Source organism: Gemmatimonadota bacterium (genome assembly GCA_040882465.1).
GTDB lineage: Bacteria > Gemmatimonadota > Gemmatimonadetes > Longimicrobiales > Gaopeijiaceae > JBBEBG01.
Genome location: JBBEBG010000005.1, coordinates 1 through 42,242, shown reverse-complemented (window position 1 = coordinate 42,242; position 42,242 = coordinate 1). Strand labels below are relative to the sequence as shown.

The 42,242-nt window shown below is 65.7% G+C and carries 34 protein-coding genes; 10 read left to right on the top strand and 24 right to left on the bottom strand.

What is annotated here, in order from left to right; translation table 11 throughout:
* From WEG36_01630 to WEG36_01610, 5 genes are all read right to left on the bottom strand, one after another.
* On the bottom strand, window positions 1–770 hold a 770-nt coding region (locus tag WEG36_01630; GenBank protein MEX1256294.1), incomplete at its 3' end, for a hypothetical protein.
* A 20-nt stretch (window positions 771–790) separates the two neighbouring features.
* Entirely contained in the window at window positions 791–1,777 is a 987-nt protein-coding gene (locus WEG36_01625) for a 6-bladed beta-propeller (protein MEX1256293.1), read from the bottom strand.
* A 217-nt stretch (window positions 1,778–1,994) separates the two neighbouring features.
* A complete protein-coding gene (locus WEG36_01620) occupies window positions 1,995–2,717 on the bottom strand; it encodes a thioredoxin domain-containing protein (GenBank protein MEX1256292.1) in 723 nt (240 codons plus the stop codon).
* A 514-nt stretch (window positions 2,718–3,231) separates the two neighbouring features.
* Window positions 3,232–3,759: a thioredoxin domain-containing protein gene (locus tag WEG36_01615; protein MEX1256291.1), complete on the bottom strand. Its 528-nt coding sequence runs from the start codon at window positions 3,757–3,759 to the stop codon at window positions 3,232–3,234.
* A gap of 247 nt (window positions 3,760–4,006) precedes the next feature.
* Entirely contained in the window at window positions 4,007–4,756 is a 750-nt protein-coding gene (locus WEG36_01610) for a hypothetical protein (GenBank protein ID MEX1256290.1), read from the bottom strand.
* Between the two features lie 531 nt (window positions 4,757–5,287).
* Here WEG36_01610 and WEG36_01605 point away from each other — a divergent pair.
* Together WEG36_01605 and WEG36_01600 are read left to right on the top strand one after the other, a co-directional pair.
* Window positions 5,288–5,521, top strand: a complete 234-nt coding sequence (locus WEG36_01605; protein ID MEX1256289.1) for a hypothetical protein — start codon at window positions 5,288–5,290, stop codon at window positions 5,519–5,521.
* Window positions 5,518–5,814 (top strand): hypothetical protein, encoded by a 297-nt coding sequence (locus WEG36_01600; protein ID MEX1256288.1) that lies wholly within the window; start codon window positions 5,518–5,520, stop codon window positions 5,812–5,814. The genes WEG36_01605 and WEG36_01600 overlap by 4 nt, the downstream gene beginning before the upstream one ends.
* 43 nt (window positions 5,815–5,857) lie before the next feature.
* Here WEG36_01600 and WEG36_01595 read toward each other — a convergent pair whose 3' ends face one another.
* The gene (locus WEG36_01595) at window positions 5,858–7,789 is read right to left on the bottom strand and encodes an alpha/beta hydrolase domain-containing protein (GenBank protein MEX1256287.1); all 1,932 of its coding nucleotides are present in this window, start codon (window positions 7,787–7,789) and stop codon (window positions 5,858–5,860) included.
* A 23-nt stretch (window positions 7,790–7,812) separates the two neighbouring features.
* Entirely contained in the window at window positions 7,813–8,694 is an 882-nt protein-coding gene (locus WEG36_01590; protein MEX1256286.1) for an SDR family oxidoreductase, read from the bottom strand.
* A 288-nt stretch (window positions 8,695–8,982) separates the two neighbouring features.
* Here WEG36_01590 and WEG36_01585 point away from each other — a divergent pair, with 288 nt between their 5' ends.
* Window positions 8,983–10,059 carry a 3-deoxy-7-phosphoheptulonate synthase gene (locus WEG36_01585; protein MEX1256285.1) on the top strand — a complete coding sequence of 359 codons (1,077 nt, stop codon included), beginning with the start codon at window positions 8,983–8,985 and terminating at the stop codon, window positions 10,057–10,059.
* Here WEG36_01585 and WEG36_01580 read toward each other — a convergent pair.
* Window positions 10,052–11,020 (bottom strand): SDR family NAD(P)-dependent oxidoreductase, encoded by a 969-nt coding sequence (locus WEG36_01580; GenBank protein MEX1256284.1) that lies wholly within the window; start codon window positions 11,018–11,020, stop codon window positions 10,052–10,054. The genes WEG36_01585 and WEG36_01580 overlap by 8 nt on opposite strands.
* A gap of 204 nt (window positions 11,021–11,224) precedes the next feature.
* Here WEG36_01580 and WEG36_01575 point away from each other — a divergent pair, with 204 nt between their 5' ends.
* On the top strand, window positions 11,225–12,196 hold the full coding sequence (locus WEG36_01575) for a quinone oxidoreductase (GenBank protein MEX1256283.1): 972 nt from the start codon (window positions 11,225–11,227) through the stop codon (window positions 12,194–12,196).
* A 69-nt stretch (window positions 12,197–12,265) separates the two neighbouring features.
* Here WEG36_01575 and WEG36_01570 read toward each other — a convergent pair whose 3' ends face one another.
* From WEG36_01570 to WEG36_01560, 3 genes are all read right to left on the bottom strand, one after another.
* Window positions 12,266–13,999: a PQQ-dependent dehydrogenase, methanol/ethanol family gene (locus tag WEG36_01570; GenBank protein MEX1256282.1), complete on the bottom strand. Its 1,734-nt coding sequence runs from the start codon at window positions 13,997–13,999 to the stop codon at window positions 12,266–12,268.
* A gap of 146 nt (window positions 14,000–14,145) precedes the next feature.
* The gene (gene fusA / locus WEG36_01565) at window positions 14,146–16,239 is read right to left on the bottom strand and encodes an elongation factor G (GenBank protein MEX1256281.1); all 2,094 of its coding nucleotides are present in this window, start codon (window positions 16,237–16,239) and stop codon (window positions 14,146–14,148) included.
* A 132-nt stretch (window positions 16,240–16,371) separates the two neighbouring features.
* Window positions 16,372–16,665, bottom strand: coding sequence for a hypothetical protein (locus WEG36_01560; GenBank protein MEX1256280.1), 294 nt, complete (start codon window positions 16,663–16,665; stop codon window positions 16,372–16,374).
* A gap of 338 nt (window positions 16,666–17,003) precedes the next feature.
* Between WEG36_01560 and WEG36_01555 the strand changes: the two genes are divergently transcribed.
* Together WEG36_01555 and WEG36_01550 are read left to right on the top strand one after the other, a co-directional pair.
* A complete protein-coding gene (locus WEG36_01555) occupies window positions 17,004–18,314 on the top strand; it encodes a citrate synthase (protein ID MEX1256279.1) in 1,311 nt (436 codons plus the stop codon).
* Window positions 18,311–19,903 carry a beta-ketoacyl synthase N-terminal-like domain-containing protein gene (locus tag WEG36_01550; GenBank protein MEX1256278.1) on the top strand — a complete coding sequence of 531 codons (1,593 nt, stop codon included), beginning with the start codon at window positions 18,311–18,313 and terminating at the stop codon, window positions 19,901–19,903. Before WEG36_01555 ends, WEG36_01550 begins: the two co-directional genes overlap by 4 nt.
* Window positions 19,904–19,963: 60 nt before the next feature.
* Here the strand turns inward: WEG36_01550 and WEG36_01545 are convergent, their stop codons facing one another.
* From WEG36_01545 to WEG36_01530, 4 genes are all read right to left on the bottom strand, one after another.
* Entirely contained in the window at window positions 19,964–22,162 is a 2,199-nt protein-coding gene (locus WEG36_01545) for a glutamine synthetase III (GenBank protein MEX1256277.1), read from the bottom strand.
* 140 nt (window positions 22,163–22,302) lie between these two features.
* Complete coding sequence (glnA, locus tag WEG36_01540; protein MEX1256276.1) at window positions 22,303–23,715, bottom strand: type I glutamate--ammonia ligase; 1,413 nt, start codon at window positions 23,713–23,715, stop codon at window positions 22,303–22,305.
* 94 nt (window positions 23,716–23,809) lie between these two features.
* Window positions 23,810–24,172, bottom strand: a complete 363-nt coding sequence (locus tag WEG36_01535) for a P-II family nitrogen regulator (protein ID MEX1256275.1) — start codon at window positions 24,170–24,172, stop codon at window positions 23,810–23,812.
* Window positions 24,173–24,197: 25 nt separating this feature from the next.
* Entirely contained in the window at window positions 24,198–25,622 is a 1,425-nt protein-coding gene (locus WEG36_01530; protein MEX1256274.1) for an ammonium transporter, read from the bottom strand.
* A 170-nt stretch (window positions 25,623–25,792) separates the two neighbouring features.
* Between WEG36_01530 and WEG36_01525 the strand changes: the two genes are divergently transcribed.
* Window positions 25,793–27,292 carry a hypothetical protein gene (locus WEG36_01525; protein MEX1256273.1) on the top strand — a complete coding sequence of 500 codons (1,500 nt, stop codon included), beginning with the start codon at window positions 25,793–25,795 and terminating at the stop codon, window positions 27,290–27,292.
* Window positions 27,293–27,302: 10 nt separating this feature from the next.
* On the top strand, window positions 27,303–28,757 hold the full coding sequence (locus WEG36_01520; protein ID MEX1256272.1) for a M20/M25/M40 family metallo-hydrolase: 1,455 nt from the start codon (window positions 27,303–27,305) through the stop codon (window positions 28,755–28,757).
* Here WEG36_01520 and WEG36_01515 read toward each other — a convergent pair.
* Both WEG36_01515 and WEG36_01510 read right to left on the bottom strand, forming a co-directional pair.
* Complete coding sequence (locus WEG36_01515; GenBank protein MEX1256271.1) at window positions 28,735–29,964, bottom strand: DUF4105 domain-containing protein; 1,230 nt, start codon at window positions 29,962–29,964, stop codon at window positions 28,735–28,737. The genes WEG36_01520 and WEG36_01515 overlap by 23 nt on opposite strands.
* On the bottom strand, window positions 29,961–32,681 hold the full coding sequence (locus WEG36_01510; protein ID MEX1256270.1) for a response regulator: 2,721 nt from the start codon (window positions 32,679–32,681) through the stop codon (window positions 29,961–29,963). The genes WEG36_01515 and WEG36_01510 overlap by 4 nt, the downstream gene beginning before the upstream one ends.
* Window positions 32,682–32,787: 106 nt before the next feature.
* Between WEG36_01510 and WEG36_01505 the strand changes: the two genes are divergently transcribed.
* Window positions 32,788–33,354, top strand: a complete 567-nt coding sequence (locus WEG36_01505) for a DUF420 domain-containing protein (GenBank protein MEX1256269.1) — start codon at window positions 32,788–32,790, stop codon at window positions 33,352–33,354.
* Here the strand turns inward: WEG36_01505 and WEG36_01500 are convergent.
* Complete coding sequence (locus tag WEG36_01500) at window positions 33,342–34,340, bottom strand: fatty acid desaturase (protein ID MEX1256268.1); 999 nt, start codon at window positions 34,338–34,340, stop codon at window positions 33,342–33,344. The two genes, WEG36_01505 and WEG36_01500, sit on opposite strands and share 13 nt — an antisense overlap.
* Before the next feature lie 180 nt (window positions 34,341–34,520).
* On the opposite strand from WEG36_01500, the gene WEG36_01495 reads away from it, so the two are divergent.
* Window positions 34,521–35,801, top strand: coding sequence for an aminotransferase class I/II-fold pyridoxal phosphate-dependent enzyme (locus WEG36_01495; GenBank protein MEX1256267.1), 1,281 nt, complete (start codon window positions 34,521–34,523; stop codon window positions 35,799–35,801).
* On the opposite strand, the gene WEG36_01490 is transcribed toward WEG36_01495, so the two are convergent.
* From WEG36_01490 to WEG36_01465, 6 genes are all read right to left on the bottom strand, one after another.
* Entirely contained in the window at window positions 35,767–37,062 is a 1,296-nt protein-coding gene (locus tag WEG36_01490; GenBank protein ID MEX1256266.1) for an NAD(P)/FAD-dependent oxidoreductase, read from the bottom strand. The genes WEG36_01495 and WEG36_01490 overlap by 35 nt on opposite strands.
* 3 nt (window positions 37,063–37,065) lie before the next feature.
* Window positions 37,066–38,226 carry a hypothetical protein gene (locus WEG36_01485; GenBank protein MEX1256265.1) on the bottom strand — a complete coding sequence of 387 codons (1,161 nt, stop codon included), beginning with the start codon at window positions 38,224–38,226 and terminating at the stop codon, window positions 37,066–37,068.
* Window positions 38,227–38,294: 68 nt separating this feature from the next.
* Window positions 38,295–39,017, bottom strand: coding sequence for an ATP-binding cassette domain-containing protein (locus WEG36_01480; GenBank protein ID MEX1256264.1), 723 nt, complete (start codon window positions 39,015–39,017; stop codon window positions 38,295–38,297).
* Window positions 39,011–39,673 (bottom strand): molybdate ABC transporter permease subunit, encoded by a 663-nt coding sequence (gene modB / locus WEG36_01475; protein MEX1256263.1) that lies wholly within the window; start codon window positions 39,671–39,673, stop codon window positions 39,011–39,013. The genes WEG36_01480 and modB overlap by 7 nt, the downstream gene beginning before the upstream one ends.
* A 5-nt stretch (window positions 39,674–39,678) precedes the next feature.
* Entirely contained in the window at window positions 39,679–40,479 is an 801-nt protein-coding gene (modA, locus tag WEG36_01470; GenBank protein MEX1256262.1) for a molybdate ABC transporter substrate-binding protein, read from the bottom strand.
* Window positions 40,476–41,573 carry a substrate-binding domain-containing protein gene (locus WEG36_01465; GenBank protein MEX1256261.1) on the bottom strand — a complete coding sequence of 366 codons (1,098 nt, stop codon included), beginning with the start codon at window positions 41,571–41,573 and terminating at the stop codon, window positions 40,476–40,478. Before WEG36_01465 ends, modA begins: the two co-directional genes overlap by 4 nt.
* Between the last annotated feature and the right edge of the window lie 669 nt (window positions 41,574–42,242).

The following is a 42,242-nucleotide window of genomic DNA, read 5'->3' as shown; positions in this document are numbered from 1 at the left end:
CTAGAACCTTCCAAGTCGCTAAGTGTTCGCACGGTGCGCGCCTCGAGGTCGACGATTTTGATCTCGTATCCGAATCCATCCAATCGTGGTGAATGAAAAGCGATGTATCTACCGTCGAAAGAAAAGTCGGCCTTGGCGCCCAGCTCGCCTGTAAAAAACACTTCGTCGCATCCCATCAAATTGCGAACGACCACGGAGCCGTTAACAAAAACAGACACCCGCGTACCGTCTTTAGAAAGCAATGGCCGATCGCCCACTCCAATATCGGGACAAGCCTCCATCGGCAACGCATCGGCCTCAGCGATATCGCCCCGGCGAAAATAGTACTCTCCGTCAATCGTCAAGATGACGTCGCGTCCGTCAAGTAAGCCCCAACTCGGGTAGTCACCAAGTGACTCTGGTCCAATGCGGCGACTAACGAAGCCGGTGTTCATATGAAGAATGCTGACACCTGCTCCGGGCATTCCGCTTCGGTAAATCACCCTATCGCCTTCCGGAGACCAATAGCCATCGATACCCGGCTCCACAAACAGACGCCTTTCACTTGACAAATCCACCACATGGAGGGCCATCGACGCTTGCTCGCGGTCTTGCAATGTAAACACCGCCTTCGTGCCGTCTGGAGAAACACGGGCGTAAGCAAAGACCGTTTCGGAGGAAGCCAACTCCAAAACCGGAGTGATCACCAGTTGTGGTTCCTGTGCGGTGGTGGCCGATCTGGTGGCGAACAAGGAAGCCGCAAGACTAACCAAAACACTGAAGAAGGACACCACGCGACTCGTGCGCATGATCAAGGCTTTCGAATCGACGCGTGAACCACTGACGCGACTTCGAGGGCGTCGCGCGTAACAAACACAATGGTATCACCACGAGATGCAATTTGAGATTGCGCATCAAGGGGTACGGGCAGCAGAAGGGAACCCTCATAGTCTCCGTGCGACGTCAGAATGTCGATCGTCGAGACGCCTCTTCCTGGATCGTCCTCCAATCCAATCATCACATGACCGTCGGCTAGGACGTGTATGAAGCGAAGGAGCTGCCTCCCATAGGCGAATTCAGCCCGTTCGACGTCAACGAGGAGCAAACCCTCACGCAATATGCGCTCATCCGCTGGCGATAAGGGGGGTACGGGTCGATGTGAAGCATCAATCACTTGAATGGTGTCGCCCACGAGTGTGCGTTGGATGAGCTGATAGCGATTCGAGTACGCCAGCCAAAGTGTGCCATCCGGAGCCACAGTAAAGATCAATTGAGGTACATAGCGCGCGAGCGCCAGGACAGATTCGGGTGCGTTACGTCCAAAGCCCCTAATCGGAGCGCCCGGAAAGGCCATTAGCGGTCGGTCGCGCAGATCGAACCGAGGACCGACCATGGGGGGGAGCGTATCTATCACGTTACCGTCTGGTGCTACCCTGATGAGAGCGACGGTTATCCGTGAGGACCCCTGAGGACGGAGTTCAGTTTCATCCAAGAAGTTGCCCTCGGCGTCAAATGCGCCCTGGCCTGTGATTCGGGCTGGAGTGACAAAGCCGTGGGAGTGGCTTTCGACCGGTACACCTGTGGAATCAAAAACATGGTAATAGCCTCGCGCATCGGACACCCACAGGTGGCTATTGGCGTCCCAGCCCATGGCGAGCGGAACGTCAAACTCACCCGGTCCCTCGCCTCGGGAGCCAATAGCGCGCACAAAGCGCCCGGAGGAATCAAACATATGAATATGGCCCAGCTGAGGATCAGCCACTAGGACTTCGCCGTGCGGTCCGATGGTCAGATTCAACGGGAATCCACCAAACACCTCATAAGCGGCGTCAGAGCGTCCCCCGATACGCCAATCAATATCGAGTGCCCACGTTGAGCTGGAGCGATCTTGAGCATGGACGGAAGCGAAGAAATAGCCGAGTGACCCCGAGCAAGTGAGCCCAACGAAAGCAAGACGCGTCAGCAAGTGCGTAGAATTGCTTAGGAAAGTGGTGCTCGGAAGCCCAAAGTCATCCCTACATGGCGGAAGTGGGACCGCGAAACGAGTGGCCAACAATGGCCGACACGTCTTCGGGCGACAGATCTGAGCGCAATTCTTCCGAGCGTACCGCTGAAACCAGAGTATCGAGCTGCTCATAGGTAAGCCCTCCGAAAAACATCCACCCGTTTATGACCAGCGTAGGAGTACCTAAAACTGCAAACGTCTCTCCCCAACGAAGACCTGCCTCAATACGAGCAATGTGGCCTGCCTCCGCCATGCAAACATTAAATTGTGCTATGTCTGCGATTCCGGCGTCATCGGCATACTCATCCCAACGCTTTACGCCGAACCATTCCTGGCCGCTGTAAAGAATGTGAGCCATCTCATCAAAGCGCTGGAATTCCATGGCGCACTCGACGGCAAGGGCGGCCACTCGCGCTTGCGGGTGAGCCGGCAAGGGATAATGTAAGTAATGAACTGCGACCTCTGTGGGATATGCCCGTCTGAGTTGGCGGATCACAGAATCGGCGACAGCGCAAGCGGGGCATTGATAGTCGACAAAGGCCATAATTTGTACAGGCGCGTCCGGACTGGCAGAATTCACAGAGGCGCCAAGCGCGGATGACCATTCCTCAATGTATTTGGGCTGATACAGGTCAGTGCGGGTCGCTGCAGAAAAGAATTCGCCGTGTATCAGCGTGACTGAAAAAACTAGGGCTGCGACAATAAGCGCAATGGAAGCGAGGCGGTCGATCATCGTCTGTTACCTCAATGAAGGTGAGTGTCACTGCCGCGTATGCACAGCGTCACGACCGCTCAAACAAAGTGTGGGTGGACAGGGCGCCTCGGCCATCTAAGGGCGGTGAGTCGTCATCCTACGTAGATACAGGTAATGCCGATCGGCCGCCATCCTTCGGGTCCCGAGCATGAATGCCAGCAAGGAGAACCGTTCCAAGCTCCGGATTGTTCTTCGCACGCAGCCTGTTTCGTCACATTATCGGGGCACGCAACCCAGCATAGATCGAATTCGCCCTCTAACCGGGGGGGTGAGCCCAAGAGGTTCGAGTACGCCCCGGATGCCAGCGCCAGGGCGGCAAACGCGATGATCTTAAGGCGAGTGTGCTTTGTCATTGTGAGATTGCCTCCGCGAGAGTACGGTGCATGAGAATGAGCAGGCCTTTGATATACCTGTCAACAAGAGCGGGATGCCCGTTGCGGGCGACGCGGCACCCCTGTCCACCCTTTCAAGTCCTACCGAGCTCGCTCCTACACTACGTTAGCGCATCCGGCACAAGATGCATGCATTCTGTGTGAATTGTGACGTCGGGAATTCCTGCATCATTCGCAAGTGCGATCCAGTCCTGAACGCCTATCGAATCCTGCATCGCGAACGAGGCGTCCGCGAACTGTCTGAACTGCCCCTGTTCGGCGGTGCACCCTGCTGCAATCGCCGCAGCGTCCGCGAAGGGATGAATGTCCAACGGCAGGTGGAGAAAGGTGACCTTCAATGCATCACCAAACTCTTCCTCGAGGGCCCACAAGGTATTCTCGTGGAAGTCGGGGCAATACGGGCACTGGAAACCCAAAAACGCGAAGACTTGCGCCGTGCCCGCTGATGAGGCGACCGTGAGCTTTTCGCCAAGCATATCCTCCCAACCCTCGACGTACTCGGGGGCGCCTGGCGCGATGCCCACCTCCGCGTCCCCGAAGAACTCCCGCCTCAGAAGAACTCCCACGAGAAGGACGGCGCAGATGGTGATTACTGTCATTGCACATACCGTCGACGACGCTTTCTCCATGGCCAACTCCCTCCGCAGCAGGAGCTGATACTGGGCCCTAACAGGTCTCGGAATGCGGGCCTGCTTTCATCGCCGGTGAAGCTTGGCGAAGGCAGGCGGCTGAGCTGGTGCGCGCCGAAGACTCTCGGGCGGACCTCATGGAGGTCCGCTACCAATCTTGAACTTCCGCCCAGATTCTCCAAACCAGGTCGTGTAGCCGTTCCGACCGAATCGTGTAGTGAATTCGACCCGCAACCGAACGAGCCGTTTACGGCGCGCTGCTGAGCGACTGCCCGAGGCCCTTCGCCACCTGTTGGATGGAGGGCAACGGTGCCGCGGGAGATTGCCCTGCGTTCTGCGTGAGCATGGTCCCGGCCCGATGAAGCCGCCGAGAATCGACATTCACGACAGCGGAAAGTTCGCTCCAAGAGCGGGCGGCCGGCGCCGACTCGAGAGCGGCGAGAACCAGGTTGGCGTTTAGGAGGAATGAAGCCGGTGGACCGCCCCGGTCCTTCACATGTCTGAAGTGATACTTGACCGTATCCGGCGCAACGTGCGCGAGTTTACCCCACTCGGAGCAGCTCCTGGGCGGCTCATTGGCCTCGAAAAGGGCTCGAAGAAGTCTCTTCTTGTATCGCGTGAATCCCTCGTGCTCGCTCACGAACTTCGCAAGAGTCGAGCGTACTTTCCGGACACGGACGCCGCGGATCGCACCCTCCAGACGTTCGAGTTCGGTCGTAAAGACAACTTCCTCGACCTCGAACCGCCGAAGTTCGAGAAGATTCCTCTCGCTCCGGCCTGTAAGGAGTATCCAGGGGACCCCGGGCAGTCTCGCCCTGAGCCGCCGCATGGAGTCCAAATGGGACCAATCGCGAAGTGATTCGGTCACCACGATGAGGGTGGCGGCCCGGTGCGCAGTGTGCTCGAAAGTATCCCAATCGTCCGTCACGGCGAGAGGAGGCGTGAGTACCTCAACGTGGGCGCGAAACCGTGGATCCGCGCAGAAGGCGAGCGTCATGGAGGAACCCGCCGTTGTCGAGATGACGGAAACCCATCCCCAATGGGATGCAATTGACAAATGCCCCCCCCCTCGTGCTTCGCGCAAGTGGCTTGTAACTGTATGGTACCGAGAGCGAGACGCGGTGTTTCGAGTGCCAGCATACCCTACGCCGCGTCGCCCACCGCTAACTCACGATGGCTTTCGTACCGGCTCCGCGCGATCTCGCCCGCTTCCACCCTCTCTCCACGCGGCCCACGAGGAGGCTGTCTGGTAGCTTCCGGGGACGGCCGCGCTCAGGAGAACGACAACTCGGCAGTCGGCACCGCGAGCGGATCGAAGGGCTTCCCCTTCGGCAACGCGCTCCGGACCACCGGCGTGGAGGCGAACGCGAAAGCCAAGGTAGGACGCGGGGTTGGGGAGAGCAACGATTCCGAGAGCGGGATGGGTGGCGAGAGGCTGGTCAGAGGAGGAGGCTGGCCGGGAGGTCAGAACGGGGTCGTCGGTGGCCCCATGTCCGGATGAGCCAGGAGGATGGGCGGATGGGCGAGGGTGACCGAAAGCGGAGCGGAGAACCGTGGGTCGAGGTCAGGCGTCCCCTTCGTCGGACGGGGACTGATCGAAGTCGAGCTCTGGAGCGGGCTCGGGATCGGACGGGTCGAAGGCGGGCGTCTGATCGAAGGAGAGCGCGGCCTGCGGCAGAGCGCGGGCGGGGGCAAGAGGCGGGGGCTGGAGAGGAATCTCGAGATGCAGGAGGATGGTCCGGACGGTGGGGGGGGGCGGTGATAAACGCGATCACCTGCATCTCTCCCTGGCAGGCCGGGAAGAGAAGTGGGAGCACCTCGCAGATCCGGGCGAAAAGGCGTGCCCAGGCGATGCGGCTCGATGGACTCGGCCGAGGCTCCGGAAGGGGCTCGGCCCCGATCGGCGGGTTTGCGGGCAGGGCGACCTCGGCTGCGCCCGGTCTCCCGAAGGCCACGACGATCCACCTGAAGCATTACGGCCCCGCGCACACGGGCTGGGACAGCGCGATCTACTTCGAGCAGGCGAATATCGTCCATCTCGGAGACCTGCGGTAAGTGCGACTCCGTGCGCCCGCGGGGAGATGCTTCGCCAACGTGACTAGTTCGGGAGGCGGGCCTCCCGTGCGAGGCGGACGATCTCCTCCGCGTGGCGACGGAGGAGGAAACGCTCTTCGACGAGTTGGGCGGCGGCCGCTTCGAGTCGCTCGACGTACACCTCGGGGGAGGAGTACCGTTCCTGAAAGGAGCGGCGGGAATCCCATGACCCCGAGCGGTCCACCTGCGCTTCCAGGAAGGGGAAATACGAACCGGTTCCGCCGCATTGCTCGCCGGGAGCGAAGCCGTCGCGACGGAGATTCCAGCCCGTATAGGTCCCGATCGGCACCTCGAAGTTGGGGTGCCGCACGCCCCCCAACATGTTCCCGTCGCCGTTGATCCCCGCGACCATGACGGTATAGGCGTCACCGCCCGTGGCCGGAATAGTCGAGTAATTCATGAGCTGAAGTGGGTTATAACTTGCCGTGTAAAGGACATCCGGTATTCGAGGGAATGCCGTGATCTCGGGCCGCAGGAGCCCGCCGCCCTCCGCCTTGGGATGTCGGCTGGGCGGAGGGAGGCGGTCCTCCGCCACCCACTCGTACAGGGCGACCGTGAGCGCCGTGCGGATCGGGGAGAGGGCCATCGGATTGCCGGGATTCTGGCACATCCCTGAGGTCGGCGTCTCGAGGTAGACTCCCCGCCCTCCGCCATGTTGGGTTCCCGCGATGAGATAGACGCGGACATTCTCGGGGAGCTCGATGTCGCGCCCGAGCGGATCCGTGACCACGAGGGACGCGCGCCCCTGCCAGAGCTCCGCCTCTCCATCGGTATGCACGACCTTCGGACAGGTATCCGATGCCGTGCAGCGCTCGAGAATGCCGTCGGTCCTCCCGCTGATGGGGTCGGTCAGCGTGCCGTAGGTGAAGGGGAACTGATCCCCGGGGAAGAGGTGGTCCTCGTGCTGGCGCTGCCACCGCCCCGGTTGGGAAAACGCGAAATTGGTGAAGGTCTTCCGTGAGCCCGCGATATCCGGGTGCATCCCGTCGAAGACGATGCGCCCCTCGACATCCTCGTTGAATCCCTGGTAGAGCATGTCGCGGAGATATCGTCCGCTCTGGGAGATCCCGATGGAGAGGGCGATCTTAGGAAGCTCACCGCCCGGCGCAAGCGGATTCACATTCCCCGCTTCGTCGGCCGTCCGGTACCGGAGGAAGGAAATCACGTCCCGCGTCGCGGCGAATCCCAACCCCATCACGATCGGGTCCTTCGCTTCGTAAATGAATTCGTAGATCGCGCCTCCGTCGAAGCCGGCGGGCCGCTCGATCGTGACTCGCCTCTCGTCTTCGAATCGCCATCTCAGGTCGTCAGGCGTGGAGCGCCGGTCGAACTGGTTCTGGCGGACGGTGAGCGTGGCCTGAGCGGGGTCGAGAGAGGCCGTCGGATAACTGAGCGTTGCGGTCGAAATCGAGTCGTCGTTGTTGAAGATGAACTCCGTGTAGGCGGGCCCCTCGAGGGGGGAGCCGTCCACATTTCGCGCGATGGGAAGCCGAGCGGTGACGTTGTTTTGCGTTGCCGGGAGATCCCCCTGCCATCCTACGCGAACCAGCGCGAAGCCCATCTCGAGGAGCACCGCTTCCCCCGCTCCGGCCCCGCCGCGGTTCGGGACGGTGTGGTAGAGTGCCCCGTTCCAGCGGGACATGTCGCGGGGGCGATAAATCTCGACGGTCGTGGCGTATTCGACCCGCCCCCGCTCGTTCCTCGGGGCCCGATCGAGGTTCACGATCCCCAGGTGAAGGAGGTGGGCCGGATCGACTTCCCCGAAAAAGACGCCGCGCAGCCGTTCGTATTGGCCCACGGCGCCGAAGCTCTCGCCGTCGAGCGCCGGGGACTCCACGACCTCCAACTCGATCCGGGCGATCTGCGCGGAAGCGGGGGCGGCGACCAGGGTTGCCGCTGAGACGGCGTGGACCGCGACGAGTCGTCTGAGTTTCATCGAGCCTTTGCCCCTCGGTTCGGTTACACGCTTCGGCGCGCCCGGTCCTTCTCGTCGGCGGCGCGGATGGCGGAACGCATCGTCTCCCAGTCGCCTTCGGAGAGCGACGAGAGATGGTAGAACTGCCCCGCGCCGATCAGATGGGCCGCGCCGTCGATCACGATGCATTCCCCCGTCAGATATTCGCAACCGTCCGCCATGAGGAAGGTGGCGAGGTTGCGCAGCTCGTCCATCCGGCCGGCTCTCCCCATCGGGATGGACTCCATCGCGGGGTAGACGTCCTCGAGCCCTTCGGGACGGAGACGCTCAGTCGCGCCCTTCGTCGGAAAGGAGCCCGGTGCGATCGCGTTGAGTCGAATCCCGTAGGGCGCCCACTCGGCGGCGAGCGAGCGGGTCATGATGTGGACGCCCGCCTTCGCCATCGCGGAGGGAACGACGAACGCGCTTCCGTTCCAGACCCAGGTGACGAGAATCGAGATGACGTTTCCGGGAACACCGTCCGCAATCCATCGGCGCCCCACCGCGTGGGTCACGTAAAAGGTCCCGTGGAGGACGATGTTCGCGATGGCGTCGAAGCCGCGGGTGGACAGGTCCTTCGTGGGGGAAATGAAGTTCCCCGCGGCGTTGTTGACGAGCCCTGTCAGAGGTCCGCCGTCTGCCCAGATCGCCCCGGCCATCTCGTCCACGGCCTCCGCGCTCCGGATGTCCACGCCGAAGGTCTTCACGCTTCCGCCGCGGCGGTCCATGAGCTCGGCCGCCGTTTCGTCGAGCACGCCCTTCCTCCGCCCGCAAATGAAGAGCTCCGCTCCCAGGGAGAGGTAAGCCTCGGTCATCTCCTTTCCGAGGCCCGTTCCTCCTCCGGTCACGAGGATTCGTTTCCCCTGGAGAAGCCCTTCCCTGAACATCGAATTCACCCGTTTCTCCCGTTCGCGGGGGACGCGGACGCCCGCAATGGGGCGCCGCCAGGCCGGCTCCGGGCCAGTATACCGCGGGAGGGGAAGCGGCGCACTCGGGAGGGCCCGAGCCCGGGACCGGGCAACGAGTCCGCCGCGGGACGTTGGGCAGGGAGTCCGGAGGGCCCGGTGACGCCTACCCGCCGTCCCGCAAATCCCTTATGGTTCGGCAGTTGCAGGGGAAGGGGGCGGCGTCCGTCGCCACTCCTCCCGCCGTTCGACCCCCCGATGGGCAGGGAGATGAAGTACCATACCGACGACACGCGAATCACCGGGATGGAGGAGGTGGTCGCGCCCGAGGTCTTGCTCCGAGATCTTCCGGTTTCCGACGCGGCCTCGCAGCTCGTGTTTTCGTCCCGGGCGCGCATCAGCGACATCATCCACGGCCGGGACGACCGGCTCCTCGTGGTGGTCGGCCCCTGCTCGATCCACGATCCGGCGGCGGCGCTCGAATACGGGACGCGTCTCAAAGCCGAGGCGGACCGTTGGAAGGAGGTCCTCGAAATCGTCATGCGGGTGTACTTCGAAAAGCCGCGGACGACGGTCGGATGGAAGGGGCTGATCAACGATCCCTACCTGAACAACTCGTTCGGAGTGAACGAGGGGCTCCGGATCGCACGGGGGCTCCTTCGCGACCTCGTGGATATGGGGCTCGCCACCGGAACCGAATACCTCGATCCGATTTCCCCCCAGTACTCCGGCGACCTCGTTTGTTGGGGCGCGATCGGAGCGCGCACGACCGAAAGCCAGGTCCACCGCCAGCTCGCGTCGGGACTCTCCTGTCCGATCGGCTTCAAGAACAGCACGCTCGGCTCGGTTCAGGTGGCGGTGGACGCCGTCCGGGCCGCGCGCAGCTCGCACATCTTCCTCTCGGTCACGAAGCAGGGAAGGTCGGCGATTTTTTCGACCTCGGGAAATGAAGACTGCCACATCATCCTGCGGGGCGGCAGCGACGGCCCGAATTACGACAGCGCCTCGGTGCGGGCTGCGACCGCCCTCCTCCGCGCGGCAGGCCTTCCCCCACGGCTGATGATCGACCTGAGCCATGCGAACAGCCGCAAGGAATACAAGCGCCAATTGGAGGCCTGCGCGGACGTTTGTGACCAGCTCCGCACCGGCGAGGAGGGGATCATGGGCGTCATGATCGAAAGCAATCTGGTGGAAGGCGCCCAGGCGCTCGATCCGGGGCAAAAGCTCGTGTACGGTCAGAGCGTCACCGACGCCTGTCTCGGCTGGGAAGACACGCTGGGTTGCCTCGAAAGCCTCGCGGAGGTGAACCAGGCCCGGATGGCCTTCCTCGCCGCCGGCGCTACCTGAGCTCCAACGCCGCCAGAGCGGCGCTCAGCTCGCGAAGCGCGGCACGCGCTTCGGCATCGTAGGCCTGCGCGTTCGCCCGCGCCGGATTCGTCCCGTTGAAGTAAGTCCCGCTCTCCAATCCTTCTCCGGTGATGAGGTGCATCACCGCCCTCTTCCCGTCTTCCACCGAGCTCCGCGGCGCCGTCCCCCGCGCGAGCACCATGTTCGTGTCCATGAGGGTCGCAGGATGGAGGGAGAGTGCGATCACTCCGGTTCCTTCGAGCTCCTGGGCGAGATCCACCGTGAAGAGGATCTGCGCGAGCTTGCTCTGTCCGTAGGCACGCCCGTCCGTGTAGCCCACGTCGAGGTTCACGTTGCCGAAGTCGAGAGGGGATTGTGCCCCGGATGCCACGTTCACGATACGGCCGGGCGCACTTTCCACGAGTAAGGGAAGGAGCATCCTTGTGAGGAGGAACCCGGCAAGGTAGTTCACCTGAAAGTGGAGCTCGTGCCCGTCCGCGCTCAGGACTCGCCCCTGGTCGGCTTCGAGCCAGATCCCTGCGTTATTGACCAGGACGTCGAGCCGGTCGTAGTCCTCCAAGATGGCCCGCGCGAGCTCCCGAACCTGCTCCAGCTCCCCGAAGTCGGCGGCGTAAAACCGCGCGCTTCCGACGCCTTCGGCCTCGATCTCCGCGACGAGCTCCATCCCACGCTCGCGGTTCCTTCCATGCACGATCACATGTGCGCCGGTCCCCGCGACGGCGCGGGCGACCTCGCGCCCGAGGCCGTCGGTGGAGCCGGTCACGAGGACGACCTGTTGATCCTCACCGACGGCAGGTGCCTGCGCGGCCACGTGGGCTCCGAGCGTGAAGGGAAGGGTAGGTGAAAGCAGGACCCCGAGGAGGAGCATCGCGCCGGTACCCATCAGGGGTCCGAAGTCCGCGCCGCGAGCGGCCGGCCGATTCGTCCGCTCTCTCTTCATCGCTCGAGCCTCCTCCCCAAGGTGTGCGTCGTCTCCCGGCGACGACTTTCTCTATCCCGAACCGGAGCCACCGTTCCACGGCCGGCGCGCGCTTGCCATCGGCCGACGCGGATCCTACCGTCCCGGCAGCGACGGGCGGGCCGTCGGCCCGGCGGCATCCACCGATGACGTCGCGAGATTCGGAGATCGAGGGAGAGGTTAAGCATGCGAGCGATACGAGTCCATGAGATCGGGGGCGCTGAGGTCCTGGGGGTCGAAGAAATCGCCGCGCCGACCCCGGGCGAAGGCGAAGCGAGGGTGAAGATCGCCGCGGCCGGCGTCAACTTCATTGATGTCTATCAGCGCACCGGCGCCTATAAGATGCCCCTCCCCTTTACGCCCGGGATGGAAGGAGCGGGGGTGGTGGACGCGGTCGGAGCGGGAGTGACCGGGGTCAAAGTCGGTGACCGCGTCGCGTATGCGATGCAGGCGGGGAGTTACGCCGAGCAGGCGATCGTCCCCGCGTGGAAGCTCGTGCCCGTCCCGGACGCGGTGGAGCTCGACGCGGCGGCTGCGGTGATGCTCCAGGGGATGACCGCCCACTACCTGGCCTTCAGCACTTTCCCGCTCGCGAAGGGGCAGCGAGCGCTCGTGCATGCGGCGGCCGGCGGGGTCGGGCTCCTCCTGACCCAGATCGCCAAGCGCCTCGGGGCCACCGTCTACGGGACCGTTTCGACCGAACAGAAAGCCGAGCTCGCGCGTGCAACCGGCGCCGACGAGGTGATCCGTTACGACCAGACCGATTTTGCCGAGGAAGTGAGGCGCTTCACCGGCGGGGAGGGACTCGACGTCGTGTACGACTCGGTGGGCAAGGACACCTTCGATCGGAGCATGTCGGTGCTCCGCCCCAGGGGCATGATGGTTCTCTACGGGCAGTCGAGCGGCGCCGTCCCTCCCGTGGATCCGCAGCGCCTGAATTCGGGAGGCTCGCTCTTCCTGACCCGCCCCACGCTCGGTCACTACATCGCGAGCCCCGTCGAGCTCCGGCGCCGAGCCGGCGACCTCTTCGATTGGATCGCATCCGGCGAGCTGAAGGTGAGAATCGGGGAGCGGCACCCCCTCGAAGAGGCGGGAGTCGCGCACGAGCGATTGACGGGAAGGAAAACGACCGGAAAAGTCCTGCTCGAAATCGGGTGACGCCCACGGGGCGGCGGGGCGAAAACTCGCCCCGCCGCCTTCCGCGTCTCACCTACGTTCTCCGTCCTGTCAGTCGTTCGGCATGGACGCATTGCCGTCCAACGCGAAAGTCAGGACCCGCCCCGACGGCCCATTCGCGCCGCCCGGGCCCGTAAGCATCGTCACATACTGCCGCCCGTCGAGCTCGTAGGTCATCATCGCTCCGGGCCCGCGGGCGATCTCCGCCTCCCAGAGGATGCGCCCGGTCGCTGGGTCGTGGGCGTAAAAGCGCCCATCGTTCCTCGCGCTGAAGAGGAGGCCGCCTGCCGTCGAGAGCGTCCCGCCGTTGCGTGACGACTCGTAGGGAATCCTCCAGCGCTCCTCCTGGGCCACCGGATCCCAGCCGAGCAGGAATCCGGCCGGCTGGGGGGCCGGGGGCGCCGTGACGCCTCCCCGACCGCCGCCTCCGCCCGTTCCGGTGTTGAACTGTCCGGGCCGGATGACGAAGTCCGTGTTTCGACGATAAAACGACTGCGTGTTCTGGCCCGAGATAAAGACGAGGCCGACTTCCGGATTGAAGGACATCGGCTCCCAGTTATGGGCTCCGCGCGGACCCGGTGCGAGGTAGGCGCCGACTTCGTCGTACCGGGCCTCCGGTGTTTCGACCGGCCGCCCCGTCGTCGGATCCACATGCGAGGCCCAGGTCACATGGGCGATCGCTTGGGCCGAGATGAACTCTCCGGTGATCCGGTCGAGGACGTAGAAGAAGCCATTCTTGGGGGCCTGCATCAGGACCCGCCGCTCCTCCCCGTTGATCACCAGGTCCGCGAGCATGATGTGTTGAGTCGCCGTATAGTCCCAGTCGTCCCCCGGGGCCGTCTGGTAATACCACGCCATTTCGCCCGTGTCCCCGTTCAGGGCGACGATCGAGGCGAGGAAGAGATTGTCGCCCTGTCCGGCGCTCCGGTGCTCGCGGCTCCAGGGGGAGCCGTTCCCTACACCGATGTAGACGAGATTCGCTTCCGGATCGTAGGCGATGGCGTCCCAGACGGTTCCCCCGCCGCCGAGCTCCCACCAGTTCCCGGCCCAGGTGCTCGCTGCCATCTCGAGGGCGAAGGACTCGAAGCCAAGGGAGGGGTCGCCCGGAACCGTGTAGAAACGCCACACCTCTTCCCCGGTCTCGGCGTCGTATGCGGTCACGTATCCGCGGACGCCGTATTCCGCGCCTCCATTTCCGATGACCACCTTCCCGCGGACGATGCGCGGCGCTCCCGTGATGCTGTATTCGTCTCCCGGAGGCACGGTCTGCCGGGCCCAGACAAGTCGGCCGGTCTCCGCGTCCAGCGCCACGAGCCGCCCGTCCAGGAGCCCGGCATAGATTTTTCCTTCGTAGAGGGCCACGCCCCGGTTGGCCGGACCGCAACAGATGCTCGGCCCGCCGTTTGCGAGTCCTCCCTGGATGATCCCCGGATCCCATCGCCAGATCTCCTCGCCGGTCCGGGCGTCGAGGGCGAAGACGACGCTCCAGGTCCCGGTCGCGTACATGATGCCATCGGAGACGAGGGGGGTTGCCTCGAGCTGTCCCTGTGGGCTCCCGATCTCGTAAGACCAGGCCAGCCCCAGGCGGCTCACATTTCCGGCGTTGATCTGATCGAGGGGGCTGAAGCGCTGCTCCGCGAAGTCGCGACCGTTCGTGAGCCACTCGGTCCGATTCGGATTGGCGAGTGCCTCGTCGTCCACGTTCCGGCCCCACTGCGCATCGGCGGGAAAGGCCGTGAGCCCCATGGCGAAGGGGAGAGTGAGATGCAGGAGTCGTCGCTTCATGGAAGGCCTCGTTCGCAGGTCGCTGAAGGTGCCCCGGGGGGGCGGCGGGGCGGACGCCCGGTCGCCACGTGCGCGCAGAAGTGGAAGGAAGAGACGGGAGGCGGCCCACCCTTGTCAACGGACCGCGATCCGACCGCTCCGGTGTCTCAGGAGGCCTTGCCCTGAACTTCTCCTACGATTCGCTTCGCGACCAGATCCGGCACGGGTTCGTACGCCACGAGTTCGCGCACGTGGTGCGCGCGCCCCTGGGTCATCGCGCGGAGCGCGGCGGCGTACTTGTAGAGCTCCGCCTGGGGGACCCGAGCCCGAACGACGGTGCGCCCACCACCTCCATCCATCCCGAGCACCTTCCCCCTACGCTGTGTGATGTCGGCGAGGATGTCGCCCATGAAGGTCTCTGGCGTCGTCACGGCGACCGCCATGATCGGCTCGAGGAGGATCGGCCCGGCCTGCTGCGCGGCCTTCTGGAAAGCGAGTGACCCCGCGATCTGGAATGCGATGTCCGAGGAGTCCACGGTGTGGTAGGTCCCGTCGAAACACTCCGCCCGGACGTCCACGAGGGGATAACCGGCGACGATTCCCTTTCCGGCCGCCTCGACGATTCCGCGTTCCACCGACGGGATGAACTTCCCGGGGATCACCCCACCCTTGATCCCGTTCACGAACTCGAACCCGGAACCGGGGGGAAGGGGCTCGAGCCGGATCCAACAGTCGCCGAATTGTCCCCGTCCGCCGGACTGTTTCTTGTGACGCCCCTGTGCCTCGGCCGGCAGAGTGATCGTTTCGCGGTAGGCGATCCGGGGCCGCTCCGTCTCCACCTTGACCCCGTACTTCCGGGCCATCCGCTCGATCTGGATGTCCAGGTGGAGCTCTCCGAGCCCGCGTACGATCGTCTGGTGGAGCTCCGAGTTGTACTCGAACTGGAAGGCCGGATCCTCCTCGCGGAGATGGCTCAGGACCTCCCCGAGGCGGTCGTCATCCTTTCGGCTCACGCCACGCACCGCCAGCGTGATGTCCGGGCGGGGGAAAGCGATTCCCGGAATCAGGACGGGTCGCGAGGGCGCGGCGAGAGTGTCGTTCGTGTGGGTGTCCCGTAGCTTTGCGACGACCCCGATGTCCCCCGCGTGGAGCCTCTGCACTTCCGGCCGCTCCTTGCCGAAGGGGACGGAGAGATGGTTGAGCTTTTCCGGACTCGCCCGTCCCACATTCACGACCTGGGCGCCGGATTCCACCCGTCCTCCGTAGACGCGGAAAAGCGAGAGATTTCCCACGTGCGGCTCCGCCGTCGTCTTGAAGACGAGGGCCGAAAATGGGTCGCCGTCCGCGGCAGAGAGCTGAACCTCCCCCTTCCCGTTGTTCTGGGAAGCCGGTTGGGGAGGGGCCGCCGCCGGGCTGGGGAGGAGCTGCACCATCCGCCGGAGCAGGGCCCGAACCCCGTACCCTTTCCGGGCCGACCCGAGGAGGACCGGCACCACGTCCCCGCGCGCCATCCCGCGGGCCATCGCGGCGATGGCGTCCTCCCTCGAGATTCCGCCCCCCTCGAGATACTGCTCCAGGAGACTCTCGTCCTGCGTGGCGAGGGTTTCCTGGAGCTCGGTTCGCCACCGATCGAAAGAGCCCTGGAGCTCCGACGGGATCTCACCGACCTCGAACTCGCCCTTTCCATCCGGGGCACCGTAGAAGTGGGCGCGCTCCCGAAAAAGGTTGATGAGCCCCTGGAACCCGTCGCCGGAGCCGATGGGAATCTCCACGGGGAGCGCCTTCGGCGTGAGCCGCTCCTTCGCATCCTGGTAAACGCCGTGGAAGTCCGCATGCTCCTTATCCATCATCGAAATGAAAAGGATCCGGGGGATCCCGCGTTCCTCGCAATATTCCCAGACTTTCTCCGTTCCAACCTCGACTCCGGAGGTCGCGCTCAGCACGATCACCGCCGCGTCCGCAACCCGAACGGCCGCCAAGGCGTCCGCGGTGAAGTCGAGGTATCCCGGGGTGTCCAGGAGGTTGAGCTTCGTGTCCGTCCACTCGGCGAAGGCCGGGGTGAGCTGCATGGACACGCGGTGGGAGATCTCTTCGGGGGTCGTCATGGTGAGGGCGTGGCCCTCGTCCACGTTCCCCTTCCGCTGCGACGTCCCCGTCGCGAAGCATAGGGCGTCCACGAGCGTGGTTTTTCCCGAGCTTGCGTGCCCCAGGATGGCAATGTTGCGGATTTGGTCGGTCGGATAGTCCTTCGCAGACGGCATCGTGCCTCCGGAAAGGGCCGGCCCAAGCGGCCCGGTGTGGCCGGCCTCCGAGCTTCCTCGGCGACCTGCCTTCGAATGCGGTGGAGGATGCCGACGGATGCGGGACGCCGCCTCAGGCGGCGGGCGCCTCCGTCAGTGGAGCGCCCACTCGAGCCGAACCCTTTTCCCCTCCCACCGAATGGATTCCCACCGCCGGATCTTCTCCGGATCGCGGTAGTGGAAAGTCAGCGTCGGCTCGGGCATTCCGTCCAGGCCCGTGAACTCCACGCCATGCACTTTCCCTTCGAATTTCTCTCCGTCCTCGTCGTCCGCCAGGGAGGCGTCCATCCCCGTGTGGACCATTCCCTCCTCGATGACGCCGACCAGCCCGAAGAGATAGCGGTCCTTGAGGTTCACTGCCCGGTGGACTTCGAAGAGAGCGGCCATGGTCGAACTCCTTGTTGAAGGGAGAGACCCACGGGAGGTCACAGATGCGGGCCCGCGGACGGGGGGGAACCCGCCGGGTCCGGGTGAAACTCCTATAACAAGGTTCTTCCGAAGCCCGGCTCGGGCAAGGGTCCCTCCCCGGGGGCTTCTCTCCCATTGCTTTCGGGGTCCCTCCGGGCCGGAGAGCCCCTGCGCCGCCGAGCACCGCGAGACCGGAATCTCCCGTTGCCTGTCGCCCGGGGGTCCGGTAGCCCGCCGCACAAGAGTCGTGGTATCTTTCGGGCTGTTCGTCAACGAGTGAAGATGGGGTTCGCCTGAAGCACGTAAGGGAGGAGGAAATGGCTGATCGCGGGACGGGTCCCAGGGAGACCCTGTCGGTCCGGGACAACCGCAACGGGAAGGAATACGAGTTCGAGATCCTCGAGGGGGATGTCGTCCGCGCAATGGACTTCCGCCAGATCCGGGTGGATCCCGACGACTTCGGGATGATGACCTACGATCCCGCCTACACGAACACGGCGTCCACGCGGAGCACGATCACCGAGATCGACGGCGAAAAGGGGATTCTCCGCTACCGCGGCTATCCGATCGAGCAGCTCGCGGAAAAGAGCTCGTTCCTCGAGGTCGCCTATCTCATCCTGAAGGGAGAGCTCCCCTCCGCGAGCGAGCTCGAGACATTCGTCCACGACGTCACCTACCACACCTACATCCACCAGAACATCACGAAGCTGCTCGACGGCTTCCGGTACGACGCGCACACCATGGGGATGATGATCTCCGCGGTGGCCGCGTTGTCCACCTTTTATCCGGAATCGAAAGAGGTCCACGATCCGGCGAACCGGTGGGAACAGATCGTCCGCCTGGTGGCGAAGATGCCGACGCTCGCTGCCTTCTGCTTTCGCCATCACCGGGGACTCCCGTACGTCTTCCCGGAAAATCAGCTCGGATATTCCGCGAATTTCCTGAACATGCTCTTCAGGATCGGCGTGCGTGAATATCGCCCGTCGCCCGTCCTCGAGCGGGCGCTCGACGTGCTCTTCATCCTCCATGCCGACCACGAGCAAAACTGCTCCACGACCGCGATGCGGGTGATCGGGAGCTCCCAGACCGATCCCTATTCCTCGCTCGCCGGAGCGATGGCGGCGCTCTACGGCCCCCTCCACGGGGGCGCGAATGAAGCGGTCCTTCGGATGCTGAACGAAATCGGGGAGGTGAAACACATCCCGGCCTTCCTGGAGAGTGTAAAGAGGGGGGAACGCCGCCTGATGGGCTTCGGGCACCGGGTCTACAGGGCCTACGATCCCCGGGCGAGCATCATCAAGCAGACGGCGTACGACGTCTTCGGCGTCACCGGAAAAAACCCCCTCCTCGACATCGCGCTGGAGCTCGAGACGATCGCGCTGAGCGAGGACTATTTCATGTCACGGAATCTCTACCCGAACGTGGACTTCTATTCGGGGCTCATCTACCAAGCCCTCGGATTTCCCGTCGAGATGTTCCCGGTGCTCTTCGCCGTGCCCCGTGCCGTCGGCTGGCTCGCGCAGTGGGAGGAAATGCTCACGGACAATGAACAGAGGATCGCCCGGCCGCGGCAGGTCTACGAAGGGAGTGGGGAGCGGGCATACGTCTCCATGGACCAGCGAGGGTGACGGCGCCGCGGGTCGGAGTCTATGGGTGGGGGATCGTCGCGCCCCGCTCTCCAAACATCGAAGCCTTCGCCCGCAACCTGGAGTCGGCCGAGAGTTGGCTCTCCCCCTTCCAGGGCTTCGGGCCGAACAACTTCCTCTCCGGAAACCTCGACTTCGACTTTGCGCCCTACCGCGAGTGGATCGACGCCCGTTTCCCCCCGAATCGGTACTCCCAGCTCACCGGGAAGATGGACTTCACCACCCTCTTCGCGATCGGGGCCTTCGTGCAGGCGCTCGAGCAGAATCCCGGGATCGAGGGAGTCCTCCAGGAGCTCGGACCAAAGGCGCACGTGTACTTCGGAACGGGGCTCGGCGCCTTTCCCACCATCTACGACGCGTCGGTCCAGCTCGATCGGGCCCAGAAGCGCTGGGATCGCTTCTGGGCAGACCCCGATCGTTGCCCGGCGCTTCGAGCGTTTCGAAGTGGCGAAGAGACGTCTCCCGGCGAGGCGCATCCCGCGGATCCCGCGACGATCGAGGATCCGGACGAGCGCGAGGCGGCGGAGCGCGAATGGAATGCCCACTGGGCGGCCCGCTCCCCGGCGCTGCATGAATACCTCGCGGAGCAGGCGGGGCTCGAAGGCCTCACGGTGTCCGGAGAGGTCGAGGCCGGAAAGCTCAAGGTCATGCGCGAAAAGGAGCGTCGCCGGGCCAGGCTGCAGGAGCGCTGGAACGCGCCGCCTCCGCCCTGGACGGAAGTCTCCACGAATGTCCTCTGGAACATCCCGAACACACCCGCCGCCCAGGTCTCGATGCTGGGGCGGATCACCGGTTTTTCGTATGCGCCCGTGGCCGCCTGTGCCACCTTCGGAGTCTGCCTCAAGCTCGCCATGGACGCGATTCAACGGGGCGAGGCGCGTGCGGTCGTCGTCGGCGCGACGGATCCGCCGCCGCATCCGCTCACGGTTGGCGCATTTTACGGAGCGCGGGTCGTGTCGGCCGATGCCGAGGTCTCCAAGCCGCTGACCGGCCTCCGGGGAACGCACGTGTCGGGGGGCTCGGTGGCCTGGATCGTGGGCGAGCGATCCTTCATGGAAGCGAAAGGGTTCAGGCCCCTGGGGATGGAGCCGGTCTCGGTGGGGGTCTCCTCCGACGCCGAACACATCATCACTCCTTCGAAGGAAGGTCCCCTCCATGCGATCCGCGACGCGCTCGCGCGCGGGGCGATGAATCCCGAAGAGATCACGAGTTGGGACCTTCACGCCACCGCCACCCCCGGGGACTACCTCGAGGTCGAGAACTTGCGGGAGATCTTTCCCGAGACCGTCCTCGTCACGGCGCGCAAAGGCACCTTCGGTCACGGAATGAGCGCCGGGGGCGGATGGGAGCTCACCGCCCAGTACCTCGGGGTGGGGCGCGGCGTCCTCTATCCGACTCCGCTCACCCGCGAGGAGCTGAACATCGAGATCGCCGGCGTGCACAAAGGTTTCGTGTACGACATTGCGTGCAAGGCGCCGGGCGGCGCGATGGGGAAGCTTTCGATGGGTGTGGGAGGGGTGAACGCCTGCGTGGTTTCCCGTCCCCTGGAGGGCGATCCCTCGGAGGAGTGAGGCGCCGCGCAGGTCGGGGAGGGAGCTTCGGCGCCGCCCGCACGTCGCCGGTTCCGCCGCTCAGCGCAGGTGCAGCATGTCTCGGTAGGTCGGGATCGGCCAACGGTCGTCGGGAATCACCTTTTCGAGACGATCCACCACGCGCCGCACGCGGGCCATCGCGGGGAGAATCTTCTCCCGCATGTGCACGACTTTCGAGGACACCTCTTCTCCTCCCAGCTCGGCGTTCTGCGCCTGGAGCTCCTCGAGCGCTCCCTCCAGCTCGTCCACAAGCTCCACGACCAGCTTGGCGGTCCGCGTCACCGCCGTGGCCTTGATTCCGGCCTCTTTTGCACCGCGAACCGCCTCGAGGAGCTCATTCAGGTGCCGGATCGCGGCGGTGAGGATCATGGTCCGTCCGATCGCGGCCGCGGTCTCCCCCTCGATGTTCACCGTATGAAAGTAATGGTGCAGCGCGATGTCGTAACGAGACTCGAGCTCCCGCCGGGAGAGGACGCCGAACCGCTCGAAGATCTCCGCGTTTTTGTCCTTCACGAGGTGGGGAAGGGAGTCGAGGGTCGTCCGCAGATCCAGGAGACCGCGGCGCTTTGCCTCTTCTTCCCACGCGCCCGAATATCCGTCCCCATTAAAGACGATATGGCGCACCTCTCCAGCCGCCTCGGCCAGGACCTTTCCCAATGCCACCTGGAGGCCGCTCCCGGACGCCTTCTCCGCCTCGAGCTTGTCGCAAAGCTCGTCAATGGATTCGGCGACTATCGTGTTCAGGACGGTGGCGGGAAAGGAGATGCTCTGCGAGGCCCCGAGCGCGCGAAACTCGAACTTGTTCCCGGTGAAGGCGAAGGGAGAGGTCCGATTCCGGTCCCCGGCGTGTTTCGGGAGTGCGGGAAGGACCCGGACGCCGAGCCCCAGGAGGCCCCCTCCCCGCGAAGAGGTCGCGGCCCCGGCCTCGGCGAGTTGCTCGAAGATGTCGGTGAGCTGGTCCCCGAGGAAGACCGAGAGGACCGCGGGGGGAGCCTCGTTCGCGCCGAGGCGGTGGTCGTTCCCCGCGAAGGCGACCGAGGCCCGGAGCAGGTCCTGGTGCCGCTCCACCGCGCGGAGAACGGCCGCGCAGAAAAAGAGGAACTGCATGTTTTTGTGGGGGGTGTCGCCGGGTTCGAGGAGGTTCTCCTCATCGGTCGCGAGGGACCAGTTGAGGTGTTTCCCGCTCCCGTTCACCCCCGCGAAGGGTTTCTCGTGGAGGAGGCAAACGAGCCCGAACCTTCGCGCGACTCGGCGCAACGTGGACATCGTGAGCTGCTGGTGGTCGGCAGCGAGGTTCGCCTCCTCGTATAAGAAGGCCATCTCGAACTGCCCCGGAGCGACCTCGTTGTGCCGCGTCTTCACCGGGACCCCCAAACGGTAGAGCTCCAACTCGACCGCCTGCATGTATTCGAGGATCCGCTCGGGGATCGCCCCGAAGTAGTGGTCCTCGAGCTCCTGTCCCTTGGGTGGCCGGGCACCGAAGAGCGTCCGCCCCGTGGTGACCAGGTCGGGCCTCCGATAAAAGAACTCCTGGTCCACGAGGAAAAATTCCTGCTCCGGGCCGAGCGTCGCGCGCACGCGTTTCGCCTTCACCCCGAAGAGGCGGAGAGCGCGCAGGGTCTGCTCCTCGAGGGCGTGTGTCGAGCGGAGGAGCGGGATCTTCTGATCGAGGGCGTCCCCCGACCAGGAAGAATAGGCGGTCGGGATACAAAGAGTCGCGCCCCCCGCACCTTCGATGATGAAGGCCGGCGAAGTGGGATCCCAGGCCGTGTAGCCGCGCGCTTCGAACGTCGTGCGAAGGCCGCCGGAGGGAAGGGAAGAGGCGTCGGGTTCTCCCTGGATCAGCTCCTGTCCCGAGAATAGCGTGATCGCCGGGCCGCCGTCCCCGCGTGCCGGCGTGAGGAAGGAGTCGTGTTTCTCAGCGGTCAGCCCCGTGAGCGGCTGGAACCAGTGGGAAAAGTGCGTGGCGCCCCGCTCATCGGCCCAATCCTTCATGGCGGCGGCCACCGCGTCCGCCACCGAAGAGTCAAGCTCCGATCCAGACTCAACAGTCGCCACCAGCCGCTTGAAGGTCTCCGGCGGAAGCCTCGCCTTCATCTGGGCTACCCCGAAGGTGTTCTCCCCGAAGATACGCCCAACGTCCACGGGCGCGCTCCCCGCGGGGCCCTCGGTTCGGGAGGGTGTCGGCCGGATCGCCGCGAGAGCGTCGGCCCGGCGGGTGTTTGTGTTTCGGGGCATGAATCGTCAGGTGGGGGCGGCGTACGCGTGGCCCGGTCCGTGTGAAGCCAACGCCCCGGGGGTACTCCCTTCGACCCCCGGGGCGCTCGCTCCCGCTCTCCACGGTGTTCCGGGATCCCGGAACACCGCTTCGCCTTTCCTCAGTTGTCGTAATAGAGGAAGAACTCGTGCGGATGGGGCCGGAGGCGGAGCGCCTCGACCTCGTTCTCCATCTTGTAATCGATCCAGGTCTGGATCAGATCATCGGTGAAGACGCCGCCCTGTGTGAGGAAGGCATGGTCCTTCTTGAGCGCTTCGAGCGACTCTTCAAGGCTTGCCGGTGTCTTCGGTGTCTTGTCGAGCTCCGCCTTCGTCATGTGATAGATGTCGCGATCGAGCGGCTTGCCGGGCTCGATCTTGTTGTTGATCCCGTCCATGAGCGCCATCAGCATGGCGGAGAAGGTGAGGTACCCGTTGCAGCTCGGGTCGGGGCAACGGAACTCCAGACGCTTCGACTTCGGGCTCGGCGAGTACATCGGAATCCGAACCGAGGCGGACCGATTTCGCTTGGAGAGGGCGAGGTTCACGGGCGCCTCGTACCCGGGGACCAATCGGCGATACGAATTCGACGTCGGAGCCGCGAAGGCCAGAATCGCCTTCGCGTGCTTGAGGAGCCCGCCGATCGCGTAGAGCGCCATCTGGCTCAACCCCGCGTACTCCTTCCCGGCGAAGAGAGGTTTCCCGCCCTTCCAGAGCGACATATGGGTGTGCATGCCGCTCCCATTGTCCTGGAAGATGGGCTTCGGCATGAAGGTGACCGTCTTTCCATGCCGTTTCGCAACATTCTTGATGATGTACTTGAACCACATGAACTGATCGGCCATCTGCAGAAGCGGCGAGAACTTCATGTCGATCTCACACTGTCCACCGGTGCCGACTTCGTGGTGGTGTGCCTCGACGACGATCCCGACCTTCTGCATCGCGAGGACCATCTCGGTCCGGAGGTCGTGGTACGTGTCGGTTGGCGAAACGGGGAAGTACCCACCCTTGTAGCTGGGCTTGTAGCCGAGGTTCGGCTCCTCGAAACGGGCCGTGTTCCAGGCTCCTTCCACCGAGTCGATCTCGTAGAAGCCGCGGTTCTGCGTCTGCTCGTAACGCACCTGGTCGAAGATGAAGAATTCCGGCTCGGGACCGACGAAGCAAGTGTCGGCGATCTTCGACTTCTTCAAGTGTTCGAGCGCCTTTCGCGCCACGTGGCGCGGGTCGCGCGTGTAGTCCTCGAGCGTCTCCGGGTCCGCGATGTTCGCGATGACGCTCACCGTCGGCTCGGCGAAGAAGGGATCGATCTTCGCGGTGGAAGCGTCCGGGATCGCGAGCATGTCGGACTGGTTGATCGCCTGCCACCCACGGATGGAGGATCCGTCGAATCCGACGCCCTCGTCGAAAGTCCCTTCGTCCCAAGTTTCAATCGGGTACGTGCAGTGCTGCCACGTCCCGAGCAGGTCGGTGAACTTCAGGTCCACCATGGTGGCTTTGTTCGTCTTCGCGAACTTGAAAAACTGTTCCGGGGTCATCCCTTCCTCCTCCTCTCCTGGCTCGATGGGGGAACTCGTTGCTTTTCGTCCAACCACGCCGGGCACGCCTTGAGGGCCATGCGCCGGCGCGAAACTAACCCGCGGTCACGGCCACGGGGGTGACCGCCGCTGTGTCTCGCTCTCCGGTCCGAATCCGATGGACCTGCTCGACCGGAATGACGAAGATCTTGCCATCCCCGACCTCCCCGGTGCGCGCCGAGCTCAGGACCGCATTCACGACCGTCTCCGTGAACCCTTCGGAGACGCCGATGTCGAGCATCACTTTTTCGGTGAGCTCCATCATGACCGAAGTCCCCCGGTACGTCGCCACGGAGGAGGTCTCGCCCCCATGGCCCTGAACGCGTGAGACCGTGATACCGCGCACCTCCGCTTGGAAGAGCGCCTTCAACACCTCGTTCAGCTTCTCGGGTCGGATGATGGCTCGGATCAGCTTCATGGATCTTCCCTCCGGGAATCGGTGGCTAGGACGCGTGTGACCTGGAGGCGCCTGTCCCTTCGGGCGCTCCGAATCCGTTGATCTCTTCATCGAGGATCAGAATCGCCCCGTCGCCGCTCGCGTAGGCCTCTTCGCCATGATTGAGGATGTCCATGCCGACGCCCTCTTCGCGGGAGCTCCCGCGAAGCGGCACGATGAGTCCGATCAGCTTCAGGATGATGAAGGTCATGCTCCCGCTGAAAACGAGGACGGCGAAGACCGAGAGGGCCTGCACCCCGACGGCGCCCGGATTCCCGAAGAGGAGTCCGTCGGCCGAGCCGTTCACCGTCGAGTCCGCGAAGACGCCCGTGAGGATGGCGCCCGTGATCCCGCCGACCCCGTGAGCGGCGAAGACGTCGAGCGAGTCGTCGAGCCTGCTCTGCGCGCGCCACTGGAGCGCGAAATAACTCGGCAGCGCCGCGATGGCCCCGAGAAGCAACGCCGAAACGGGTGAGATGAAGCCCGCCGCGGGAGTGATCGCCACGAGGCCGACGACGATTCCCGTCGCGATGCCGACCGCCGTGATCTTTCCGGTCCGAAAATGATCGAGGAGCGCCCAGACGACGAGGGCCGCCGCCGGCGCGAGCATGGTGTTCACGAAGGCGAGGGCCGCGATCTCGTTCGCGGCGAGCGCGCTGCCGCCGTTGAAGCCGAACCATCCGAACCAGAGGAGCCCGGCGCCGAGGAGGACGAAGGGGACGTTGTGCGGGAGGAAGGCCTGGCGTCCGAAGTCCTTTCGGCTTCCGAGCACGAGCGCCGCGACGACGGCCGCGGCGCCCGCATTCACATGGACTACCGCGCCTCCGGCGAAGTCCAACGCTCCCAGACCGCTCAGCCAACCCCCACCCCACACCCAGTGGGCGACCGGAGCGTACACCAGGAGCCCCCAGGCCGCGATGAAGAGCATGTAGGCGCCGAACCGCATGCGCCCGATCAGCGCTCCCGAGATCAGTGCGGCGGTGATGATCGCGAAGGTGGCCTGGAAAGCCATGAAGAGGATGTGAGGGATGGATCCACTCACTTCCAGCCCCACGCCGCGCAACAGGGCCATGGAAGTGTCGCCGATGAAGGCGTTCCCCTCGCCGAAGGCGAGCGAGTACCCGAGGAGCGCCCAAAGGACTCCCGCCACGCCGAGCGCGACGAAGCTCATCATCATCGTGTTGAGCGCGTTTCGGGAGCTCACTAGCCCGCCGTAGAAAAAGGCGAGGCCGGGCGTCATCAGGAGGACGAGGGCGGCCGAGATAAGGAGCCACGCCGTGTCCGCGCCGGAGATCGCGCTTTCGGCCGCGTCCTGCGCGAAGGCGGCTCCCGGCGTGACGAGAAGGAGCCCGAGACTTCCGAGGACGGCGAGTCGTGGGCCGAGGGTTGAAAACTTTCCGAGGATGCTGTGGCTCGGAGTGGAGATCGGCATGTTGGGCTCCCCAAGGTGCGGTGCTTCCGGCCGGCCGGAAGCGTATTTCCTGCGAAACGAAGGAAAGAGTATAAGGGGAGGGAGGAGCGCTCAGAAGGGGAAATCCGTGGAAAATTAGCTCAAGTATGATTAGTCTAATAATAATTATCTTACTTCAGGGTGGGGGTCGAATGTCGAAGGGTGCTGCGAGGGGGCGGTCGCGAAGGGGCGGACTCCGACGCGAAGCCGGTGGCCTCTCCGAGCCCGAGCCGCTCCTGGGGCGGGAGATGGAGCTCGGGAAGCTGGTGGCGCTCCTCGCCGGGGCCGGACCCGCCGTCGTCACGATCACCGGTGCACGCGGGCGCGGGAAGACGGCCCTCCTCCAGAGGGCGTTGAAGGGCTCCGAATCCCTCCACTTCCAGGGGGCGCCACTCACCGAGGGAGATCTTCTGGCGGATCTGGAGGAGCTCGCTCGAGCACAACTCGGAGAGGCTCCGGTCCCCCGGCGCCCCGGGGTCCTTCCGACGGGAATCACGAAGGCCGGATGGCTCTCGCTTTTGATGGGGCTGCGCGACCGCGTCGAAGATTCGGGCAAGCCCTTCACCCTGGCCCTCGACGGGATGGAGACCCTCCTTTCTTCCCATCGGCGGCTCGTACAGGAGCTATCCGACCTGGTGCAGGGGGTGCGTACCCACGGGATTCCCTTGCGTCTCGTCCTCTGCGCCCGCGCGAAGGGCACGCTCGAGCCCCTGACCGGAACTAGGGGCACGCTCGGCCCGGCGGACCTCGAGCTGGAGCTCCCGCCGCTTCCCTACCGCGTCGCGGGGTGGGGGCACGGCGCGAGGGATCCCCGGGATGCTTTTCTCCGCTGGGCAATCCTCGGCGATCACCCCGCACACCTCCGCCCGGGGGGGCCGCGCCAGGACCTCGGCGAGATGGTGGTGCGGAGGGTCCTCAAACCGCAGGGCGACCTCCACGACGAGCCGCTGCGGCGCCTGGAGGCCACCTTCCAGCGACCCGCTCGTTACGCCTCCGTCCTGCGCGCGCTCGCCGCCGGTCCCCTGGACTGGTCGGGCATTCTTGCGCGCGCCTCCGGTGTCGAGTCGGGGTCGCAGCTCGCCCCGTACCTAGGGAAGCTCGAGGAGGAGGGACTCGTCCGCGTGGACCTTCCCCTCGATGCGGCCCCCGGGAGCCGGAGCCGCCGCTATGCGCTCTCCGATCCCTTCCTTGGCTTCTGGTTCAGCTCGGTCCTTCCGCATAGGAGCCTGATCGCAAGCGAGGGTGCGCCGGCGGTCTGGCGGGATCGGATCCGCCCCGCCCTCGGCCGGCACCTTCAGGGATGGATGGAAGAGGCAGCCCGGCGGTGGCTCGCGGACCATGCGGAGGCGGCCTTCGGGGTACCGGCGAGGGAGGTCGGCGCCCTCTGGGGATCCGAAGCCGACTTTCCCGTTGCCGGCCGCCTCTCGAACGGGCAGGTCTGCTACGGACTGGTGGACTGGGAGATGCGCTTCGAGGAGCTCCCCCGCGAGATGAACCGCCGGATGGCGGAGACCCGTTACGGGATCGGGCGGCAGGCGCGCGCGGCGCTCTTTTTCCTGGCAGGGGAGGGGAGCGAGGAACTCCGCCGGACCCTCGCGCGGGAGCCCCTCGCGAGGGTTGTGGACCTGGCCCAGCTCATGGGTTCCGGATAAACTGCGCGCGATGAAGACCCTTCTCTTCCGGGCGCTCCTCGCCTTCCTCGTGGTCTCGGGGCTCCTGACCGCGACTCTCTTCGTTCGATCCGCCTTCCTGCGCCCACAAACTCTTTCGGAGGTCGCGGTTCACCCCTTCGATTTCGACGCGGCGCGTGCGCTGGACCGGCTCACCGTGGCGATCCGGATTCCACCCGAACCCACCCCGGAGGCCCCCGGATTTCCCGAATTTCTCGCGAGCGCCTTTCCCGCGGTCCACGCGGCGCTCGTGAGGGAGGCGGTCGCTCCTAGCTCCTTCCTCTACACCTGGAGTGGAACGGATCCCGAGCTCGAGCCGGTGCTCCTTGTTGCCCGGATGGGTCCCGCTCCGACGGGTCCGGGGGCGGAAGCGTGGCGCTTCCCCCCCTTCTCCGGCGAGCTCGCGGACGGTGCCGTGTGGGGTCGCGGAACACTTTCGGGGCGGGGACCCCTCGTCGCGATCTTCGAAGCATTGGACGCCCTCCTCGCGGAGGGCTTCGATCCTGCCCGCACCCTGATGGTCGCGGTCGGGGGTCCCGTGGAGGAGGAGGGGAGCGGCCTCTCGGAAGTCGCCGCGCTCCTGGAGTCGCGCGGAATCGTCGCGTTGTGGGCCCTCGGCGACGGCGGGGGGATCGCCGAGGGGCTCTTACCGGGCGTCACCGAGCCGATCGGCGTGATCGGGACGGCCGAACAGGGGGCGCTCGCGCTCCGGCTCACGGCGCGGGGAGTGGGAGGGCCCGCCTCGGCGCCCCCGCGCGGGACCGCGGCGGGGAGAATCGCGGAGGCGATCGTCCGCCTCGAGGATCCGGGGTTCACGCCGAGGATCCAGGGCCCGACCCGCCGGCTCTTTTTGGCCCTGGCCCCCCACATGGACCCGGGGACGCGGATGCTCGCCGCGAACCTCTGGTTGTTCGAGCGTCCGCTCGCGCGCGCCCTCTCGGGGAATCCCTGGCTCGGCGCCACCCTTCGTACGGTCGCCGCGCCCACCCTCCTCCGCGCGGAGGCGGACCGCGGAGCGCTCCCGTCCCACGCGACCGCCCGGCTTCGTGTGGGGATCGCGCCCTGGGATGCGCCGGACGCGGTCCTGGAGGAAATCTGGGCCCGCCTCGGGGACCTCGAGATCGAGCTTCTCCCCGAGCCGGCCGGCGCGGCCCCGATCCCTCCGTCCGCCATTTCCTCCACGGACACCGAGGGCTTCCTTCGTATCCGGGATGCGGCCCGCGCGGTATTTCCCGACCTCCTGGTCGTTCTCCCCGCCACGGTCCCCGGAGTCACGGACGTGCGCCCTTTCTCCGCGGTTGCGCGGGACAGCTACCGCTTCGTTCCCTTTCGAATGAATGCGGCCACGCTCGCGAGCTTGCGGGGCGCGAACGAGAGGATTCCGGTGACGGACTATGTGGGGATGATTCGCTTCTACGGCGAGCTCATTCGGCGGGGAACCGAGTGAGGACCCAGGCGAGGGCCAGATTCACCGGAAGGCCGAGAGCGATCACCTCCGCGTTCCCTTGCGCGAAAAGAGGCGTCAGTTGGATGACGGCGGCCCCGACGGAGAGGAGCGCGATCAGAAGGGCGAGCCGCGCTCCGGCCCCCGCCGAAGCGCAAGCCTTTCCGCGAAGGTCCCGGAGAACGAGGACGGGAAGCGCGAGGGCGAGGGGGCTCAGGTGGAAGAGGTTCCCGTTCCAGTGCACGGACACGTGGTGCGAGAACCAAAAAAGGACGAGCAGGAGCCCCAGGATCCCTGAGAAGAGCCCCCAGACGGTGACCACCGCGAAGAGGCCGGCCTTCGCCCACCGCTTCCGCCTCCAGGCCTGCCTTCCCACCCACCCGATTCCTCCCGCCGCGGCGAGCCCTGCGGCGACCCAGAGGAAGGAAAATGCGGGCGGCGCCTCCGGCTCGGCCGGCCGCGTGGCCTCGAAGAGGACCTGGCGCGGGCCGAGGAGGGGGCGCATCCCACCCTGGCCGTCCGGCCGTTGGACCTCTTCGAGGTGCTTCAGGAGTTCCACCGGGAGGAAGGCCGTCTCCCACGCGGTCAGGGGCCGGTCCACTCCGGTTCCGAACATGAACGAGATCCCCTGGTCCAGCCACACGTCATCCTGCACGAGGCGGCGAACGTGCCATCGGTAGCTGTGTGGCGTCCGGCGATCCCCGAGCGCGGCGAAGATCGCCCCCCCGAGGACGCCGTCGAGCGCGTCGCGCAGCCGCGTGGAGCAATTGTCCCGGAAGTAGTCGTAGCGGTAATTCCGGTTTTCGGGTTGAAAATTCCACCGCACGAAGGCATCGAGGGCGGCCGCATCCTCCTGGGTGAGGAGGACTTCGTTCGCAAAGACGGTCCGGTTCGCGGCCGCGTATCCCGCGAGGAAGGGTTCGAGCCGTGCCGGACCCATGCTGTACTCCATCGTGCCGCGTAGGAAGCGGGGAATGAAGGCCTCCTGCTCGAAGTCGAACAGCCCCCAGTTCCAGGCGAGGTCTTCTCCCGTCGCGCGATCCCGGATGAGGAGGGCGTTGTGTCCGAAGAGCTCCCAAACTTCCGCTCCCTGGGCCATGGTGAGGAGGAAGACCTCGTAGCGGGGCTCCGGCGGCGGCTCTTGGGCGCCCGCGATCCCCGGGGAGGCGGCCGCGAGGGCGAGCGCCGCCGCGACCAGGAGAGGCCTCATCCCTCGGGCCGCGGGGCCGGCCTCGCATGCGTCGCGACGGCGGAGAGAAAGACGTCCTTTCGAATCGGTTTCGTGAGGTGAGCGTCGCATCCCGCTTCGAGCGTCTTGCGGCGCTCATCGTCCAGCGCATGCGCCGTCAGGGCAACGATCGGAACAGCGGGGACGCCCTCCGACTTCTCCCAGCTTCGGATGCGCCGGGTCGCCTCGTAGCCGTCCATTCCCTGCATCTGGATGTCCATGAAGATCAGGTCGTACTCCGAGGGATCCCCGGTGTAGGTCCGTACGGCTTCGTCGCCGCGCGCGACGATCCGGAGGCTGTGCGGAGATCCTCCGAGGTACGCCTGGATGAGGATCTGGTTCTCCTCCGTGTCTTCGACCAGAAGGATCTTTGCTCCGGCCGTGCGCGGCAGGGGCGCACTCGATACGCCGGTCGCTCCAACCGGGAGAGCCGCCTCGCTCCCGCTTCGGCTCAGGAGCCGCCCGATCGTCTCGCGGAGCTCGGCGCGCCGAACCGGCTTCACGAGATATGCCTGGATGCCCGCCGCTCGGGCCCGTTCGATCTCGGCGGCCTGGTCCCCTCCCGAAGTCAGCATCATCAGGGTGGCTGCCGCGAGGCCCCGCTCCTTCTGGACCAGCTCGGCCACCTCGAATCCATCGATTCCCGGCATACGTCCATCGAGAAGGACGAGGTCGTACTTCTGGCCCGAGTCGCGCGCATGGCGGAGCTCGGCGAGGGCCTCCTGTCCGCCCGCAGCGGTGGTCGGCGTCGCGCCCCAGCCGCGCAGCACCTCCGTGAGGACGAGCCGGTTCGTGGCGTTGTCGTCCACGACGAGGGCGCGGAGCCCTTCAAAGGAAAGGCGTTCCGGGGCCTTAGGTCCCTGGACCTCGGGGCCCGCCTCCTTCAGCCTCACCGTGAAATAAAAGGTGCTCCCTTCACCGAGGCGGCTACGGACGCCCATCTCCCCGTGCATGAGCGCGACGAGAGCGGACGAAATCGTCAGCCCCAACCCGGATCCTCCATGCTCTCGCGTGGTGGAAGAGTCAGCTTGGGTAAATCTCTCGAAAACGGCCTCCATCCGATCTTCCGGAATCCCCGGCCCCGTGTCGGCCACCGCGAACCGGAGGACCACGTCCGTGCCCTCCTCGCCTTCGGCAGGGCGGGTGGAGCGGCTCACGCTCAAGGAAACCTCCCCCTCGCGTGTGAACTTGACCCCATTCCCGAGGAGGTTCACGAGGATCTGGCGGAGGCGGTCCGCGTCGCCGACCAGGCGGCGCGGGACCCCGGGATCGATCCGCGCGGTCAGCTCGACATCCTTCTCGTGCGCGGGAACGGCGAAAAGCTGCACCGTGTGCTCGACGAGCTCCCACACCGAGAAAGGGCGCTCGTCCAACTCGAAATGTCCCGCCTCGATCTTCGAGAGATCCAGAATCTGATTGATGAGGGTGAGGAGGGTATCGCCCGCGGTCGTGAAGATGCGCACGTACTCCCGCTGAGTCTGCGAGAGATCGGTCTCGGCGAGGAGTTCCGCCATCCCGATGATCGCGTTCATCGGGGTCCGGATTTCATGGCTCATGGTGGCGAGGAACTCGCTCTTCGCCCGATTCGCTTGCTCCGCCGCCGCGCGCGCGTGCTCCAGGGCCAACTCCGTCTCCTTGAGGCGGGAGATGTCGGAGTACAGGATTGCGACCACGTCGTGGAGCCCGGCGATCGGGCTCGCGAGGACGCGCACCTGAATCAACGAGCCGTCCTTCCGACGCCTGCGCGTGTCGCGAACGCTCCCGCCCGCGTCGAAAAGCTCCCGGACTTCCCGCCGCGCCTCGTCGCGGCCTTCCTCCGGGACGGCGAGCTCGAAGAGATCGTGGCCGAGGACCTCTTCCGGCTCCCATCCGAAGGTCTCGGTGAATCCGCGGTTGAGTGCGAGGACGCAACCGTCGCGTTTCATCGCGACGACGGCGTCGGGAAGGGATTGGAGGAGCGCAATTAGAAAGGCGCGCTCCCGCCCGGCCTTCTCGTCGTGGTGCTTGAGATCCGCGGCGATGGTGAGCTCGTGGCGGAGCGCGCGGTGACTCTGCCGGAGGAGGGTTTGCACCCACACGCCGAACAAAATCATCAGGCCCGCGCCGAGCAAGTGGACCTGGGTCTGGCCGTGCCAAAGGATGCCGATGACCAGGCCCGTGACGAGAGGGATCTCGAAGCGTCGAAAGCTCGCGGGATCGGGGGCGAGGGTGACCGCGGAGGCGGCGACCATGCCGGTCAGGGCGACTAGGATCAGGAAGAGCCGCTCGATCGGAAGGCCTCGTCCGAGAAATGCGATCCCCCCACCCCAGACCAGCCCCGAGATCAGGACCGACCACTGGAAGGCGGCGACGCATCCCCGGACCCCGGTCCCTTGTCTCGCGAGCCAGCCGGGGAGACCGGAGCGGATGGCGGCGGAAGCGACGAGCATGGCCGCCCACGCCGCGAGCGCCCCGGGGGGAAGCTGGCTCCAGGAGATGGCGACGACGACTGCGACGAAGAGAAGTTGCGCGACGAAGACGGCACGCGCGGGATTCAGTAGGCGGCGGGCGAGCCGCTCGTCAATCCATGCCTCGATGCCGCGCGGAAAGGAGCCGGTGCCCTCGATCTCGCGGGTAACCCATCCGACGAGCGCTTCGCCCCAGCGGTCGGGGTCGCCGGAGGGGACGGATCCTCGGTCTTCGCTCGTCTCTTCGGGCACCGCTCGTCCGGGTCGGGGGTGTGGCCGTTCGGGTCCGGAGGGACGTTAGAACAGGGCGGAAGCGGCGGCAACAAGGTGCGCGAGGCGTGTTATCTTCTCACACACCATGAGCGAACTGAATCCCGCGCGCCAAACCTTCGCGGGCGTGCACGAAAAGGCGCTCGCCGCCCTCGTCTACGGCCTCTCCGCCGCGGTCTGCCTTCTCGTCCTCGTCCTGGTCGCCTTTCCGCGCGTTCTCGAAGTCGAGGGGCTCGACGTCTCCGCTCTTCCGGCTTTCCACGCCCTAATGAACGGCGCGACGGCCCTCCTCCTCCTTGCCGGGTATGTGGCGATCCGCGCCCGCCGGATCCCCTGGCACCGGGCGGCGATGGTCTCGGCTTTCACCCTCTCCTGCGTTTTCCTCATCTCGTACATCATTTATCACTCGCAGGCGCCGGAGTCGAGCTTTGGGGGCGAGGGATGGGTCCGGCCGGCATACTTCGTGATCCTGACCAGCCACATCGCACTTGCGCCCGTCGTCCTCCCCCTGGCGCTTTTTTCCGTGATTCGGGCATTGCGCGGGGAATTCGTTCGCCACCGCCGGGTGGCGCGCTGGACCTTTCCCCTCTGGCTCTACGTCGCCGTGACCGGCGTCGTCGTCTTTTTAATGATGGCCCCGTATTACGCGAGCTGAGCCGGCCGGTTCTTCATCTCACGAAAGCCGATGAGCCGGCGCGCATCCTCGTCCCAGAGGGTGAGCCGGAAAAGCCTCCAGCCGTCGAGGATTCCGATGCGGGTCGCGACCTGCAGCTCTGGCGTCCCGTCGAGACACTCCTGGAGGCGGTAGTTGGGGACTCGTGCGCTCAGGTGGTGCACATGGTGCAAACCGATGGAAGCGGTGATCCACTGGAGGGGGCGGGGGAGAACGAGGTGTGAGCTTCCCCGGATCGAGGCTTCCACGAAGTCCCACTCCTCGTGGCGGTGCCAGTACGTCTCTTCGAACTGGTGCTGCACGTAGAAGAGCCACACGCCCGTCGCGCATGTGATCAGGGTGACCGGGGCCTGGACCATAAGGAAACGGTCCAGCCCGATCGTGAGCCAGGCGGTGATGAGAATCCCTCCCAGCGCCGCGTTCGTCCACCAGACGCTAGCCCACGCCTGCTTCCAATCCCGCGGAACGTCGGAGGGGTAGCGGTGCTTGATGAGAAAGTGGTAGAGGCCGCCGACGCCCAGAAGGATGAGCGGATGCCGGTAGACCCGGTACCCTAAGCGCTTGAGCGGGGAGAGCGCCTCGTACTCCCGCACCGTGAGCGTATCCACGTCGCCGAATCCCCGAAAGTCGAGGTCCCCGGAATGGGCGTGGTGGTGGGCGTGGGTGCGCCGCCAGTAATGGTACGGGGTGAGGGTGAGCACCCCGATGACGAATCCGACCGTATCGCGCGCCCAGCGGGACCTGAAATAGGAACCATGCCCGCAGTCGTGCTGGATCATGAAGAGCCGGACCAGGAACCCCGACGCGGGGATCGCGAGGAGGAGGGTGAGCGCGTAACTCACTTCGAGGCTCCAGAGCATCGCGAGCCAGAGGAGGACGAAACCGGCCGCCGTCACCGCGAGCTGGCGTACGCTCCGAATCGTGTCCGGTCCCCGGAAGGGGGCTAGGCGTCGGTTCCACTCCGCCAACGCGGAGCCGGTCTCGGTCGTGGATGGTTCCAGAAAGCTCTCCGGGGAGAAGGGCATGACGCTGAAAAATAGGCCCGGGGCGCGGGCCTCGACAGCCCCCGGCCCTCCAACTAACGTCTGGATTCACGTGCGCGGGTGATAGGATCTCCCCGTCGCCAAGAGGAGTCGTGCCCCAAGACCATGGAAAAAAGCTCCACCCCCCCGCTCCGCTTCGACACCCTCCAGCTCCACGCCGGGCAGGGAGGCCCGGATCCCGCTACGGGGGCCCGGGCGGTGCCGATCTATGCGACCTCGAGCTATGTCTTCGAGGACGCGGACCACGCCGCTCAACTCTTCGCGGGGCTAGGGGACGGGAACCAATACGGGCGGATGGACAACCCGACGGTCCAGGTCTTCGTGGACCGGATCGTGGCGCTGGAAGGGGGGAAGGGGGGAGTCGCTTTCTCCTCCGGGCAGGCGGCCACGACGGCGACGCTTCTCGCCCTCGCCGAACCCGGGAAACACGTCGTCTTTTCCCGCGAGATGTTCGGGGGGACGTACGCCGTCGCGCGGAAGATCCTGGAGCCGTGGGGAGTATCGTGGGACGCCGTGGATCAGACCGTCGAGGCGGTGGAGGCGGCGATTCGCGACGAGACCGTGGCAGTCTGGGTGGAGAACATTGCCAATCCCACTTGCACCGTTCCGGACATTCCGGCGATCGCCGCGCTCTGTAAGACCCGGAAGATCCCCTTCGTCGTGGACAACACCTGGGGATGCGCGGGTTACCTCTGCCGCCCGCTCGAGATGGGGGCGAACATCGTCGTTCATTCCGCCACCAAATGGATCGGAGGCCACGGGACCTTCATCGGGGGAGCGCTCGTGGACGGGGGGACATTCGACTGGGACCATCCCAACTTCCCCGCCTTCTCCAGGCTCGACTCCCGCGGGCGGAGCTATATTGCCCGGGAAGGAGATCTCGCGTTTCGGCTCCGGGCGCACGATCTCGGACTCTTCGTCATGGGGATGACCCTCTCCCCCCAGACCGCGTTCCTGGGGCTCCAGGGGCTCGAGACGTTATCCATCCGGGTCCAGCGGGAGTGCGATTCCGCCCTCGCCCTGGCCCGCTGGCTGGAGGCCCATCCGGCGGTCGCACGGGTGCATTACCCTGGATTGGAAAGTCATCCTTCACATGCGGTTGCGAAGCGTGTCCTCAGAAACGGCTTCGGGGGGGTCCTCTCTTTCGAGACGAAGGACGAGGAGGGAGCCAAGCACTTCGTGAACCGGGTGAAGATCGCCTCGCACCTCGCAAATATCGGGGACGCCCGAACGGTGGTGATCCTTCCTTGGTTCACCACGCATTCGGCCTTGGAAGAGAGCGTGCGGCGGTCCGCCGGGATCACTCCACAACTCGTCCGTCTGAGCGCAGGGCTCGAAGACCTCGAAGATCTCATGGCCGATCTGGACCAGGCCCTCCGACGCTGAGGGTGCCCAGGCCGGGTCGTTCCCCGGTGATCAGGCGGATCCCGCGCTGGTAGGTGAGATAGGCCCACGCCCACTGCATCATGACCAGAACGCGGTTCCGGAATCCGATCAGGTAGAGGATGTGGACGACCACCCAGATCGTCCACGCGAGGAACCCGGAGAGATGGAGTCCCCCGATCCGCGCCACGGCGGCCGCCCGCCCGATCGTCGCCAGGTCGCCTTTGTCCACGTACCGAAAGGGCCTTCTCGGGCGTCCCTCGAGGTCCCCCCGAATCGTGCGGGCCGCGTGGCGTCCCATCTGCATCGCGCCTTGCGCGACACCCGGGACGGGCGCGCCGTCTTCGCGGTTCAGCGTCGCGAGGTCCCCGATCACCAGGACTTCCGGGTGCCCTGGAATCGAACAATCCGGCTCGACCTTCACCCGTCCCGCGCGGTCGCGCTCCACGCCGAGGGACGCCCCGAGGGGCGACGCGGCCACCCCGGCCGCCCAGAACACGTTGTGCGCCGCGATCCGGTCCTCGCCGATCATCACGCAGTCCGGTCGGATCTGTGTCACGAGGGCGCGGGTGCGGACCTCGACGCCCAGGCGCTCGAGCTGACGTCGCGCCTTCTCGGAGAGATCGGGGGGGTAGGTCGGAAGGACACGATCCATCCCTTCGAGGAGGAGGATTCGCGCGGAGGTCGTATCAATCGCGCGGAACTCGGAAGGCATCGCCCGCCGGGCGATCTCCGCCATGGCTCCCGCGAGCTCGACCCCGGTGGGGCCTCCGCCGACGATGATGAAGGTGAGGAGCCGCTTGCGTGCCTCCCGGTCCGCTTCCCGCTCCGCCGCCTCGAAGGCGAGGAGAAAACGCCGTCGGATCTCCGTCGCGTCCTCGACCGACTTGAGTCCGGGGGCCTCCGCCTCCCAATCGTCGCGCCCGAAGTATGCGTGCGTCGCCCCGGTCGCGAGGACGAGATAGTCGTACCCGGCGCGCGCCCCGTCGGCGAGGCAGAGTTCCCGTCGCGTCGGATCCACCTTCGCGACCTCCCCCATCCAGACCTGTGTGTTTTTCTGATGCCGCAGGATCATTCGAATTGGGCTCGCAATGTCCGCCGGGGAGAGGGAGGCGGTCGCGACCTGATAGAGAAGGGGCTGGAAGAGGTGGAAATTCCGGCGGTCGATGACCGTCACCCGCACGGGGGCTTTCGCCAGAGCCCGCGCGCAGTAGAGGCCGCCGAAGCCTCCGCCGACGATCACGACATGAGGCGGAGCCGCCATCGGTTATGGGACGCGTTCCACTTCCACCGTATAACTTCCGCGCGCTCCGGCCCCGTAGGACCGAGCGCGAATCAGGTATTCGCCGTCCTCGGGGAGGGTGAAGTCGATCTCCGAATCCAGGGTCCCGCCCGGTCCGTCGTCGTTGAAGACGATCTCCTCGAAGACCCCGTCGCCGCTTTCTTTTCCGAGGACGAGATAGGAATCGATTTCCGTCGAGATCATGGAGATGCGAATCCTCTCGCCCGCGCTCCCGGCGTAAGTCCACTCCTGGTAGTGAATGTCCGCATCGAGAAGCGCGTCCTCGGCCGTCAGCGCCGAGGTCACCAGTTCGCCGGCTAAAATGGGCCGACGGGCGGCCGCGGTGGGTGTGAAGGGCCGCGCAGTGAGGGTATAGGCTCCGAGGGCGTCCTCGCTCAGCGGTCGCGCGCGAATCCCGAAGCGGCCGTCGTGGGAGAGCTCGACCCTCAGCGAGGCGTTCAGGTTTCCTCCCCCGTCGTCGTCCGTGTGGGTGACCTGAATCCCATCTCCGGACATGGGACCGAACTCGAGGTAGGCATCGAAGTCGGCCGACTCGACGGTGATCACATAATTCTCGCCGCCCCGGCCCTCAAAGGTCCAGAGGTCGTATGGGAATTCCTCGTCGAAGTCGGAAAAGTAGACACTCGAGTTCTCGGTCAGGCGCCCTTCGATGGGATCGCCGACGACGAGAGGACGGGGAGGCTGGGACGGGGGAAGCACCCTCTCTTCAAGCGAGAGTGTAAACGCTCCTCCCGTGCGCGCTTCGTATGCCTGGGCGATGAGGAGGTAGGTGCCTCCCTCCTCGATCCTGAATCGGAGGCGTGCATCCGTGTCCGTCCCTCCGTCGTCATCTTCCTTCAGGAACTCGGTCACCCCGCCCGCCGGGCGAGCGAAAATCAGATATCCGTCGAAATCGAAGGAGCGCAGCTCCGCCGAATACCGGGTCCCAGCCTCTGCCTCAAAGCGATATACCATGAAAGGCCCGCGCTCCCCGATCGTGGGGCCGCCCGTTCCCAGGAACGCATCCACCGTCTGCCCCACTCGAATTTCCGGAAAGTCGGGAGCCTGCCCCCGGGCAGCTTGGGGGTAGGGGGCGAGGGTGAGAATGAGAAGGGAACCCATGGTAGTGAGAGTGGAAGCGGTCATGGGCGGTTTCCTGGAGGCGGAGGCGGACGGAATCGGCTGGGATACACTTCCACCCAACAAACTATCCCTCAGACCGTCTCCTCGCCGCGCAGGAGCTCGGCAACCTCCGCACTCTCCGGACTTGTAAGAAGGTCCGCCGTGGGCCCCGCGGCAACGACGCGCCCCCGGTCGAGAAGGACGAGGTCATCGGAGAGCTGCCGTACGTCCGGGAGCGAGTGGGTGACGAGGATCATCGGCACCTCGGCCTGGCGCTGAATCGAGCGGAGGCTGCGGCGGAGCGCCGCGCGAACGCGGAAGTCGAGCGCGGCGAAAGGTTCGTCGAGGAGTAGGAGGGCCGGCTCGGGGGCGAGGGCGCGCGCCAGGGCGACGCGCTGGCGTTCCCCTCCCGAGAGTGACTTCACCGGCCGGCCTTCGAATCCATCGAGTTCGACGAGAGCGAGGAGCTCCCGCACCCGCGCTTCCCGTTCTTCGCGAGGCCTGCCGGCCAGCCCGAACGCGATGTTCGACTCGACGTCGAGATGCGGAAAGAGAGCGTAGTCCTGGAAGACGTAGCCGACCCTTCGCTCGCGCGGACGGAGATCGATGCGAGCTTCCCGGTCGAAGAGGACGCGTCCGTCCAAGGCGATGCGCCCCGCCTCCGCGCGCTCGAGTCCTGCAACGTGGCGAAGGGTCAGCGTCTTTCCCGCGCCAGAGGGGCCGAAGAGGGCGGTGATCCCACCCGCCGCGTGAAAGGCGACGTCGAGGACGAAGGCGTCAGCGCTCGTGCGAAGGGCGACGTCGAGGCTCACCATCCGGCTCCGCGTCCCAACCGCGTGATGAGGAGGAGGACGACGGTCGTTGTCAGCGTGAGGAGGAGGGCCATCCCGTTCGCGTCGTCCATCCGTCCCGCCTGGACGGCATCATAGATCGCGATGCTTGCGGTCCGGGTGGAGCCGGGAATGCTCCCGGCCACCATGACCGTGGCTCCGAATTCGCCCACTGCGCGGGCGAAGGTGAGGGCCGTCCCCGCCACGATCCCGCGCCAGGCGAGCGGGAGAGTCACGGTGAAGGCGATCGCCCACTCGGATCTTCCCAGGGTACGCGCGGCCTCCTCGTAAACCTGGTCCACCTGTTCGAATCCCGCGCGGGCGGCGAGGACGAGGAAGGGAACCGAAGCGACGAATGCCGCAAGGACGGCGGCGGCCGGAGTGAAGACCAGGCGGTCCACGCCAAGGGTCGCCGCGGCCCGGCCGACGACTCCTTCGCGGCCGATGACGACCAGGAGGTAGTAACCGAGAACGGTAGGAGGAAGGACCATCGGGAGCAGGACGAGCACGGTGCACAGGTCGCGTCCGGGAAACTTCTTGCGCGCTAGGACCCACGCCAGCGGCAGCCCGACGAGAAGCGCCAGGACGGTGGCCTGGACCGCGATCTGGAACGAGAGGAAAAGCGGACCCGAGGTCATCATGCGGATCAGGGCGCGGGGGGCGGCTCGAATCCGAAGCGGGCCATGATCTCTTGCCCTTCGGGCGAAAGAACGAGGTCCAGAAACGCCTGCGCGAATTCGGGGCGCCTGCTTCCCGTCACGACGCCGGCTGCCTGTCGGAGCGGGGCATGGAGTTCGGAGCCGACCAGCGCGTAGGGCACGGGGCCGCCCGGCGCACCCATCACGAGACCGAGGGCCACGATCCCCGCGTCCGCGTTTCCGGTCCGCACCAGCTGGTAGGCCTGGGAGATGTTCTCACCCAGGACCAGGCGAGGCTGAATCCAGTCCCAGAGCCCCGCCCGTTCCAGCGCGTCTCGCGCAGCGATTCCGTACGGGGCATGCTCCGGATTCGCGATCGCCACAATCTCGAAGCCCGGCGCCGCCAGGGAGGTGACCTTCGAGGGTGTGTCTCGCCCGGGGGGAGCGACGAGGACGAGGCGACCCAGCGCGTAAATTCGGCGCGTATCCGGATCCACTCGTCCGGCCACGATCAGCTCCTCGAGGAAGCTCTCATTGGCCGCGAAGAAGAGGTCTCCCGGAGCACCGTTTCGAATCTGGGTCGCGAGATTCCCTGTCGAGCCCAGCACCAGGCTTACCCGCTCACCGGTGTGCGCCTCGAAGAGGGGAAGGATTTCCTCGAATGCCGCCTGAAGGTCCGACGCCGCGAGGACGAGGAGGGGAGCCGCGTCATCCTTGGTCTCCCCTGCGCATCCCGCGAGTGCCAGCGCAATTCCAAGTGCGGCTTGGACCCGTCGCGTCCTGCACTTCCTTTCCTCTCGGCGGATCACGCCACCCGCCCCATTTCCGATGCGTCGTATCCACCGAGCTCCTCCACCTGACTTCGCACGCGAGGGAGCAGGAGGACCGAGAGAAGTGCGTCCACGGCGGGAAGGCCCAAGAGATGCTCGGGAATCGCGAGCTCGTAGGGTTCCTCCGCGAGGGTGACCGCAGCCAGGCCCCGCGCCCGCGCGGAGGCGCGCACGGCGATTCCCGCGTCCGCCGTCCCTGCCGCGACCGCCGCGACCACTTCATCATGACCGCGCGCGGTAGTCTCGCGGTAACCGCCGATGCTCGTCCCGGCGATCCCGGCTGCGCGAAGTCGCGAGTCGAGAAGCGTGCGCGCGCCCGAGCCGGGCTCGCGATTGACGAGCCGGAGGTCCGGACGGACGAGGTCTTCGATTCCGGCAATCCCGAGAGGATTCCCACCGGCCGCCACGAGCGTCTGTTCCCACACCGCGAACCCGATGCGGGCCGTGGCGAAGGGGACGAATCGCTGGATTGCCGAATCGTTGTCGAGCCCCGAGTCGCGGTCGCGGAGGTGGACTCCAGCCACATGCACGACGCCGCGCGCGAGCGCCTTCAGCGCGGCTTCGCTTCCCGTCGGAACCCAGAGCACATCCAGGCCGCGATCCGAGAGCTCGCGCATCACGAGCCCGAAAGCCGGGTCGCATCCCGCGACGATCAGGTCCGGCGCGGAGCGCCGTTCCGGAAGGGTCCTGACGCGGAGCTCGTCGCCGTGACGCGATGAGACGACCCCGTCCGCGGAAAGTCCGGCGTGGACACCCCCTGCCTCGAGGCCGTATGCGACCGTGCGGTCGCCCATTCGGACGAGGCGCACTCGTCCCGTCGGCGAGGGGCCGATTCCCGCCTCGGTCGCCCGGATCTCCCCCGGCTTGTCCTCGGCGAGGCGGAAGAGGCGCTCCACTGGGAGCCCCAGGGCGCGCGCGAGGCGAAGGGCGACCTCCGTGGACGGGACGGATTTCCCCGACTCGATTGCCGCGTAACTCTGCCGCGAGATCCCGGCCATCTCCGCAATGCGGGATTGCGACCAGCCGCAGGCGTTTCGGAGCTTGCCGAGGTCGGACTGAAGGGGTGACGACATGTGAGGACTGTAATGTTTACCTGCAGTGATGTCAATAAAACTTGACGGCTCGGACCGGCGTCCCTATCATCGCCGTCCTCGACGGTGGAGCGGCGTGTTTCTCGTGAATGGTTCGAACGGGGAACCGCTCACTCGAGACCAGGGGCCCTTCCGGATCGCTGTGCCGAGAGGGACGCGACACGCGCGGTGGGTGAGGCAGGTGACGGAACTGAGGTTGCGGCTGGTCTCGAGCGCGATGCAGCGGTCCCGGTCAGTCGTGGTCGGGGTCAACTTCCGGGTCAGCTTCCTATCCGTCGCGCCACGCTGTCTCGGGCTTCCAACCAGCCGTCCCATCCAGCCATGGACCACTTCCGGGTGTGCCAAGTCCACGAGGTCCGAGAGATCCCCATGGAACACGTTTGGAGGCGGCTCCCGGCCCCCGTGAGGCGCGATTGCCGAGCTCGGCAATATCGAGGTTGCGACACCCCGAGTTCGAGTCTCTCGCAGACTCCCGAGAAGCCCACAAATACCCCCGTATATTGGAGAGAACTCGTTGCCTTTCCTGGAGATAAAGGGGGAATTCGATGTGTGGATTTCAGGTGGCAAAGCTCCCGGATCCCGATGTCGTGGAGGCGCTCGGGGACGAGATCGCGACACTCGCGGCGCACATCCATGCGGCGACCCACCGTC

What these genes read in the sequence shown, in the direction of transcription:
- WEG36_01620 (MEX1256292.1), bottom strand. Translation starts at nt 2,717, where the DNA reads ATGATCGACCGCCTCGCTTCCATTGCGCTTATTGTCGCAGCCCTAGTT.
- WEG36_01615 (MEX1256291.1), bottom strand. Translation starts at nt 3,759, where the DNA reads ATGGAGAAAGCGTCGTCGACGGTATGTGCAATGACAGTAATCACCATC.
- WEG36_01610 (MEX1256290.1), bottom strand. Translation starts at nt 4,756, where the DNA reads ATGACGCTCGCCTTCTGCGCGGATCCACGGTTTCGCGCCCACGTTGAG.
- WEG36_01595 (MEX1256287.1), bottom strand. Translation starts at nt 7,789, where the DNA reads ATGAAACTCAGACGACTCGTCGCGGTCCACGCCGTCTCAGCGGCAACC.
- WEG36_01590 (MEX1256286.1), bottom strand. Translation starts at nt 8,694, where the DNA reads ATGTTCAGGGAAGGGCTTCTCCAGGGGAAACGAATCCTCGTGACCGGA.
- WEG36_01585 (MEX1256285.1), top strand. Translation starts at nt 8,983, where the DNA reads ATGAAGTACCATACCGACGACACGCGAATCACCGGGATGGAGGAGGTG.
- WEG36_01580 (MEX1256284.1), bottom strand. Translation starts at nt 11,020, where the DNA reads ATGAAGAGAGAGCGGACGAATCGGCCGGCCGCTCGCGGCGCGGACTTC.
- WEG36_01575 (MEX1256283.1), top strand. Translation starts at nt 11,225, where the DNA reads ATGCGAGCGATACGAGTCCATGAGATCGGGGGCGCTGAGGTCCTGGGG.
- WEG36_01570 (MEX1256282.1), bottom strand. Translation starts at nt 13,999, where the DNA reads ATGAAGCGACGACTCCTGCATCTCACTCTCCCCTTCGCCATGGGGCTC.
- fusA (MEX1256281.1), bottom strand. Translation starts at nt 16,239, where the DNA reads ATGCCGTCTGCGAAGGACTATCCGACCGACCAAATCCGCAACATTGCC.
- WEG36_01560 (MEX1256280.1), bottom strand. Translation starts at nt 16,665, where the DNA reads ATGGCCGCTCTCTTCGAAGTCCACCGGGCAGTGAACCTCAAGGACCGC.
- WEG36_01555 (MEX1256279.1), top strand. Translation starts at nt 17,004, where the DNA reads ATGGCTGATCGCGGGACGGGTCCCAGGGAGACCCTGTCGGTCCGGGAC.
- WEG36_01545 (MEX1256277.1), bottom strand. Translation starts at nt 22,162, where the DNA reads ATGCCCCGAAACACAAACACCCGCCGGGCCGACGCTCTCGCGGCGATC.
- glnA (MEX1256276.1), bottom strand. Translation starts at nt 23,715, where the DNA reads ATGACCCCGGAACAGTTTTTCAAGTTCGCGAAGACGAACAAAGCCACC.
- WEG36_01535 (MEX1256275.1), bottom strand. Translation starts at nt 24,172, where the DNA reads ATGAAGCTGATCCGAGCCATCATCCGACCCGAGAAGCTGAACGAGGTG.
- WEG36_01530 (MEX1256274.1), bottom strand. Translation starts at nt 25,622, where the DNA reads ATGCCGATCTCCACTCCGAGCCACAGCATCCTCGGAAAGTTTTCAACC.
- WEG36_01525 (MEX1256273.1), top strand. Translation starts at nt 25,793, where the DNA reads ATGTCGAAGGGTGCTGCGAGGGGGCGGTCGCGAAGGGGCGGACTCCGA.
- WEG36_01520 (MEX1256272.1), top strand. Translation starts at nt 27,303, where the DNA reads ATGAAGACCCTTCTCTTCCGGGCGCTCCTCGCCTTCCTCGTGGTCTCG.
- WEG36_01515 (MEX1256271.1), bottom strand. Translation starts at nt 29,964, where the DNA reads ATGAGGCCTCTCCTGGTCGCGGCGGCGCTCGCCCTCGCGGCCGCCTCC.
- WEG36_01505 (MEX1256269.1), top strand. Translation starts at nt 32,788, where the DNA reads ATGAGCGAACTGAATCCCGCGCGCCAAACCTTCGCGGGCGTGCACGAA.
- WEG36_01495 (MEX1256267.1), top strand. Translation starts at nt 34,521, where the DNA reads ATGGAAAAAAGCTCCACCCCCCCGCTCCGCTTCGACACCCTCCAGCTC.
- WEG36_01490 (MEX1256266.1), bottom strand. Translation starts at nt 37,062, where the DNA reads ATGGCGGCTCCGCCTCATGTCGTGATCGTCGGCGGAGGCTTCGGCGGC.
- WEG36_01485 (MEX1256265.1), bottom strand. Translation starts at nt 38,226, where the DNA reads ATGACCGCTTCCACTCTCACTACCATGGGTTCCCTTCTCATTCTCACC.
- WEG36_01480 (MEX1256264.1), bottom strand. Translation starts at nt 39,017, where the DNA reads ATGGTGAGCCTCGACGTCGCCCTTCGCACGAGCGCTGACGCCTTCGTC.
- modB (MEX1256263.1), bottom strand. Translation starts at nt 39,673, where the DNA reads ATGATGACCTCGGGTCCGCTTTTCCTCTCGTTCCAGATCGCGGTCCAG.
- WEG36_01465 (MEX1256261.1), bottom strand. Translation starts at nt 41,573, where the DNA reads ATGTCGTCACCCCTTCAGTCCGACCTCGGCAAGCTCCGAAACGCCTGC.